The organism is Micromonospora sp. C51 (genome assembly GCF_018070435.1).
Lineage (GTDB): Bacteria > Actinomycetota > Actinomycetes > Mycobacteriales > Micromonosporaceae > Micromonospora > Micromonospora sediminimaris.
Genome location: NZ_JAGPXQ010000032.1, coordinates 1 through 56,108, shown reverse-complemented (window position 1 = coordinate 56,108; position 56,108 = coordinate 1). Strand labels below are relative to the sequence as shown.

Below are 56,108 nucleotides of genomic sequence, written 5' to 3'. Positions count from 1 at the left end.
ATGGCGACGGTGGGTCAGGAACCGGCCCGGCGCCGGCTGCTCAGCAGTCCGAAGACCACCGCCGCGGCCACCGTGGCGACGCCGCCCAGCAGCAGCATCGAGCCGGTGCCCCGGTCGGCCGTACCGCCGCCACCGGTCGCCGGTCCCTTGGTGGGCTGTTCCATGTTCAGCACGGTCAGCGTGGTGCTGGCGGTCCGGTCGTTGTCACAGCGCAGGTGCACCGGATAGTCGCCGGCCGCCTTGTCGCCGGGCACGGTGACCGAACCGGTGAGGAAGCCGTTGTCCGGCCGGAGGAAGACCCGGTTGAAGGCGTCCGAGGTCACCTCGGCCTGGCGGTCGTTGGCGTTGTCACAGCTGGCCCGGATGTGCACCCGGGAGCCGGCCTGGACGCTGTTCGGCGTCACCTCGACGAAGGTGTTCTCATTCGCGCTGGCAGGTGCGGCACCGGGCAGGACCAGCCCGGCCAGAGCGAACGCCGCGATCAGGACGAACGCCCCGAACAGTCGGGCGATGGTCGACGGGGCGCGGTGGACGCCTCCGTACGGTTGCAGACCTCGCATGATCCCCTCCCTCCCGGCACCGGCGTACCGGGCCTGTTGGGGCGACCCGGGTGGCTTTCCCCCTGCTCCGGCAGCTAACCCGTATCCCGCCGACGGGGACGGCTGTCAGGAGGGGAACCTTCCCTCGGGGTGACGGGCTGCCAGGCGAGCGGGGTGGAGAGGACCATCGTGCTCGACGGCTGCCCGTAGGGGGCGAGGCGGTCGATGACCGCCTCGAAGTCTCCGATCGAACCAGCCGCGACCTTCAGCACGCTGCACGCGTCACCGGTGATCCGGTGTATCTCCAGGATTTCCGGCCATCGCGCGACGTCCGGGTCGTGCAGGATGCAGCGGGCGCCGTAACAGGACATCCGGATCAGCGCGACCACGTTGCGGCCGGCCCGGGCCAGGTCGACGTGGGCGTGGTACCCACTGATCACGCCGGTTTCCTCAAGCCGGCGGACCCGCTCGGCGACCGCGGGTGGGGACAGGTGCACCCGCCGGGACAACTCGCTGAAGGACAACCGTGCGTCGGCCTGCAACTCGCGGAGCAGGGCCCAGTCCATCTCGTCCATGCCGTGACCTTACGTCCGACAGGTCGAACCCGACGAGCGGCTTCCGTTTCGTAGGTCGCCCACGGAAAGCGCCGTTGAACAGGCATTCCGTCCGGCCAACCTCGCAGGAGATCATGACTGGACGGGCGAGCCGGAAGGAGCGGACGCATGGAGCAGACGGATCTGCGCCCCCGAACGGAGGTGCGTCCGGTCAGCGCACAGCAGCGGGTGGCGCGCGCCGCACGCAACGGCGGCGAGCCCACCCTGGAGTTCGCCGAGCGGGTGCCGTACGACGCGTACGTGCAGGCCAGCACGCTGCATCGCCTGCAACAGCCGCTCAGCGCCGACCCGGGTGAGATGTCCTTCCTGATGGTCAGCCAGATCATGGAGCTGTACTTCGGTCTGACCTGTCACGAACTGCGGGAGACGTCTCGGCTGCTGCGCGCCGACCGGGTGTGGGAGGCGTTGGCCCCGCTGCGCCGCGCCGCGCTGCACCTGGAAGGGCTCAACGCGGCCTGGCGGGGGCTGCGCTGGATGACCCCCGCCGACTTCAACCGCTTCCGCAACCTGCTCGGCGAGGGGTCGGGCTTCCAGTCGGCGATGTACCGCCACCTGGAGTTCCTGCTCGGGCTGCGGGACCCGGCACTGATCCGCCCGTTCCGTCGGCAGACCGAGGTGTACGCCGAGCTCACCGATGCCCTGGCCACCCCGAGCGTCTGGGACGAGGTGGTCGCCCTGCTCGCCCGGCACGGTCACGACCTGCCCGCGGACCTGCTGGAGCGGGACGTGGCCACCGAACACGAGGCGCACCCCGCCGTGGAGGCGGCCTGGGTGCGGATCTACGCCGACTCCGGCCCGGACAATCACCTGCGGCTGCTCGGCGAGGCGCTGACCGAAGTGGCCGAGCAGTTCGGCGACTGGCGGCACCACCACATCAAGGCGGTGCAGCGGACGATGGGCGCCAAGGTGGGCAGCGGCGGCTCCGCCGGGCTGGCGTGGCTGCAACGCAGCATGGCCCGGGTGGTCTTCCCGGAACTGTGGTCGGCCCGGACGGCGATGTGAGGCGGTTGTGACGACGATGAGCAACGACACCGAGGCCGAGGCGCTCCGCCTCGACGCGGCCGAACCGGGGCACCGGCACCTGTTCCACGTGCCGCCGGCCGACGGTGGTCGCTATCCGGAGGCCGCCTACCTGGCGGGCAACTCGCTCGGGCTGCAACCGAGGGCCACCCGGGACGAACTCCTGGCCGATCTGGACGCCTGGAGCCGGCTCGGCGTGGAGGGGCATCTGGCGGCGGAACGGCCCTGGCTGCCGTACCACGAGTTGCTGACGGCGCCGGCCGCGCGCCTGGTCGGCGCCCTGCCCACGGAGACCGTGGTGATGAACTCGCTGACGGTCAACCTGCACCTGCTGATGGTCAGCTTCTACCGGCCGGCGGGTGAGCGGACCCGGATCGTCATCGAGGACGCCGCCTTCCCGTCGGACAGTTACGCGGTGCGCAGCCAGGCACGGTTCCACGGCCTCGACCCGGACACCACGATCGTCCGGCTCGCGCCCCGTCCCGGTGAGGACACCCTGCGCACCGAGGACATCACCGGCTACCTGGCGGCGGAGGGCCACACCGTGGCGCTGGTGCTGCTCGGCGGCGTCAACTACCTCACCGGCGAGCTGATGGACATCCCGGCGATCACCGCGGCCGGCCGGGCCGCCGGCGCGGTCGTCGGGTGGGACCTGGCGCACGCGGCGGGCAACGTGCCGTTGTCGCTGCACGACTGGGACGTCGACTTCGCCGCCTGGTGCTCGTACAAGTACCTCAACTCGGGGCCCGGCGCGCTGGCCGGGGTCTTCGTGCACGAGCGGCACCACGGCGACGACAGCCTGCCCCGCTTCGAGGGCTGGTGGAGCACGGCGGCGCAGACCCGGTTCGAGATGGCTCCGGTCAGTCGGCCACCGACCACGGTGGAGGCGTGGCAGATCTCCAACCCACCGATCTTCGCGATGGGGCCGGTCCGCACCTCGCTGGAACTGTTCGACTCGGTCGGCATGCCGGCGCTGCGGGCGCGCAGCCTCCGGCTCACCGGCTACCTGGAGCGGCTGCTGGACGAGGTCACGGCCGACCGGCCACTGAGCGTCATCACCCCACGTCAGCCTGGCCGGCGCGGTTGCCAGCTGTCGGTACGCATCGGCGCCGGCAGCGCCAGCGAGCTGACCAAGCGACTGCGCCACGAGCACGGGGTGATCGCCGACGCCCGGGAACCGGATGTGGTCAGGTTCGCCCCGGTGCCGCTGTACTCGACGTTCCATGACTGCTGGCGAGTCGCGGACGCGCTGGCCGCGACGGTTTCGGAGGCGGCCCGGTGACCGGGGAACGCGACGAGATCGCAGTGGTCGGTGCCGGGCTGGCCGGCTGCCTGCTGGCCTGCTTCCTGGCGCGCCGGGGTCATCCGGTGGCGCTCTACGAGCGGCGCCCGGATCCGCGCAGCGGCGCCCCCGAGCGGGGCCGCTCGATCAACCTGGCGCTCTCCGAACGAGGGCTCGACGCGCTGCGTCGCATCGGGCTGGCCGAACAGGTGATGGCGGACGCCTTGCCGATGCGGGGCCGGATGATCCATCCGGTGGTCGGGTCACCGGGATTCCAGTCGTACAGCGTCTCCGGCGACCGGGCGATCAACTCGATCAGCCGGGGCGCGTTGAACAACGCCCTGCTGGAGGCCGCCGCCAAGCTGCCGGGGGTGCGGATCGCCTTCGAGCACCGGCTGGTCGGGCTCGACCCGGGCACCGCGACGATGACCTTCGAGACGCCGGGGGGCGCGGTCACCGCGGGCGCGCGGGTGGTGCTCGGCACCGATGGCGCCGGTTCGGCCGTACGCGGGCAACTGCTCGCCCACGACCTGGTCACCGAGAGCGTCGACTTCCTCGACTACGGCTACAAGGAACTGACCATCCCGCCGCTGGGCGGCGACTTCGCCCTGGACCCGGGCGCGCTGCACATCTGGCCGCGCGGCACCTCGATGATGATCGCGCTGCCCAACCCGGACCGCTCGTTCACCTGCACCCTCTTCTGGCCCACCCACGGCACCGCGAGTTTCGCCTCGCTGGGCAGCGCGGCGGCGATCGAGCGGCACTTCGCGCAGCACTATCCGGACCTGCCGCCGATCGCCCCGAACCTGGTCGACGACTACCAGCACAACCCGGTCGGGGTGCTCGGCACGGTGCGGTGCGATCCGTGGCAGGTCGACGGGCGGGTCGCCCTGCTCGGCGACGCGGCGCACGCCATCGTGCCGTTCTACGGCCAGGGCGCGAACTGCGCCTTCGAGGATGTGGTGGAGCTGGACCGCTGCCTCGACGAGTGTGCCGGGGACTGGTCGGCGGCGCTGCCGCTGTTTCAGCAGCGCCGACAGGACAATGCCGAGGCGATCGCCCGGATGGCGCTGGCCAACTTCGTGGAGATGCGCGACAAGGTCGCTTCCCCGGTCTTCCGGGCCCGGAAGCGCATCGAGCACGCGTTGGAGCGTGCCCTGCCCGGCCGGTACGTCTCCCAGTACGAACTGGTGTCGTTCTCCACCGTCCCGTACGCGCAGGTGCGGCGTCGGGTCCGCCAGCAGTACCAGGTGGTCGGCCTGGCAGCGGCCGGCCTGGCGGCGGTGGTCGGCGCGGCGGTGGCGCTCGGGCTCAGGAGACGCGGATGACGCTCTGGGATCCCCGGCTGATGGCCGGACGGGCGCCGGACGGTCCCGGTCTGCTGCGGAACTTCGTGGGCGGCGAGTTCGTCGATGCCGGAACCCGGTTCACCAAGCGCAGCCCGGTGACCGGCGAGCCGGTGTTCGAGGTGGTCGAGGCTGACCGGTCCACGGTGGACGGCGCGGTGACGGCGGCCCGGGCGGCATTGCGGGGCCCGTGGGGTCGGGCGGGGGAGCGGGAACGCGCCGAGGTGCTGCGCCGCGTCGCCGATGAGCTGGAGCGTCGTTTCGACGATCTGGTGGCTGCCGAGGTCGCCGACACCGGCAAGTCCATCTCGCAGGCCCGCACCCTGGACATCCCGCGGGGCGCGGCGAACTTCCGGGCCTTCGCGGAGATCGTGGCGACCGCGCCGACCGAGTCGTTCACCACTGTCACACCGGCCGGTGGCCGGGCGCTCAACTACGCGGTGCGCAAGCCGGTCGGCGTGGTCGCGGTGATCGTGCCGTGGAACCTGCCGCTGCTGCTGCTCACCTGGAAGGTCGCCCCCGCTCTGGCCTGCGGCAACGCGGTGGTGGTCAAGCCGAGCGAGGAGACGCCCGCGTCGGCCACGCTGCTCGCCGAGGTGATGGCGGCGGCCGGGGTGCCGGACGGCGTGTTCAACCTGGTGCACGGCTTCGGGCCCGGATCGGCCGGCGAGTTCCTCACCCGCCACCCGGGCGTCGACGCGATCACCTTCACCGGCGAGTCGGCCACCGGCGGTGCCATCATGCGAGCCGCTGCCGACGGGGTGAAGGCGGTCAGCTTCGAGTTGGGCGGCAAGAACGCCGGGCTGGTCTTCGCCGACGCCGACCTGGACGCGGCGGTGGCCGGCTCGGTCCGGTCGAGCTTCACCAACGGCGGTCAGGTGTGCCTCTGCACCGAACGGATCTACGTGCAGCGGCCGGTGTTCGAGGAGTTCACCGCGCGGCTGGCCGAGCGCGCCGGCGAGCTGGCGTACGGCTGGCCGGCCGACGAGGCGACGGTCAACATGCCGCTGATCTCGCACGGCCACCGGGACAAGGTGCTCGGGCATTACGACCTGGCGCGGGCCGAGGGAGCGCGGGTGCTCGCCGGCGGCGGGGTGCCCCGGTTCGACGACGCCCGCGACGGTGGCGCGTACGTGCAGCCGACGGTGCTGACCGGGCTCGGCCCGGACGCGCGGACCAACCGCGAGGAGATCTTCGGCCCGGTGGTGCACGTGGCGCCGTTCGACGACGAGGACGAGGCGTACGCCCTGGCCAACGGCACCGAGTACGGCCTGGCGGCGACGGTCTGGACCCGTGACGTGGGCCGGGCGCACCGGGCCGGTACCCGGTTGGACGCTGGCATCGTCTGGGTCAACACCTGGTTCCTGCGCGACCTGCGGACCCCGTTCGGCGGGGTGAAGGCCTCCGGCATCGGTCGCGAGGGTGGCGTGCACTCGCTGAATTTCTATTCCGAACTGACGAACGTCTGCGTGGACCTGTCATGATCGATGTTGAGTCGGCGGCCCGGGAACTGGCCGAGGCACGTGACACCGGCAAGCCCTGCCCGCCGCTGCGCGGGCGACTTCTTCCGGAGGGCGACGTCGGTGCCGCGTACCGGGTGCAGCAGCGCCAGGTGAGCGAGTGGCTGGCGTCCGGGCAGCGGCGGGTGGGCGCGAAGATCGGGCTGACCTCCCGGGCGGTCCAGGAGACCCTCGGGGTGTACGAGCCGGACTTCGGGGTGCTCACCGACGCGATGGCGGTGCCCGACGGCGGCGAGGTGACGATCGGCGGCCTGCTGCAACCCCGGGTGGAGGCGGAGGTCGCCTTCGTGCTCGGTGCCGACCTGCCCGACGACCGGGTCACCACCGCCGACCTGCTGCGCGCCGTCGACCATCTGCTCCCTGCCATCGAGATCGTCGACTCGCGGGTCGCCGGCTGGGACATCTCCATCGTGGACACGGTGGCCGACAACGCCTCCAGCGGCCTGTTCGTGCTCGGCACCACGCCCCGCCGGCCGGCCGAGGTCGACCTGCGGCTGTGCGGGATGGTCCTGGAACATGCCGGCGAGCCGGTGTCGGTGGGGGCCGGAGCGGCCTGCCTGGGCAATCCGTTGCACGCGTTGGCCTGGCTGGCCGGCACGATGGCCCGCGCCGGTGATCCGCTGCGCGCCGGTGACGTGGTGCTGTCCGGCGCGCTCGGCCCGATGGTGTCGGTGACGCCGGGTGCCGCCTACGAGGCCCGGATCTCCGGCCTCGGCTCGGTCCGGACCTGCTTCTCCTCCAGGGAGGTCGACGGATGACGGGTGTGGCGGTGATCGGGTCGGGCAACATCGGCACCGACTTGATGATCAAAGTATTGCGGCTGTCGGACTCGCTGCGGATGGTGGCCATGGCCGGGATCGACCCGGCCTCCGACGGGCTGGCCCGGGCCCGCCGGCTCGGGGTGGCGACCACCGCGCAGGGTGTCGAGGGTCTGGTCGCGATGCCCGAGTTCGCCGACGTGGAACTGGTCTTCGACGCCACCTCGGCCGGTGCGCACCGGCACAACGACGCGGTGCTGCGCGCGCACGGGCGGACCGTGATCGACCTCACCCCGGCGGCGATCGGCCCGTACGTCGTGCCACCGGTCAACCTGGAGGAGCACCTGGGCGAGACCAACCTCAACATGGTCACCTGCGGTGGGCAGGCGACCGTGCCGATCGTCGCCGCGGTACGGCGGGTGACCCCGGTCGCGTACGGGGAGATCGTCGCGTCGATCGCCTCGCGGTCGGCCGGCCCGGGCACCCGAGCCAACATCGACGAGTTCACCGAGACCACGGCCCGGGCGATCGAGGTGGTCGGCGGCGCCGACCGGGGCAAAGCGATCATCGTGCTGAACCCGGCCGACCCGCCGCTGCTGATGCGCGACACCGTCTACTGCCTCTGCCCGGATGCCGACGCCGACCGCGCCGCCATCGCCGCCTCCGTCGGCGACATGGTGGCCACCGTGCAGGAGTACGTGCCCGGGTACCGGCTCAAGCAGGACGTGCAGTTCGACCGCGTCGACACCTACGTGCCGTCGCTGGGACGGCAGCTCACCGGGTTGCAGGTCTCGGTCTTCCTGGAGGTTTCCGGTGCCGGGCACTATCTGCCCGCGTACGCCGGGAATCTGGACATCATGACCTCGGCCGCGCTGCGCACCGCGCAGCGGCTGGTCGCCCTGCGGGCGGAGGTGCTGGCCAAGTGACCGAGTTGTACATCCAGGACGTCACGTTGCGCGACGGCATGCACGCCATCGCCCACCGTTACACCGTCGACCAGGTGCGCACCATCGCCGCCGCACTGGACGCCGCCGGGGTCGCCGCGATCGAGGTGGCCCACGGTGACGGTCTGGCCGGGTCCAGCGTCAACTACGGCCACGGTGCGGCAAGCGACGCCGACTGGATCGCGGCGGCGGCCGAGGTGATGACGAGGGCGAAGCTGACCACCCTGCTGCTGCCCGGCATCGGCACCATCGCCGACCTGAAGGCCGCCCGCGCGCTCGGGGTGACGAGCGTCCGGATCGCCACCCACTGCACCGAGGCGGACATCTCCGCCCAGCACATCTCCTGGGCCCGGGAGAACGGCATGGACGTGGCCGGCTTCCTGATGATGTCCCACATGAACGACCCGGCCGGGCTGGCCGCCCAGGCGAAGCTGATGGAGTCGTACGGCGCGCACTGCGTCTACGTCACCGACTCCGGCGGCCGGCTGCTGATGTCCGACGTGGCGCAGCGGGTCGACGCGTACCGGCAGGTGCTCGAACCGACCACGCAGATCGGCATCCACGCCCACCACAACCTTTCCCTCGGGGTGGCCAACAGCGTGGTCGCCGTCGAACACGGCCGGATCGCCGGCGACGGGCCGTCCGGGTCGCCGGCCGGCCGGACCGTCCGGGTGGACGCCTCCCTCGCCGGCATGGGGGCCGGCGCCGGCAACGCACCGCTGGAGGTCTTCGTCGCGGTCGCCGAGCTGCACGGCTGGCAGCACGGCTGCGACGTCTTCGCGTTGATGGACGCCGCCGACGACGTCGTCCGCCCGTTGCAGGACCGGCCCGTCCAGGTCGATCGGGAAACCCTCTCCCTGGGGTACGCGGGGGTCTACTCCAGCTTCCTGCGCCACGCCGAACGGGCCTCGGCGCGCTACGGCGTGGACGTCCGTTCGATCCTGGTGGAACTGGGCCGACGCCGGATGGTCGGCGGGCAGGAAGACATGATCGTCGACGTGGCGCTGGACCTGGCCGGCAAGGAGAAATCATGATCGGGCCGGACATCGCGGGAATCGCCGAGACGCTCGGTACGGCTGCTGACACGGCCACCGCGACGGCGCAGCTCGCCGTCGAGACCGGGCTGGACGTCGACGCGGCGTACGCGGTGCAGACCGCCCTGGTACAGCGCCGGCTGGACCGGGGAGAACGGCTCGTCGGGTTGAAGATGGGGCTGACCAGCAAGGCGAAGATGGCCCAGGTCGGCGTGGACGAGGTGATCTGGGGCCGGCTCACCGACGCGATGCGGGTACCCGACGGCGGCACGGTCGACGTGGCCGAGTTCATCCATCCCCGGGTCGAGCCGGAGGTGGCGTTCCTGCTGGACCGGCTTCCCGAGCCCGGCGAACCGGTCGGTGACTTCACCGACGCGGTGCGGGCGGTCGCTCCGGCGATCGAGTTGATCGACTCCCGGTACGCGAACTTCACCTTCTCCCTGCCGGACGTCATCGCGGACAACACGTCGGCCGGCGCGTTCGTGATCGGCCCCTGGTCGCCGGTGCCGGACGGGTTGGACAACCTGGGCGTGTTGCTGGAGATCGACGGGCGGGTGGCACAGGTCGGCTCGACGGCGGCCATCCTCGGTGATCCGCGTCGGGCGCTCGACGAGGGCATCCGCCTGGCGGGCCGGCACGGCGTACGGCTGCGCTCGGGCTGGGTCTTCCTGGCCGGCGCGGCGACGGCCGCGGTTCCGTTGCATGCGGGTGCTCATGTCCGAGCCGTGGTCGAGAAGCTCGGTACGGCTTCGTTGCGGGCCTCGTCATGATCGGGGCTGCCCGGAACCCCGACGTGGTCGGGCTTCGCGCGCCGGTGCCAGGTGGGTGGTGGTCTGAGGTGGTCGGCGCCGGTGCTGGCTGTCCGTCCGGTCGTCGGGGGAGTCTGTCGTGAGTGGTGATGCTCGGGTTGTCGTGGGCAAGGCGGTTCCTCGGGGGGCTTTTCCGCACGTGAAGGTGGCGGGCGGGTTCGTCTTCGTGTCGGGCACGTCGTCCCGGCGGCCGGACAACACGTTCGTGGGTGTGTCGGTGGACGAGTTCGGCACGACCGACCTGGACATCCGGGCACAGACCCGGGCCGTGATCGAGAACATCGCGGACCTGCTGCGGTCGGTCGGTGCCGAGCTGGCCGACCTGGTCCAGGTGACCAGTTACCTGGTCAACATGAATGACTTCGGGGGATACAACGAGGTGTGGGCGGAGTTCTTCGACGCGACCGGGCCGACCCGGACGACCGTCGCCGTGCACCAGTTGCCGCATCCGCACCTGCTGATCGAGATGCAGGCCGTCGCCCTGCTCCCAGAAGGAGGCCAGCCATGAGTGAGATCGCCGAGCCGTTCAGCTTCCCCGGCTGGATCGCCGAGAACCAGCACCTGCTGAAGCCGCCGGTGGGCAACAAGGAGATGCTGCCCGGCTCCGAGGACTTCATCGTGATGGTGGTCGGTGGACCCAATCAGCGCACCGACTTTCACGTCGACCCGTACGAGGAGTTCTTCTACCAGGTCAAGGGCAACATGCACATCAACCTGATGCTGCCCGAGGGCCCGCGTACGGTGCACGTGCGCGAGGGGCAGATGTGGATGCTGCCCCGGAACACGCCCCACTCGCCGCAGCGACCGGAGGCCGGCTCGATCGGGATGGTGATCGAGCGGGTACGCGAGGAGGGGACGCTGGAGAAGTTCCAGTGGTACTGCCCCGAGTGCTCGCACAAGGTGCACGAGGTGGAGTTGCAGGTGCGGGACATCGCCGCCGACCTGCCACCGGTCTTCGCGGCGTTCTACGCCGACGAGTCGGCGCGCACCTGCGACAACTGCGGCGCCCTGCACCCGGGCAAGGGCTGATGACGGGTCCGTCGGTGTCGCCGGTGGTGGACGTGCACACGCACGTCGTACCGAAGGGATGGCCGGACCTCGCTGCCGCGTGCGGTGGGTCCGGCTGGCCCTGGCTCCGGATCGACTCGGAGCGCGCTGCCATGATCATGGTCGGCGAGACACCGTTCCGCCCGGTCGGCGCGGAGTGCTGGGACGCCGACACCCGGCTGGCCGACATGACGGCCGACGGGGTCGACGTGCAGGTGGTCTCGCCCACCCCGGTCTTCTTCTGCTACGACCGCCCGGCCGACCAGGCGGTGAAGGTGGCCCAGATCTTCAACGACCTGACCCTGGAGGTCACCGCTGCGGGCGGGGACCGGCTGCTGCCGTTCTGCCAGGTGCCGTTGCAGGACCCGGACGCGGCCTGCGCCGAGGTGGACCGCTGCCTCGCAGCCGGCCACGTCGGTGTGGAGATCGGCAACCACGTCGGCGAGCGGGACCTGGACGACGCCGGCATCGTGACGTTCCTGACCCACTGCGCCGAGGTCGGTGCGCCGGTCTTCGTCCACCCCTGGGACATGGCCGGCAGCCCCCGGCTGGACCGCTGGATGGCCCGGTGGCTCACCGGCATGCCCGCCGAGACCCACCTGTCGGTGCTGGCGATGATCCTCGGCGGGGTGTTCGACCGGGTGCCGGACACGTTGCGGATCTGCTTCGCCCACGGCGGTGGCAGCTTCCCGTTCTGGCTGGGGCGCGCCGACAACGCCTGGCACCGCCGCGGTGACCTGGTACGCGGTGCCTCCGCCGCGCCGCCCAGCTCCTACGTCGACAGGTTCTACGTCGACTCGGTGGTCTTCTCGGCTCCGGCGCTGCGGCTGCTCGTCGACACCATGGGCGCGGAGCGGGTGCTGGTGGGCAGCGACTACCCGTACCCCCTGGGCGAACGCCCGGCCGGCGCGGTGGTCCGCCAGGCCGATTTCCTCACCGACGCGGAGCGCACCAGCCTGCTCTCCACCAATGCCCTCCGCTTCCTCGGGCGAGGCGATATATGAGGGCGGAATGCTGACGGCCGTGACGCTCGTGTCGAGGCGGCGACGAGTGGCCTGAGCGGGCAGGATGGCGGCATGGCCGAGCCGCATGACCTGACCGCGCTGGAACAGGCCGCCGCGCTCGCCCGTGGCGAACTGTCCAGCCTGGACCTCGTCGAGCATCATCTGCGGCGGGTCGACGCGCTCGGCGACACGGTGGGCGCCTTCGTCACCGTTACCCCCGAGCTGGCGCGCGAAGCCGCCCGCGCCGCCGACACGACGCCGGTCGATCGGCGTGGGCCACTGCACGGGGTACCGACCGCGATAAAGGACCTGACCCTGACGGCGGGCGTCCGCACCACGTTCGGATCGGCCGCCTTCGCGGACTTCGTACCGCCCGTCGACGCCGACGTGGTGCGCTTCATGCGGGCTGCCGGCCTGGTCAGTCTCGGCAAGACCACCACTTCCGAACTGGGCTGCTCGCTGTACTCGGAGACCCTGGTGGCACCACCGGCCCGCAATCCGTGGTCGTTGGCGTACACCGCCGGCGGCTCCAGTGGTGGCGCGGCGGCGGCTGTGGCGGCGGGCCTGGTGCCTGTGGCGCAGGGCTCCGACGGCGGGGGCTCCCTGCGGATTCCCGCGTCGCTGTGCGGGCTGATCGGCTACAAGCCCAGCCGCGGCATGGTCTCCGGCGGTCCGCTCGGATTCGGCGCCTTCGGCCTGCCGACCAGCGGTCCGCTCGGTCGGACCGTCACCGACGTGGCCGCGCTGCTGGACGTGCTGGCCGAGCCGGTGCCCGGCGAGCCGTACCTGCCACCGCCACCGCCGCCGGGCGGCTATCTCGCCGCCGCCCGGGCCGCCGAGCCCGGCCCGCTACGGATCGGCCGGTTCACCACCCCGATGCTCGCCGACGAGCCGGTCCACCCGGACTGTGTCGCCGCGGTGGACCGGGCCGCGGCGTTGCTCGTCGCCGCCGGGCACGAGGTCGTCGAGGTGCCGGCACCGCTCGGCCCGCAGGTCTGGCCGTTGTTCGAGATCGTCTGGTACGTCCTCGCGCTCGCGCCGGTGCCGCCGCAACGGGAGTCCGAGCTGCTGCCGCTGACCCGTTACCTGCGGGCCCAGGCCGCCGAAATCTCCGCCGGTACGCTCACCGCGACCCTCGGCGAGATCCAGGCGCAGGTACGCCTCGGCGCCCGCCGTACCGCCGGCTGTGACCTGCTGCTCTGTCCCACCCTGGCGGCCCCGCAGGCACCGGTCGGCTGGTTCACCCAGGGACGCACCCCGGCGGAGGATTTCGACCGGCAACGCCGCTTCTCCCCGTACTGCGCGGTCTTCAACGTCACCGGGCAACCGTCGGTTTCGCTGCCGGTCGGCGTGACCGCCGAGGGGCTGCCGGTCGGCGTGCTGCTCACCGGCCGCTACGGCGACGACGCGAGGCTGATCGCGACCGCTGCGCAACTGGAAGCCTCCAGTGGCGGGTGGGATCGGCACCCCGCAGTCTGGCGGAGCGTCGGCTCCGCTAACGTGAATGACAGCGGAGTCGGGAGGTCACCGCGGTGATCCGCCACCCGACCCGATCGAAGATCTCTCTTTCCGCCTGGGGGCGTTGGGATTGTCTGTAACCGACACGTTGCTGGTCTTCGTCGGCATCCCGGCAGCCATCGTGCTGGTGATCGCCGGCCTCGTCTACGCGGGCAGCCAGGGCGGTGGTGGCGGTGCCAAGCGGTACCGGCCGGGCCGGCCGTTCACCTTCACGCCGGTGTGGTTCCTCGGCCGCCCCGAGGAACTGGCCGACTCCGTGGGCACCGCGCTGTCGGTGGGGGCACAGGCGCCCGCGCTGACCAGCCGCACGCAGGAACAGGCCGGCGTCGAAGCGCCGACCGGTGGAACCGGAGGCGCAAGTGACCGTTGGTGAGAAGCAGCACGCGGCCGGGACGGAGAACCCGCCCGACGTGCTCGACGGGCCGTTCTCGACCCGCCAGCTGCTGCGCATCGACGAGGCGCTGCGGGTCGCCGACCGGACGACCGGCCTGGTCTTCTCCGTCTTCGTCGGCGGCCTCGACGAGCCGGTCCGGGAGCACGCCGAGCGGCTGCACCGGCAGCTGGCCGAGCCCGACCGGTCGGTGCTGATCGCGATCTCACCCAACCAGCGTCAGCTGGAGATCGTCACCGGCCGGTACGCCCGCAAGCGCGTCCCGGACACGTACGCCAAGATCGCCGCGCTGTCGATGGTGGCCTCGTTCGGTGGCGGCGATCTCGCCGGCGGGATCATCCAGGGCCTCGACCAGCTCTCCCGCTACGCCGGCAAGGGCTGAGCCCGACCCCTACGCCAAAAGCCCGGCCCGCGTCGCGCGCGGCCGGGCTTTTGCATGGCCAGGATTCCCAGCTTCACCTGGGCCAAGCGGACGGATCCAGCCGCATCGGCCACGGCTCGGTCACCTCGACCGGATCGTCCGGCCCAACCGTGCCGAGGAGGTTGTAGTGAACCTCTTCAACCAGTTCGTAGCGGTACACCACCGGGCCGAAGTCGCCCCGTTCCACCCGCCAGTAGAACGGGATGCCTGCCTCGCCCGCCACCCCTCCGGGGCCGCCTGCCGCATCGCCATCCGAATGTCATCAGCCAACTCGTGATGGTATGGACCGGCGGATGGGGTCACGTGGAGGCTCCCGTCGATGATCTCGTAGCGGCTTCCATCCTCTGGCAGGTCGGAGAGATCCTGCTCCCGCCAGCTTCGCTCGGGTGGGCGCCGCTCGTGAATCGGCTGTGCCATCACGTCCGCCTCCTTCCATCACCATAACCGGCGAAGCCGGCGCGGGCGCACACCCACGCCGGCTCCAGGCTCCCGCCTTGTCAGGCCGTCCGGGCGTCCCGGGCCTGCGCGGCGAGCGCGCGGACCACGCCGTCGCGGCCCTCGGCGACCAGCCGCCGCAACGGCCCGGGGTGACCCTCCTGTGCCAGCCAGGCGTCGGTGGCCTCGACGGTGTCGTCCTGCACCAGGTATGCCGGGTACAGGAGCATGGCGAACTCCTGCGCCGGCTCGCTGTCCCGGGTCGCCCAGACCTGCCCGACCGCAGCGAAGTAGCGGTCCCGGTACGGCGTGATCAGTTCCACCTGCGTGGGGTGGCTGAAGCCCTGCAACAGGGCCCGGTGCCGCCAGTTCGGCAGCGCCTCAGGGCCGGTCAACTGAGCCCAGACGGCGGCCTTGTTCGCCTCGGTCGGCACCAGCGCGTGCGCGTACGCGGCCTCCCGCTCACCGCTGGAGGTCTTGTCCCGGGCCAGCTCCGTCTCGATCTCCGCCGCCCCGGCCACGCCGTTGGCCACCAGCGCCTGCAACACGCTCCACCGCAGCTCGGTGTCGATGGTCAACCCCGGGGTCACCTGGGTGCCCTCCAACCAGCCGCGCAGCACGGCCAGGTCCTCGCCGGAGCGGGCCGCGGAGACGTACGCCCGGGCCCAGGCCAGCTGGAAGCCGCTGCCCGGCTCGGCCGCGGCGAGCGCGGTCCTCGCGGTCCGGGCCAGGTCGGCCCAGCCGGTCGGTGCCCAGGCCGGGTCGGCGTAGAAGGTGAGCGCGCTGCTGACCTGGCGCAGCGTCGCGGTGACCAGGTTGATGTCCGTCTCCGCCGGTAGCCCGGCCAACACCAGGGCGACGTAGTCGCGGGTGGCCAACTCGGCGTCGCGGGTCATGTCCCAGGCGGCGGTCCAGCACAGCGCCCGCGACAGCGACGACTCGAGGCCGGCGATGTGCTGGACCACCGTCGCCATGGACCGCTCGTCCAGTCGCAGCTTGGTGTAGCTGAGGTCGTCGTCGTTGAGCAGCAGCACGTCGGCCGCGGGCACGCCGGTGAGTTCGCTGAGCTCGGTCAGCTCGCCGTCGACGTCGACCTCGTACCGCTCGCGGCGGACCAACCGGCCGTCGGTGAGGTCGTAGAGCCCCACCCCGATCCGGTGGGTACGCAGGGTGGGGTAACCCTCCGGTGCCTCCTGACGGACCGCCACCCGCTGGTAGGTGCCGTCCACGTCGATGGTCAGCTCCGGGCGCAGCGTGTTGACCTGGGCGGTTTCCAGCCACTGTGAGGCGAAGGTGGTCAACTTGCGACCGGAGGCGGTCTCCAACTCGGACAGCAGGTCGTCGAAGGTGGCGTTGCCCCAGGCGTGCCGGGCGAAGTAGGCGCGCAGGCCGGCCAGGAACGGCTCCTCGCCCACGTAGGCGACCAACTGCTTGAGTACGCTGGCGCCCTTGGCGTACGTGATGCCGTCGAAGTTGACCTCGACGGCCTCCAGGTCGGGCATCTCGCAGTAGACCGGGTGGGTGGAGGAGAGCTGGTCCTGCCGGTAGCCCCAGTTCTTCCGGATGGACAGGAAGGTCGTCCACGCCTCGGTGAACCGGGTGGCGTGCGTGTTGCACCAGTGGCTGGCCCACTCGGCGAACGACTCGTTCAGCCACAGGTCGTTCCACCAGCGCATGGTGACCAGGTTGCCGAACCACATGTGCGCCAGCTCGTGCAGGACGGTGTTGGCCCGCTGCTCGTACTCGAAGTCGGTGACCTGCGAGCGGAACAGGTAGTGCGACTCGGCGTGGGTCACACAGCCGAAGTTCTCCATCGCGCCGGCGTTGAAGTCCGGCACCCACAGCTGGTCGTACTTGGGCAGCGGGTACCGCACCCCGAACTGCTGATGGAAGAAGTCGAAGCCCTGCGTGGTGACCAGGTTCAGCTCGTCGGAGTCCAGATACTGCGCCATGCTCGCCCGGCAGAAGTAGCCCAGGTCGATGCCGTCGTGGGTGTACCGGACCTCGTGGTACGGCCCGCCACACAGCGCGGTGATGTAGGTGCTCATCCGGGCGGAGGTGGCGAAGTGGACGGTCTTGCGGCCCTCGCCGGCTGCCTCCTCCCGCTCCACCGGCATGTTGGAGATCACCTTCCAGTGATCCGGGACGGTGGCGTGCCAGGTGTAGACGCTCTTCAGGTCGGGCTGGTCGAAGCAGGCGAAGACCCGCTGCGCGTCGGCCGTCTCGAACTGGCTGTAGAGGTAGGTCTCACCGTCGACCGGGTCGACGGTGCGGTGCAGCCCCTGACCGGAGTTGGAGAACGCGAAGTCCGCGTCGACGACCAACGTGTTCTCGCTGGCCAGCCCGGTCAGCGTGAGCCCCTTCTCGGCCGAGAAGTCGGCCAGGTCCACCGGGGCGCCGTTGAGCGTCGCCGAGCGTACCGAGTCGGCCGCCACCTCGATGAACGTGCTCGCCCCCGGTTCGGCGCAGCGGAACCGCACCTCGGTGGTCGACCGGAAGGTACGACCGTCAGCGGCGTGAACAGCACTGGACAGGTCCAGACTGATGTCGTACCCGGTCACGTCGAGCAGGCGGGCCCGCTCGGTCGCCTCGACCTGTGTCAGGTTGCGCACTCCCGGCACTGTTCGTCTCCATCCCACTCTCGCCGTCGTCACGGTCGCACGTTCCGTCGACCGCTCGTGACGGCCGGTCCGGGCCTGAGTCTTCCATGTACGGGTAGGCGGTGGTGGGCGAGGTCACGGCTCGATCCTCGGGCAGGTGGCAGGGGGCGGAGCAAAGATCGGAGGTACGCCGGTGAGCCGGCGAAATCATTACGAAAGGAACTCGTCGTGAACGAGCGCGTCACCGTAGACATGTGGTTCGACCCGATCTGTCCCTGGGCGTGGCTCACGTCCAGATGGTTGCTGGAGGTGGAGCGGGTTCGTCCGGTCGACGTCCGCTTCCAGGTGATGAGCCTGTCGGTGCTCAACGAGGGTAGGGAGCTGTCCGACGACTACCGGGAGCTGATGCGGAACGGGTGGGGGCCGGTACGGATCTGCGTCGCGGTGCAGCAGCGGCACGGCGCCGACGCCGTGCGGGCGCTCTACACGGCCCTGGGTACGCGGATCCATCTCGGCAAGGAGCCGCTCGGTCCGGAGTTGTACGTCGCCGCCCTGACCGAGGCCGGACTGGACCCGGCGCTGTCCGAGGCAGCCGGGGACAGTGACCTCGACACACCGCTGCGAGCCAGTCACGAGGCTGGTATGAGGCCGGTCGGCACCGACGTCGGCACGCCGGTCATCCACGCTCCCGGCCCCGACGGCCGGCAGGTCGCCTTCTTCGGGCCGGTGGTCACTCCGGCGCCCAAGGGCGAGGCCGCGGGTCGTCTGTGGGACGGCGTCCTGTTGGTCGCCGGCACCCCCGGCTTCTTCGAACTCAAGCGCAGCCGCGACCTCGACCCCATCTTCGACTGAGGTGCGAGCAAGGCACGTTGGCGACGCCTGGTGACCCGGCGGCTCCGACGCCCGGCAGCGCCGCTGCCGTCGGGCCCGGCGTCACCGGTGCGGTTACGGACTCGTTTGTCCCGATGTCCGCAGCCCACCGCTCGTGGAGGTGCCTGGTGGCCAAGCATCGTGCCCCGGTCGACGACCGCTGGAGTCGGGAGGAGGGCGTCGGCGGGGGAGTGCCACGGCCGGCACCGATGCCGGGGAACGGTCGGGCGGGCGCCTGGTCCGCTCCCCGGCAGGATCGCAGCCCGAACGCGGCGGGCCGGTTCGGGCGCAACGGCGCAGTGGGCATCGCCTCAGTCCCCGCCACCTCGCGGTTGACCCCTCCCGGCCGCGAGATCCGCAACCAGGGGCCCCGGCCGGCGCTGCCGCGCCGCCCCATCGTGGTACCAGCGCTCGCCGGCCGGCATCGACGGGCGGCCGAGGCGGAGCGTTGAGCTGGTGACCCGGCTTTCATCTGGTGGGCTCGGGGCGGGTCCGGCGGCGGCACCCGACGCGTCGCCGGTAGCGTCAGCGGTCATGACGGTCGTGCACCCGATCACCCGCGCCTGGATCACCACTGGTGGTACCGGTGCCCAGAACTACGACGAGTTCGCCGACGACGCGGAGATCACCGCGATCATCGAGGCGAATCCGCACAGCGCCCTCGGCATCGAGATGCCGCACAAGGCCCCGGAGAGCCTCGGCCGGTCGTTCGCCGACGCCCTGCCGGACGCGGTGAGCCGCCTCGCGGAGGCGAAGGCCGACGGCAGCTACACACCGGCCGAACAGGTGGTGGTGCTGTACCGGATCAGCGCGCCGGGCGAGGAGCCGGCCTACGGGCTGTTCGCCATGGTCGACACCGATCAGATCTCCACCCGGGCCGACGAACCCGGCCTGGTCATCCGCAACGAGGACGTCTTCATCGCGAAGGTGCGCGAACGGGTCGCGCTGGCCGAGGCGCTGGGGCACCTGCTCTCACCCGTACTGCTGCTGCAGACCGGGCGCGGCGACGAGCTGCATGTCGCGCTCGCGGCGGCCACCGACACGGCCGGGGCGCCCGCCGCCACCGACACCGACCAGGCCGGACGTACCCACGCCATCTGGCTGGTCGGTCCCGGCCCGCAGCAGGACGAGCTGACCGCCCTGGCCGGTGGGGGCGAGTTGGTCGTCGCCGACGGCAACCACCGCAGCCTGGCCGCGCAGACCGGCGGGATGTCCCGGTTCCTGGCGGTCGTCACCACTCCGGCCTCGGTGGCCATTCAGCCGTACAACCGCCTGGTGAGCGAGCTGACCACGACTCCCGAGGAGCTGCTGGAGCGGCTGGGTGCCGCCGGGGCGCGGATCACCGAGCTGGATGGCCCGGCCGAGGTTCCGGCGACCGGCGGCAGCGTCGTGCTCCAGCTTCCCGATCAGGCGTACGCGGTGACGCTGCCGCACACCGGCGCGGGTCGCCTGGAGAATCTCGACCACGCCCTGGTCGAGCGGTTGTTGTTGCGCGACGCCCTCGGCCTGGATCCGGGTGACAAGCGGATCACCTACGTGGGCGGTGACTATCCGTCCAGCTGGCTCACCGGCGAGGTCCGGGCCGGTCGGGCCGAGTTGGCCATTCTCATCGCGCCGGTGACCGTCGACGATTTCGTCGCGGTGAATCTGGCCCGGGAGAAGATGCCCCGCAAGAGCACCTGGTTCACCCCGAAGGCGCGCGGCGGCCTGGTGGTCGCCGAACTGCCCTGATCCGGTGCCCGTCCCACCGGGCGCCGCCCCGGCGGTGCCCGGTGGGACGGGCCTGACAGACTGCGCGTTATGCGCGTCTACCTGGGATCCGATCACGCCGGTTTCGAGTTGAAGGTGCACCTGGCCAACCACCTCGCCAAGCAGGGGTACGAGGTGGTCGACATCGGCCCGCACGCCTACGACCCGGAGGACGACTACCCGGCCTTCTGCCTGCACGCCGGCACCCGCGTGGTGGCCGACCCGGGCAGCCTGGGTGTGGTCATCGGTGGCTCTGGCAACGGCGAGCAGATCGCCTCGAACAAGGTGGCGGGGGTACGGGCGGCGCTGGCGTGGAACGTCGAGACCGCCCAACTGGGCCGACAGCACAACGATGCCAACGTGGTCGCCGTCGGTGCCCGTCAGCACACTCTCGACGAGGCCACCGCCATCGTCGAGGCGTTCCTGACCACCTCGTTCTCGGGCAGTGACCGGCACGCTCGTCGGATCGCCCAGGTCGCCGAGTACGAGCGCACCCGGCAGCTGCCCGACCTGCCCTGATCCGCGACTCTGGGACGATCACGCCTGATCCGGGGTGGGGGCAGACCACTCGACCCCGGATCGGGATGGGTCAGCGGCGGGGCAGCTCGTCGCGAGGGGTCCAGTTACGGCGGACGATGACAACCCGCTCCGCCGCCGCGGCGAGATCCTCGTCGGTGGGTCGGGCGGCGTCCCGCGCCCGCATCGCGGCGGTCACACTGACCTGCGACGACCCGGACCCGACCAGCCCACGTAGCCCCCGTTCGCCTTCCTCGGGGGCGCCGTTGCGTCGCCCGCGCGGGGCCTCACCGCCGTCGTGCACCCCGGCCGTGGTGGCCGCCGCACCACTGTCGACCCCGCCCCCCGGGGCACCGTGGTGCCGATGCCGTCGCCGCCGCCGTTCCCCGCCATCCGCCACCCCCCGACCGTACCCCCACCGCCATCCACCCGCCCGCTTCGCCGATTATGCAGTTGTGGCAGTGACAAAGGGTGCGTAAGACCTCATGTCAACGACCATTTCTGCATGATCGGCGGGGCGGGGACGGGTCAGAAGATCTCCATGGCGGAGGGGGCGCGGTGCCAGGTGAAGGCGGGGCCGGTGGCGGTGAGCGCGCCGGAGCGCAACTCGCGCAGCCGGCCGGTCTCCGCCAGCGCCGTCGGGGTCACGCCGCCGAGGAACAGCTCGCCGAGGCAGCGTACGTCGCAGGCCAGATCGGCCGGCCCGCTCGCCGGTGTGCAGGTCGCCTCGGCCGGCCCGCCGCGCAGCCGCCACCGGCCGGTGTTCTCCGGCAGCAGGTGGTCGGTCACCTCGATGACCACATCGACGTCGGTGGCGTAGCGTCGGGCGGCGAGCGCGGCCGGCACGTCCACCACCCGTACCCACAGCGCGTCGATCAGCCGGAGGTTGAGCCGGCGCGGTTCGTTCACCAGCCGCAGCAGCGGCTCGTCCACGGCCGCCCGCATCCAGGCCAGCCGTCGGGTCAGGTCGAGCGAGAGCAACATCCGCCAGATCGCCAGGTACCCGGCCGGGGTGCTCGCCACCACCTCGTCGACCGTGGTGAGGCTGTTCGGGCCGGCGTCGTCCCACTCGGCCTTGGTGCGGAACAGCCCGTAGCCGTCGACACCGTCGGGTCCCTCGTGCAGCACCACCCGCCGCTCGGTGGCGCCACCACGATGTGCCTCCGGGTCGACCAGCACGTACCGCCACCACCTGTCGTCCCGCGTCGACCAGCCCGGACGATCGGCGCGGGCGCGGTCGTACACCCGGGCCAGGTCGGCCTGTCGGTCGGCCGGCCGGTCCAGGCGCAGCCGGCCCTCGTCCGGCATGGGTGCCGGTAGCCGCAGTTCGGTGGTCTCGCCGGAGACGTGGAACCGCTGCGAGGCCAGGCCGTAGCCGAAGCGCGGATAGATCCGGCCCTCGCTGGCCCAGAGCACCGCGACCGGCTCCCGGCGGCTGTCGTAAATCTGACGCAGCTGGCGGTGCATCATCGCGGTGAGCAGACCCCGCCGACGGTGGGTGGGCGCGACCCCGACCATGCTCACGTGGGCGGCGGCCAGGTCCCCACCGGGCACGCCGAGCTTCCGGCTGAACGCGGTGGCGGTGGCCACCAGGTCGGATCCGTCGCGTATCAGCAAAGCGCGTTCCGGCTCGAAGATCGGCCGTTCGGCATCCCGGGCCTCGGTATCGAGCGTCTGATGAAACAGGGAACCGAGGAACCCGTTCATTTCGTCGAAGTCGTCGGCGTTGGCGGTATCGATCGCCAGGGTGGAGGTGGTCACCGCTCGTGTCTAGCCGATCGGTGCGGGTGGGGCGACCGATTTGCGGGCTGGCTACCCTCGAAGTCTCCAGCAGCGTCCGGGGGCGCCGCCGGTGAAAGGGGGAGGGAACGACATGGCCGAGCAGACGCAGCCGTGGGCGGAGCGGACCGTCGAGGTGCCGCCACAGCCCGATGGCGGGGTGCCGCCGCAGCGCGACCCGTACCGTCGTGGTGTGGCCCAGGTCGGTGCCCGGGCGCCGCGTACCGAACCGTTCCCGGCGGTGGAGCATGAGCAGACCGGTACCGGCTGGCCCGGCGAACCGGCGCCGCGTCAGCCGTTGAGCTGGCACGTGGCCCGGTTGAAGCGCGGCGGCGAGTGGAGCTTCGCGGGCGCGCTGTTCGCCTTCGTCTGCTGGGGCATCTGGGCGATCTCCGGCGGCGGCGACCTCGTCGGACCGGTGGTGATCTTCGTGCTGAGCCTGCTCGTCGCGGCCGGGTTGTTCACGCTGGCCCGGCTGCTCGGCCGAGTGGTGCTGGAACGGCAGCTGGGCCGGGTCCGGCGCACCGCCCGGGGAGCGCATCTGGTCACGGCGGTGTTCCTGACCGGCCTCGGTGTCGCGTTCCTGCAACAGACGCAGTGGATCATGGACGCCTGGAACTGGCTGACCAACTAGGCTGCCGCTGCGGGATGCCCGCGCGAGGGTCCCGGCCGCCGGGCGGGCCGGCCCGTCGGCCGGCCCGCCCGGGAGGTGGCCGCGGCACCGCGACCGAGGTCGTCACTCCACCAGGACGGCGGCCTGCTTACCCAGACCAGCGCGATTCATCCCCGCCGGTGCGGTTTCCCGGCCGTGCCGTCCGGCCCCTGCCGTACCTCCCGACCCGGGTCGCGGCCGAGCAGCTCGGTCACCACGTCCTCCGGTGTGTGGCCCTCACCGAGCTCACTCCGGTCCGTACCCCGGCAGTACCCGGAGCATGCCCACCCGCCAGCCTCCACGGAGTGATGCTGGCAAAGATATATTGCCGGACACTATATTGGGCTGATGAGTTCCGGGGCGATGACCGAGCCGACCTTCTTCGTCCTCACCGCGCTGCTCGACGGCCCGCGTCACGGCTACGGCATCGTCGCCGACGCGGCGGAGTTGTCGCAGGGCCGGGTGCGGCTGAAGATCGGGTCACTGTACGGAGCCCTGGACCGGCTCGTCGGTGGCGGCCTGATCGAGCTGGACCGTGAGGAGGCCTGGCAGGGCCGGCTGCGCCGGTACTACCGACTGACCGAACGGGGACGTCACGCCCTCGACGCGGAGGCCCGACGGCTGGCCGCCAACGCCCGGCTCGCCTCGACCCGGCTGCGCCGACAGAGCCCGATCGAAGGGACGTCCGCATGAGCCGGCTGGAGGAGCGCTACCGCCGGGTGCTGCGGCTGCTGCCCACCGGATACCGGCGGCAGTGGGAGGACGACATGGTCGCCGCCTTCCTGGAAACCATGCAGACCGGCGACGCCGAGACCGACGAGTACCTCGCCGACCACGGCCGCCCGAGCCTGGCGGAGGTGACCAGCATCGTGTCCCTCGCCGTCGGATTACGGATCGGTGGGCCTGACGCGCCACCGCGCCCGTACGCCTGGGGGCAGGCGGTCCGCCTGGCGGTGCTGGCCGGAGTGCTGACCCAGGCGGCCATGGCCACCGTCGGCCTCGCCGTCACGCTGTGGCTCACCGGCGCGCTGAGCTGGCTGCCCGCGCCCACGTCCGAATGGGCTCTCGTTCCGCCCAGCAGCAGTTGGCAGGCCACCTTGAACGTCGCCGGGTACGCCTGGCTGCCGGCCTTCCTCGCCCTTGTCCTCGGGCACCGGCGAGCGGCCCAGGCCGTCGCCGTGATCGCCATCGTGCCGAAGGCCATCGCAGTCGCCGTCGAGCAGAGCAGCGGCCCTGCACCGCTGACCGTGGCGGCGTGGGCGATGCTGCTCATCGAGCTTCTCCTGCTGGTTGCGATGTCGGCCGTCCACCGTGACGGTGCGCCGGTGGCGCGCCGACGCTGGCTCCTGGCCCTACCGGCGGGCATCCTCGCGGTTCCCGTACCGCTGTTCGTCGCCCAGGCGACCACGCCGGCGCTACGGCTGCTGGACTGGCCGGGCCTGTGCTGTGCGCTGGTCGTCGTTGCCATGGTGGTCCACCTGGGCGTGTGTGCATTCCGTCCACCGGCTCGCACACTGCCCTGGTCGCTGGCGCTGGTCATGCTCGCCGCGACCGCACTCGTCCTGCGCACCGCGACCCTGCCCGACGTCGTCGGCCAGACGCAGCGCACGGCACTGCTGACGATCGCCTCGGTGCAGGCCGCCGCCGTCCTGGCGGTGGGCGTCCCCCTGGCCGTACGTGCCTTCCGGGCGCTGCGCCAACTGCCGCCGGAGTCGGCTGCCGCGGCACCACACTCCACCGCCGACTGATCGGAGCCGGTACGCGTTGCGCCTCAGGCGTTCAGGTACGCCAGCACGGCCAGCACCCGACGGTTGTGGTCATCGGAGGGCGGCATGTCCAGCTTGGTGAGGATGTTGTTGATGTGTTTGCTCACCGCCTTCTCGGTGATCCGGAGCTTGACGGCGATCCCGGCATTGGAGCGGCCCGCGGCCATCTCGCCGAGCACCTCCCGTTCCCGGACGGTCAGGGCGGCCAGCGGCTCCCGACGGGCGAGGAGCTGCGTGATCACCTCGGGATCCATGGCACTGCCGCCGGCAGCGACGCGGCGCACCGCGTCGATGAACTCGCCGACGTTGGCGACCCGATCCTTGAGCAGGTAACCGACGCCACCCTGCGGAGTGCTGAGCAACTCCCGGGCGTACAAGGGCTCGACGTGCTGGGAGAGCACCAGGATCGGCAGTCCGGGTATCCGGTTCCGGGCCGCGATCGCGGCCTGCAAGCCCTCGTCGGTGAACGTCGGTGGAAGACGGACGTCGACCACCGCCACCTCGGGCTTGTGGGTGACCAGGGCGGGTAGCAGGGCCGGGCCGTTGTCGATGGACGCGACCACGTCGAAGTCGAAGGCCTGCAGGATTCGGGTCAGTCCGTCGCGAAGGAGTGCGTGGTCCTCGGCGATGACAACGCGCACGGCAGCTCCATGGTGACGACGGTGGGCCCACCGAGCGGGCTCGACAGCGCCATCGTGCCATCGAAGGCGGCGAGGCGACGCTCGATACCACGCAGACCGGTGCCGGCGGCGGAGTCGGCGCCGCCGGCACCGTCGTCGGTCACCACCATCGTCAACCGTCCCTCGACGTGGCGCAGCGACACCCACGCGTGGTGCGCGCGACTGTGCCGGACCACGTTGGTCAGGGTCTCGGCCACGGCGAAGTACGCCGCCGACTCGACCGGCGTGTCGAGCCGGCCGGGAAGATCGGCGTCGACCGCGATCGGCACGGGCAGGCTGAGCGCCAATGCCCGCACCGCGCCCTCCAGACCGCGTTCCGCCAGTACGGGCGGATGGATGCCGCGGACGAGATGCCGCAGCTCGACCAGCGCCGTACCGCTCGACTCGCGCGCCTCAGCGAGCATCTCGTGAGCCGCGGCCGGATTACGGTCGATCAGTTCGTCGGCGAGCCCGATCATCATGCCCAGCGAGACGAGCCGCGCCTGGATGCCGTCGTGCAGGTCGCGTTCGATGCGGCGCAACTCGGCGGCCTGAGCGTCCACCGTGCCGGCCCGGGTCACGGTCAGCTGGGTGACGCGCAGGCGGAGTTCGGCGGCACTGGTCGGCGCGAGGAGAAGCCGGTCGAACAAAGCGTCGACGCGACGCAGCCACGGTGCCAACCACAGGCCGAGGGCCAGGATGGCCGCACCCTGCGGAACGCAGAGCAGGGCCTCCCCCAACGAGTCGACGGACCAGACCGTGCCGTAGCCGTACCAGTCGGTGCCGAGCCAGATCCACACCGGCGTCAGCGTCAGCCCCACCAGCCCGTACAACGGTATGGCCAGCGCGATCACGCCGAGGACGACCCCGACCAGGGCACCCGGCACCAGCCAGGCGAGATCCCGCCAGGTGGCCGGGTCGGTGACGACCCACCGGAAGCGGCGCCAACCCCCGGGCACGGCCCGCTCCGGCGGCGGATGGTACGGACGGGCCACCAGGACACCGGACTGGGCGGCGATCCGCCGCTCAAGATCGGTGCGTTTCCTGACCAGCTTCGTCGTCCAAGGCACCAGCGCCATGCCGAGGAAGGGCACCGGAACCAGCGCCAACGCGACGATCGACAGGACGAGCAGCGGGAAGTTCGTGAGCGCCAGACCGATCGCGGCCACCCCGGCCAGCACGGAACGCACGCCCCGGCGGACCCACGGGACAATCCGTTCACCAGCTCCGGCCACTTCCACAGGTCACATTCTGCCCACGGTGGCCGCCGATTGTCGGTGGTGCCAGCACCCCCTCGACAGCGGGGGGTAGCGCTCCTGACGGCGCGGATCGTGGGCGGTTCGCTGGATCCATGACGACCACGACGACCGGCAGCGATTTCGCCGTACTCTCCCGCCGGATCACCGGAGCGGGACTGATGCGGCGGCGGCCCGCGTACTACCTCGTCCGCCTGGGCACCGTCGCGCTCATGTACGTCGGCGGTTGGACGGCGTTCTTCGTCCTCGGTTCCTCCTGGTGGCAGATGATCACGGCCGTCTTCCTCGCCGTCACGTTCGCCCAGGTGGCGCTGGTGGCGCACGACCTGGCGCACCGTCAGGTGTTCCGTACCAGACCACCAAGTGAACTCGCCGGACTGCTCGCCGGGAACCTCGGCGTCGGGATGAGTTACGGCTGGTGGATGGACAAGCACACCCGCCACCACAACAACCCCAACCACGACGACCTCGATCCGGACGTGGCTCCCGAGGTGCTCATCTGGGCCGCCGAGGCAGCCGCCGGTCGGCGCGGGCTGAAGGGCCTCATCACCCGGCACCAGGCCGTCCTCTTCTTTCCGCTCCTGACGCTGCTCGCCGCCAGCCTCAAGGTGTCAAGCGTCAAGGCCCTGCGCGACGGCACGGTGCGGCGTCGCGGTGTGGAGAGCGCCCTGCTGGTGCTGCACGCCGTCGGCTACCTCACGGCGCTCCTCGTGGTCCTCACGCCACTCCAGGCCGTCGCCTTCCTGCTGCTGCACCAGGCCCTGTTCGGCGTCTACCTGGGCCTGACGTTCGCCCCGAACCACAAGGGCATGCCGCACCCGACCGGCGACGAGGACTTCCTGCGCAAGCAGGTGTTGACCTCCCGCAACGTCCGTGGCAACTGGCTCACCGACGTGGCGCTCGGCGGCCTGAACTACCAGATCGAACACCACCTGTTCCCCGGCATGCCGACGCCGAACCTGCGCAAGGCGCAACCGATCGTGCAGGCGTACTGCGCCGAGATCGGCGTGGCATACGAACAGACCGGCCTCGTCGACTCCTACCGCCAGGCCCTGCGCCACCTGCACGAGGTCGGCGCCCCCGCCCGCGCCGAACACGCGGCCCGTTGAGCCCCGGCACGGCGCGGATATCGTGACACCGTGCTGTTCGAGCCGGTGTCGACGGAACTGTCCTTCCGACACGACGGTGACGAACTGGTCGGCGACCTGGTTCAACCACCCGGGCCGGGCCCGTACCCGGCGGTGGTCTTCGTCGAGGGCTCGGGGCCCGGCGGGCGCGACCTGGGGGAGTGGCCCACCCGGCTGGCCGCCGCCGGCTTCGCCAGCCTCGCCTACGACAAGCCGGGTTCGGGTGCCTCACGCGGAGACTGGACCCGCCAGCGGCTCACCGACCGGGCCGGGGAGACCCTGGCGGCGGTCCACGCCCTGCGTCAGCATCCGGACGTACGAGCCGACGCGGTCGCACTGATCGGCCACAGCCAGGGCGGCTGGGTGGCCCCACTCGCGGCGTCCCGGAGCGACGCGGTCGCGGCGCTGGTCTGCGTGTCCGGCCCCGGGGTGGGCGTGCTGGCCCAGGAGGAGTACCGGCTGCGCCATCAGCTTCCCGCCGAGGGCTACACCGAGGCTGACGTCGAGCAGGCGGTGGCGCTGCTCCGCGAGCAGATCCACCGGGTACGGTCCGGCGACGATCCGGTTCGCGTCCACGCCGCCCAGGCGCGCTGGCACACCGCACCGTGGTACGCGCTACTGGCCGGCACGACACCCCGATCGATCGCCTTCCTCGTCGGCATCGCCGATCACGATCCGGCCGTCGCCCTCAGGTCACTGACCTGCCCGATGCTGGCCATCTACGGTGCCGAGGACCTGCTCGTACCGGTGCCGGAGAGCGCCCGGGCCGTCGCCACCGTCCTCCGCGACGCCGGCCACGACGACCATGAGATCGTGGTGTTCCCCGGTGCCGACCACAACATCCGGGTCCGCACCGCCCGCGCCCCCGGCTTCGACGAACTGATCGTCACCTGGTTGCAGCACCGACTCTGCCACCGATGATCGTGCTGCCGCTGCCGCTGCCGCTGCCGCTGCCGCTGCCGCTTGCCTCACACGGAAGTCCCGCCCGTCGACCGTCAGGAGCACCGAATCACCCTGCGCGTGGCCGGGCCGCAGATGCTCCGGCTGCAAGCCCGGCTCGGGTTCACGAGACATGGCCGCTTCAGGGTCGTGGACGCTGGAGATCAGCGACCGCGCGCCAACTCCTCGACCTCGGCGAAGCTCACGACGCGGTCACACTCATCATCGGTCAGCTTGTTGATCAGGGCCTTGCCGGCCTGAGCCTGCCGGGTGGTGGGCAGCGCACCGGCAACAAGGTCCGGCAGCGCCAACTCATAACCCACCCGGGCCCTGGGCGAATAGCGATGACGGGTACGCGCCACCGCACTCGCCACCCGCACGGCATGCTCATTGCCCGGCGGAACATGCCGTCGATCGACCTCACGGGCACCGAACCGCATCCGATGATGGAACTCGCACGTCTCGCACGTGGCCGGTCCCTGGGTCAGCCGTGACCCACACGCCGGACAGCTCAGCCGATCGATCGCGCCGTCGACGGTGCGCCAGTCGTACGCCGCCGGGTCATCGACCACCAGCCGGGCCAACTCGATCGCCTCGGAAGAATCAGGGTCGACCTCAAGGCCGACGGCGAACCGCTCCCACGACCGACGAATCTCCGTCTCGATCTCCGCGACCACTCCGGCCAGCAGCGCGCTACGCCAAGTGTGGCAGTCACCAGTCACGGCGCCAATCGTGGCAGCACCACAAGCACCGGGGCGACGACATTCCGCGGGGCCGAGAAGCCATGATGGATCTCCGGTCATGGTTCTGCCTGGAGAGAGTGGTGAACGAGTCCCACAGGAACGCGGCGCCGCTGCGTCGCGCTCGGGAGACTGACTTCGGCGACGCGGCTCGCCGGCAGAGAGGCGAGCCCTGGAGGCTGTGCACGTCCCTTCCCACGGCAGGATCCAGGAATGGCCGTGTTGCTCGGCTTCCGGCCAGACGACCTGGCCAGGCAGCCTGAAATTCCGAGCCCACTCGCCTCGCCCGGTACGATCGCGAGCTTGCACTCACTGCGGGGAGCCCATGAGATCCGCGTGCGGCCGCCCCGGCAGTTCCCGTGTTTGAAAGTAGGTCTCGTCAATGGCATGCCGAATCGGTGAGCTCGTGCTCAAGTGCCGCGACCCTGAGGTGCTGGCGCGGTTCTGGTGCGAGGTCCTGGACTTCGTCGAACTCGATCGTGGAGAGGAGGTCTACATCGAGATAGGCCCGCGCGAAGGGTTCGGCGGCCCGCAGCCGACGATCTTCCTCATCCGCAACGACGAGCCGAAGAATGGGCATGCCCGGCTGCACATCGACGTCAACCCCACGGACCGCGATCAGGACGCCGAGCTCGAACGCCTCTTGGCCGCTGGGGCCAAACTCGTCGACATGGGTCAGCCTGCGGATGCCTCCTGGCATGTCCTCGCCGATCCAGAAGGCAATGAGTTCTGCCTGCTCAAGCGCCGCCTCGACCCACTCTGACGGTCCATCGCTCCGATGATCGACGCAGCCCCCGGCCGCCGCCGGAAGGATCTGGCGATCCCAGCGCCTGGTCAGCGCTGGTGTGGTGCTGCCCCATCATGACCGCTGTTGACCGCCTGGGGCGCCGGTTACTGGCACGTGGCTGGCACGGCGGGCGTGGTTGTCCGGCGGTGTGTGGGCTTACCGCCTCCGGCCTTCGGGCCGGGGGCGGCTTGCCGTGCCGCCGGCTTTCGCGCATCCGAGTGACGGTGGTGCCGGCGCAGACCGTGCGACAGTGAGTGGCGGTGTGTGAGGGAGGAGGTGGGTCGTGATGTCGAGCAACGCCGAGCGGATGCCCGAGTGGCCGACCGCTGAGCATGTGCCGGCAGAGGAGTTGGCCCGCCGGGCGGGGTGTGCGGCCGGTCGCCTCCGTCGATGACCTGGCCCGGCCGGACCTGTTCGAGTCCGACGAAGAGCTGGACGACTTCCTCGCCGACCTGTACGCCTCTCGGCGGGCCAGCGCCGCGTGAGCCTGGTCGTCCTGGACACCGACGTCGCGTCGGCGATCCTGCGCGGTCGGCTGCATGACCGGCTTGTTGCCAGGTTGATCGGTAAGACCCTGTGCATCACGTTCGTCACGCTCGGAGAGTTGACCAAGTGGACGGGGCTGCGGAGCTGAGGGCCTGGCAAACTGGCCGACCTCGCGCAGTGGCGATCCGGGGTCGTGCTGCTGCCCTTCGACGAGGCGGTGGCGACGACCTGGGGTCGGCTCCAGGCGCGGGCGCAGCATCGGGGGCGTCCCCGCCCGACAAACGACTCCTGGATCGCGGCCTGCTGCCTGATCGACAGGCTGCCGCCGGCGACCCGCAACGGCAAGGACTGCGCCGACTTTGCCGAGTACGACGGCGTACGCCTGTTCGACGTCTCATAGCTGCCCCGTCCCGGCCCGCCGCGACCGGATTACGGTGACTGATCCTGCCAGTCGGCAGCCGGCCGGACCCACACACCCGGTGGCAAGCCGCGCAGCGGCGCGGCAGCCGGTCACCCCAACCTCGACGGTGGACGACCACTGCCGCGATCGTCCTGGCCAAGACATCGACAGCCTGGAGGACGAAGCGATGCAAGCGGCCGAGGTCAGGGACGGCTCGGGGACAGCAGGGGCGGTCGCTCCGAACTATCGTCCCGCCCATGCAGTTGGACGTTTTCCCACTCCCACAGATGTTCTTCGCGCTGGCCTTGTGGCTGGCTGGGCAGGCCGTCTTGTACTTCGTGATCCGGATGGCTGTGCGCCACGCCCTTGAGGACGCGGATCGTCGGCGAGCATCACAGCCACGTGGGTAAGCCGTGCAGCCCCGCCGCAGGCCGCCAGCCCGACCGAGTGGGGCGGGGCTGCACCACGCTTGCGCGGTGCCTTGATGAGTTCGTAGGAGAGGGGCCGGCGGCGCTGGTGTTCACCGGGGACAAGGGAGTGGTGCTGCGTTCCGGCAACTTTCGGCGGGCGGTCGGGTGGGCGTGGGAGCTGCGGACGGCTGGCATGCCGGAGCGGTTCCACTTCTACGACCTGCGGCACACCGGCAACAACCTGGCGGCGGCGGCCGGGGCCAGCACGCGGGACCCGATGTATCGGATGGGCACGCCAGCATGCGGGCGGTGCTGATTTACCAGCACGCCAACAGCGAGCGTGACCGGGAGATCGCCGACGCCATGGACCGCCGCCTCACGCAAACGGCCCAGGTTCGGCGATTGTGCCGCAGCTGACCTGGGCCGGAGTTCGTGGAGCGGGCGACGGGAATCGAACCCGCACCGTCAGTTTGGAAGATCGTTTCCGGATGTCATGATCTGCCCGGATCGCCTGGTCAGCGGTGGTGCCGTGCTGCCCGATCATGACCGCTGTTGCCCGTCTGGGACACGGGTTACTGGCACGTGGCTGGCACGGCGGCATGGTGGGCGTGTGGTTGTCCGGCGGCGTGCGGCTCACCGCCCCCGGCCCCACGGGCCGGGGGCGGCTTGCCGTGCCGCCGGCTCTCCCCGCGCCTAGACCTGGTACCTCGGTGGCAAGCCGCGCAGCGGCGCGGCAGCCGATCGCCCCAGGTTCTGCGGTGGCCAACGCCTCCGCGATCGTCACGGCCTGGCTACGGTGCTTTGTCGGCAGTTGGCACCATCGGCGATGCCCGAGGTCGGCGAGGCTGGAGAGACGATGAGCTGGGAAGTAGCAATATCGACGGCCACTGCTGTTGTCGTCACGCTGTTAGGTGTCGCGGCCGGTGCTTGGGTCACCGACCGAAGCCAGAAGCACTCGTGGTCGCGGAGCGCGCTGGCGGAGGCGTGCGCCATTCTGGTCCAGGAACAGGCCGCCACCTATATGGCTCTTATACGGTGGCGCTCCGACGAGGCTGAGCGCGTCGATTGGGCTGGTTGGAACGCTGCACTCGCCCGCCTGCAACTGGTGGCACCGACAAAGGTCGTAGATGCGGCCCTGCGGCTAGACACAGCCTTCTGGCACTTCAGCGCCGGTATCGGCGATCACGTGGACGAGGCTGGGTGGTGCCGGCTACGCGACGACCTTAACCAGCAGCGTCTAGAGTTCGTCAACCTCGTGCGGCGGCACCTCACTCCTTCCGCAGGCGAGTTGGAACGCCTTGTTGGGCAGCCGGTGAGGCCAAGCGAGTTTGCACGGAGCACCGCCCCCACCCGGGCTGCCTCATCCTCCAGTGGCCCTGCATCCCCTCCGCAGTTCGATCCTCCGGAGTCACTTCGTTCCTAGGGGCCTCCGATCGCAAGCCCGCCGCGCCGGCCGATGCCGGCCGGAGGCCGCCAGCAGGCCGAGTGCGGCGGGGGGCCGCGCTTGCGCGGCCCTTGATCCAAAAGAGAGCGTTTCGGCAAGCTGAGGCTTGAACCCTGAACCCCTCCGGCGGCCTGTGGATGAGCTCAGATCGGGCGGATCGATGCTCTGACCTGGGCGGCGTCTCTCGTTGCCTTACAGCGCTTGACAGCCCTTGTCGGCGTCAATTGTGCCCAGCTTGTGCCCGACGATCTTGCTGCCCCATCGTTCGCCGCCCGTGTTCCAGTACCAGCCGCGACCCCCACCGGGGGAGCCTGGTCGCCGTTGTCAGACAGTGCCAGCAAGTCGCGTCGGAGGTGCTCACGCACGTCTAGTCGCCGCCTACGGCCTCGCCCTTGCGAGCGGACGGTAGGCGGGCTGCACTGCTACCTACCCGTCCGCGCCGGAGGAGTTGACCTCGAACGTCCGCAGATAGTCCGAATAGAGACGGGTAGTTGGGAGTGACGGGTCGAGCTTCGCAACAATTTGCTGATACTCGGCAGTCGAGTCGGTCACAATGAACGCATGCCGTAGAGGGTTACCCGTGTCGTGGCGCGCATTGACGGCCTGGACGAAGTCCGACCACTCATTGGTATCGAAGAGTACTCCGTAGGTTCCGCTCTTCGGGGCGGACCAGCCCGTAGGCGATACCCGGTCGATCCGCTCCCCGGCTGCGCCAGCCTTCAACCATAGAAGCGGTGCAATCGAACTGAACTTTCGTCCAAGTGACACAAGCGCGGGGTCTTCGTAAGTAAGCTCGAAGAACTCGACGTTCTCATCGAATCCCTCACTTACTGGTCTTCCATCAAGGTACTTTCCATCTACGGGGGATCCGTCTGCCTGGCGGCCCATAATCGCCCCAGTGCAGCGCGGCATGGTCGCACTGCGAAACACTCCGGCCGCCTCCCAATCCTCATCTCCTGGGCAGTGCCCGGCCGCGCGTAGTCGGCTCGCCGTCTCACCGTTCACTTCGTTGTTCGTCACAAGGACGGTCCGCCGCTGGCCACCGTCCTTTCGGTTCAACAGACAGGTAGCATGAAGCGTGGTTCCAGTCCCGGCGAAGAAGTCGAGCACTAGGGCGTTCGGCTTGTGTCCTACAGCGATTTCTAAGGCATCTTGGACGGCGTACACCGACTTCGGGAACGTAAAACCACCGCGTCGCCCGAGCAGAGCTGAGACGAGCTGCGTACCACCAGCCCCGCCAGCGGTGTGCCGCGCAGACTTCCACACGGTCTTAGGTACCGACACGTTCCGGTTCGGTGCTACAACCTCCACTTGTCCGCGCTGGCCCCGCCCAGCAATGACTAGCTCCCCACGCTCAATGGCCGCGATCGTGCCCGCAAGTAGGTATCGAAGAGTCCACGTTCCCCTTTCTGGATCGTGGTCCGAAACCCAGGTATAACCCTTCTCAGTCAGTTCGAGAAGCTTCCGACCGTCCACTCGCCAGATGCCGAGCCGTCCGTCGTTTCTGACCGGCCAAGCCGCAGGGTGGCCATCAATGGTTCTTGGGCGAGTGCTCTCGTCGTCGCCCTCCCACGGGTCCCCGACTCCGACGATGCGTTCGCCGGCTTGATCCAGTACGATGGGATAGCAGAGGTTCGGCCGGCTAGCGCGATACCATGCGCCCCCTCCACGGAGCAGCCATTCCCAACGGATCCCACGTTTGCCGGCCTTCGCATCTCCTGCCGCCCGATCCTCCATAAGGTTCCAGTCGATGGGCTGGGGCATTGAACTGCCAAAGAAACAGAAGAAGGCGTACTCTTCGACTCGGGAGAGCCCGTCACCGGAGGCCCCGCTTGGATTAATGCAGATGGTGACCATCTGCCGCCGAGCAGTGGGAAACATCGTTTCAAGTAGCAGGCCCAGGTGGTGCACCTCGTTCTCATCGACGGTCACGACGAGAACGCCGTCCGATGTCAGAAGCCGCTTTGCAAGGCGCAGCCTTCTCTCCATAAACGAGAGCCATTTACTGTGGCGGTAATTGTCATTGCGATCTACATAGTCGTTGTTGTACTTCCAGTCGCGTGCGCCCGTGTTGTAGGGAGGGTCAATGTAGATGGCATCTACTTTGCCTTCGTACGGGTAAAGAAGGGCAGCGAGTGCGTGGTAGTTCTCGGCGTTGATGACGGCGTGAAACGCCTTGTCGTCATCCCCGCGTTTGATCCGACCGATCGACTGCAGGCCCGGATAGATTGGATCGTCGAACTCCCGTGTGACCACGACTTGGTCGCGGGAGACCTCTAAGACCTTTGAAGGGTCCGCCTTGGACCGAAGTTTGACCATGCCTTCGGCAGCTCTGACAACTACCCACACGCCAGTGGCGTCGACATCCGTCCGATCCTTCGTTCCCTCTTTCATAACTCGAACTTTGTCGCCACGCCGCACCGTGAACTTCGGCAGGAGGAGTGACTCCGGCTTGTGCCGATCAAACACCAGGCCAAACTGACGCGACCGAGCGATCTTTCGATATTCCTTCTGAAGGGCAGACCGCAGGGCTGGATCTGATACAGCGTCGATTAGATTGTCGATGTGCGCCATACGGGGTGCCTATCAGTAGTCGGTGCCATACATGCGGAACACTTCTCCCGCATCGATGCCTTCGTACTCGCGCACCGCTTCGCGGGTGGCCGGGTCCTGATGGTTGAGCATACGGTACTTGCCGTCGACCTTTGCTATCGACTGGATGCGGTGGAACTCGGTGCCGTGCATGTCTGCGTAATCGGTCAGCCCCTTCAGCTTAGGTACAGCATCGGCGAGGTACGTGCCGTGCGGATCGATCAGCGATGCGCGAAGTGAGCCCTGTACTTTATGGATGAAAATGAAGTCAGGGGTCATGCCCCTGATCCCGTCGATGCCTACGTAGGGAATTTGGAGGGAGTGCCGGCCTCCAGGCGGATTCCGGTACCAAGCCACGGCGTCATGGCGGAGTTCCTCGCGTAGGACGTGCTCTTCCCAATCAAAGAACCTTGCCTTGAACTTGCCAGCTGCGTCCGACAGTACGTGCCGCTCCCACTCCGAACCCTCTGCGTCCTCTGTCCGACTGGTAGATAGACTCAGCGTGGTCAATAGTGGCCGATCAGACTCGCGACGGATTCGGTCGAACTTCTCCTGGTCGGCGGCGCTTAGCCGCGTTATTGCGGAGCTGTACTTCTGCAGCCACTGAGCGCAGATGTATGATGCACGGTCTTCGATTTGCGAGGGTAATTCGGGATCTTGTGCTACCGCGATTGTAGTTATCATCGCGTCGGTCACGTCGTCGTCTGTGGCGGCAAGCCGGTCCACAAACGCCGTCGCTAGCCCTTCTGGCAGCAGCCTCTTCGCCTTGTCCATTAGTATCTGAATGCCACGAACATCGAGTTCAATTGTTGTTTGGCGTTGCTGAGGGTCCTCGGTCGGCGATCCGTATGTTACGGCCCGTTCATACAACCGCGTCTTAGCGACGGTGTCGAGCCGCTCAGCAAGCTCTCCCTTGGTTTCGAGGTTCATCCTGCGCGTATCGATCACAGCTAGGAGCTCGTTCCGCGCTTGGCTGATCGCGGTTGCCTCGATCGCCTTTCCGTCGTGCTTCTCGGCGAGCAGCGCCGCTAGCGCAGAAAGCCGTGAGACTCCTGACCTCCGGATACGTCGCGGGATCGTGTACGAGGGCAGCGATTCGAGCAGGCCGAACACACTCTGCTCGCCTTGAGCCGTAACGTGCTGAGTCGGGAGCGATCCGTCGAAAAGGCTCGCACCTTCCTCGTTAGCGGGGTTCCTCGGCCTCTGATTTGGTACCAGGTTCCCCACCTTGTCACCGGAGAGTGAAGGATCGTTGTCCGGTCCTGGCTGATCAGCCTGCTGTTCCAACCAGAAGGTCCCGTTGTCCTTCGGAGGATTCGACTCTTCCTCGACCTGGTCGGCGGGCTCCGGCTCCCTAGCCGCGTCATCAGCGCTCGGGTGTAGCAAGGGGTTGCGGGTCAATTGCATCGGCTTCAGCACAACCTTGGTACCGCCGGCGAGGCCGCCGTCGTCGCCTCGCTCGAATTGCTTAGCGATAAGCTCCACGGCGCGTTCGTCAAATTTAGGAAGGATGCAGTGAACGGTGTTGAGAGTTTCGTCCGTAAGGATTCGTCGAGCTAAGGGCGTGCGTACCATGCGACCCATGATCTGCGTGATAAGGTCTGCATCGTTCGCGACGCGCATGGATACCAGCACCTCTGCACGGGGGCAGTCCCAACCGGTGGTTATTGCTGTCTTGCAAAGTACGACGCGCACATCCTGGCGATCTTGGATATCCTCCGGGGGGCAGTACTCGACTTTATGAGCACCTGCCGGTTCCGCTGCATGCGAAGCGAACGTATGGACAATGTTCCTAGGGCTGATCCCTGGCCACTCCTCTAGGACAGTACCGACGAGCTCTCCAAGGCTCTTAGGGGAGGGCTTGTCCTCAACCTGAACCACGAGAATCGGATCCACCCGCGGGTCGCCGTTCTCACGGCAATACGCCGCCCATCGGGCTTCGTATTCGCGGATCTTCTCTACTGCGTGTCGAAGCAAAGTGGACTCGGCGGCATGGATGCCCTTCGTGTGGCCTAGGATAATCTGATCCTTTAGGAGACCGGACGCGCGGACATCTTCAATGGCGACCGTGTGGGACTTGACTGTGCGTCCACGCTGCGCCATCGCCTCCCTAAATCGTCGTGGTACCGCAGAGATGCCCCAGACGACGGGTACTTCGGGCTGGTCGCCAGCATTGCCCCCGATGATCCGGGAGACGATCGTGTCCCTTGTGTCCTTGGCCGTACTCAGCCCGCGGTGCGCCTCATCGACAACAACAACAAACCCGTACGGCCGATCTCTGATGGTGTTGGCGATGGTGTCCCAAAGAGAGTACTTTCGCCCGTCCACTCCGGACTTCGATAGATGAGCCGATGAGCCGAGCTTTTGGATGTTCAGAAAGTAGACGCGTCCCGCGTCCAACGTTTCTTGTTGGAAGTCATTCTCGATCGCGATAAGGCGGTTTAGATTCAGCCCGGATGATGCAGCCATCATCTTGTTTAGAGTTTGCTTGTTTAGGGATGGGTCGTCAGTGACCCAGAGGAACGTCGAATTTTCGATTCCAGGCGTGGTCTCGTCGCCGTCTAGGGCCGACTCGATTACGGCAGTCGCAATTACGGTTTTGCCTGCACCTGTTGGAGCAGCGAGGACGACAGCTCCCCGCTCCTCAACATCCTCCTCGTATGCCTTTGCCATGGTTAGCAACGATCGAAGGAGGGTGGCCTTTGCCGCTTCCTGATAGTCAAAGAGTTCGTACTTCATGGTCCGCCCCCCACAGCTGGTGCGCCTCCTCTTACAGTCCCGCCGACGTCACAGGCAACAGAGGAGGCGCTCCGCTTATCCTCTTTGCTTCCGTTCTGTCGCTTCCCGTAGGCGTCTGCCAGAACGCTTCCTCCGGCATCGTCGAGCAACAGAGCCAACACGAGCGATGAGTATCTTCGCACCGGAGCTCTGCCCGGTCGACCCTGCCATCCCGTCTGCCGTCGACCCGCCCCTTGGGGAGCGGGCTGCCGCCCGGCCCGCCACGTCAAGCGGGCCTTGACGCAAGTTCGGACCCTGGCGGGTCGGGCGGCGGTCTGCTCGGCTTGCCCGGGTCGAGGGCAGACGGGATGGCCCACGTAACCACCCACGGACCGTGACCTGCCGACGCAGCCGCGGCCATCCCGGAGCCGGAGCGCACTCGCCGGAGGCGCAGTAACCGCAACCCCGCTATCGCCGCCAGTTCGCCGACGCGGCCGGCGTGCGCTTCCCTGCGCCGCGCGGGCTCGTGGCCGCGCGGCCGGCCGGCTGCCGGCCCATCACCTCACCGGTCACCCCTGTCGTTCTGCGGCGGCCCCTTGGGCTTCCCGCTTCCGCGCCAGCCGCCGGGCGTGTTGCGTGGTCGGAGCGGAGCGCCAGCGGAGCGACGGACGCGCGCCCAGGCGGCGGCGCGTGCGGCCCGTTCAGGGCCGCCTTGATCGTGTACCGATACTTTGTCTAGATCGCGTCGCCGTGCTCTGCGTAAGCGGAGCCTCCGGCCCTACGGGCCGCCATCGCGGTGCGGATTCTGCGGGCGAGCCGAGGCGGTCCGTGCTGCTCAAAAGCCGCGTCAGCGACGTAGTGCCACTCGGTGAGTTCCCCGTCTTCGAAGCGGATTGCGCGTTCCCGCTCAGCAGTTAGATTGCCGCCGTCGAAGATGAAGAGGAGTTTGTCGCCCTCCTTCTCGGCGGGTGCCCAGTCAACGACCAGCATCGGGCCGAGCGTGGGCGTGAAGCCGAGTTCTTCTTCGACTTCGCGTATGCAGGCGGCGCGGGGTGATTCGCCGGGTTCGACGTAGCCGCCGGGGATGTCCCAGTGGTCTTTGTAGCTGGGCTTCACGAGCAGGACTCGACCCGCGGCGTCGAAGAAGAGGGCGCCTGCGGCGACGCGTGGGGTTGCCATGGGTGGCGTCTCGTTGGCCGTCACCAGGGCAGCGTAAACGGGCTGGGGTCAGTCGAGCACCTTGAGCCGGCGAGCGAGGCTGACGAGTTCGGTGGAGGGTTTGCCGCGTTGTCGGCGTACCCAGGTGAGGGCGAGTTGGCGGCTGAGGAAGTGGTGGCGGACCTGTTCGGGTGCCATCTGTTCGGCGTCGAGCAGCACGGTTTGGGCGTCGTCGACCCGGTTCCAGGAGCTGTACGCGCGGGCGACCTCCAGGGTGTGCCGGACTCGGCGTTCCATGGGTAGGCCGGTGGTGTCGACGCGGGGGCCGAGGTCGATGGCGACTTGCAGGTCTCCCAGTTCGGCGGCGGTGGCGACGCGGTGGATGGCGACGTTGGTCGGGCCGAACGCGGTCCATAGGTGGTTGGCGTCGGCACCGAGTTTGCCGGCGGCTTGGTCGGCTGCGGCGAGGAAGGTGCGGGTGGTGCCGGCGTCGTTGGCGCGTGCGGCGGCCATGGAGCCGGACAGGAACAGGGTGCCGTAGACGGACAGCAGTTCGGGCGTGGCCTGGCTGAGGTGGGGTTCCAGGTAGCCGGCGGCGTCTTCGGTGAGGCGTACGGCGTCGGTGTAGCGGCCGGTGGCGTGTAGGGCGTGGCCGACGGACCGAAACAGGGAGCCGGTGATGAGCGGGTCGCCGGTGGGGCGGACGACGGACAGGCCGCGGTCGGCGGCGATCCAGGCGAGGTCGCTCTCTCCGAGTTTCGTGAGCTGCGTGGCCGCGAGCTGATACGCGAGGCCGAGGAGCCGACGGGCGTCGTCCTGGTCGTCGCCGTCGTGGTGGTCGGCGGCGACCTGGGCGCGGTGCAGCAGGTCGGGCAATCGGCTGGTGACGTACCCGAATCGGGAGTCCTGGTAGGCGTCCCAGAGTGCCCCGACTTCCTTCCTGATCACGGCGATGCTGGGTGGTTCCGCGTCGGTGTCGCCGCCGAACGGGGCGAGGGCGCGGTAGTTCATCAGGGCGGCGCGCAGCGCGGGCACGGTGTGGGTGCCGCTGTCGGTGGTCCAGTCGAGCAGGGAGGGTTCGCCGAGCAGGTCGCCGAGGGAGATGTCCAGGGCTTCGGCGAGGGACTTGATGACGGACAGGCGGTCCAGGTCGATCCGGTTGTTCTCGACTTTGCCGAGCCAGTCGGCTGTGCGGCCGATGAGTCCGGCGAGGACTTCTTGCGATAGGCCGCGTCGACGGCGGTACCAGGCGACGCGTTCGCCGATGGTCAGGGTGGTGGTGGTCCCGCGCATGGGTTCACTGTCTCCCCTCGGTCGGCGGCGACCCCGGAAGGTTTTTCCGGGTCGCTGGGCGGTTCGTGCCACAGCCTGTGTGCATGACGGGGCTGAACGTATCGACCAACTGCCAATCCTGCTCCGGTGCGGGCTGGAAGTACACCCTCGCCCGTTCCCAGGTCCGGGCGATCGGCCGGGGAGCGGAGCCCACTCGCCCGCTGGCCCGGCGATCCTGCCTGGACTGTGCAGGGTCCGGTCGTTCGGTGTCCTGCTGAGGCTGGCCCGGGGTGGGTGCTGGCATGGGACCGCGACCCGAACGACGGTCCCGACTGAGCCCGCCCACCTCGGTGCCTCGCAGGCAGCAACCCCTCCCGCCGGGCGCACCGAATCCGGGTGACTTGGTGCTATTGGACGGTCGGGCGTCGGTGCAGTTCGGCGGTGACCGGGCGCTGTGGCTGCGGGTGTCCTCGATCTGCGACCGGCCGGCGTTTGACGGCTGGATCTGGCTCGCCGGCTACGCCATCAACCCGATCACGCGGGAGGCGCTGGCGCGGCGGGAAGTCTTCGCCCGGATCGCCGGCCTCCAGATCAACCCTCAATCCACGGGTCCGCCCGGGACTGCACGGCAGACGACGAGGAGGCGTGGTGTTTGACCTACGGGTACGGCTCGGCGCGGTGCTGCACATCGACGCCGCCGACCGCTACCGCCCCACCGACGGGCCGGTAACGCTGCGGGTCACCGGAGTTCGCCTGGTGCTCAACCGCCCCGAGCGGGAGCAGTGGATTTGGGTCGAGGGCACCAAGGTCACCCCACGCCACCAACACGGCGAACGCACGCAGGTCCTCGTACCGACCCGGCTGCTCGCGCCGAAGGACGCGGCCCGGTGACCACGTACTTGTCGGAGGCGGTGCGGGATCAGTTGCGGGCCGCGCAGTCGCAGCTTGACCGGCACACCCCGTCGAGCGCGGACGGGCAGTGTCCGGCCTGCGGGGTGGAGGGTCCGTGTCCGCAGCGACGGGCAGCGTTGCGGGTCTTCGGCCGGTATGGCTGCCTGCCTCGGCGGTGGCCGGGCGCGACCCGTCCGGAACGGGTGCAGGCGTCGTCGTGGTCGGGGTGGTTGGACGCTGCGGTGGAGGGTGTAACGGCCGAACGGCTGAGCTGACTTGTTCTGTCATGCAAACAACTCATAAGCTGCTGTAATACATGCAGCGTTCATAGGTGGGGTGCCCGCGATGGCGTACGAGATTCCGACGCCGAAATACCTGCGCGTGTTGAACACGCTGCGCAAGCGCATCGAGGACGGCGACTACGCGCCCGGTGCGGCGCTACCGTCGGAGAACCAACTCTGCACGGAATTCGGGGTGTCTCGCCCGACGGTGCTCAAGGCGCTGGGCATCCTCAAGCAGGACGGCTGGATCGAGTCGCAGCAGGGTAAGGGCAGCTTCGTACGCGGCCGACCCGCCGCCGGCCGCACCTCACCTGAGTACGCCCGCGACGCGGTCGAGCTGGACGAGACCGGCGACACGGAGATTCTGCACGTCGGCCCGGTCCTCGCCTCCCCTCGTATCGCGGCCGAGTTGAAGGTTCCTGAGGGCACGCCGGTCTACGAACGCCGCCGCCGGACCGTCACGGAGGTCGGACCGGTGGATTTGATCGCCACGTTCGTGCCGGTGGACATCGCGGTTGGCACGGACATCACCAAGCCTGACCCGATACCGGGTGGCCTGCTTGACCTCATCGCGCGACAGAAGGGCCTACGGCCCGACTACGCCACCGAACGCATGACCGCCCGCCGCGTCAGCCCTGACGAGGCCGACGCCTTGAACGTGCCGGCCGACGAGTCGGTGATGAGCGTCGTCATCACCGTGCACCAGGCATCCGGCGACCCCATCATGACCTCGGTCCTAGTCATGCCCGGCAGCCGCCACGAGATCGAAGACACCTACGCCGTGTCCTGAGGTGCCGTCTTCTCCTTGGTGGCTCAGCGGCACATCCAGCCGGCTGCTCGCGTGACGTGGCCGTTGCCTCGGTCGATGCACAGTTCGCTTGTCTCGTAGTCGACCCAGTAGGACTGTCCGCGCTCGATCAGGACCGGCTGATGCAGGTGAAGCCACCGGCCGACGGTGGACACCAGCGTCAGCCGATCGGCTGTCACACGCTCCCGCACACGTTCTCCCACTGTGGTCATCGCTCCTACCTCCACATTGTGCAATCGGCTCGCATTCAACCTTGCTTGTGCTTACAAGCTGACGTAGCTTGTTAACTCAACCGGTTGTCAGGGTGATGACTGGTGAGGCTAGGAGGCTGCGCACGTGGTTCCGATGACGTTGAAGGTGCCGGTCCCGTCTGAGTACGTCTTCCCTGCTGGGGCGTTGTGCCTGGGTGTCTCGCCGCAGATCGACTTTGAGCGGCGGGGTGAGGCGGATAACCAGGCGCGGGACAAGGAGACCGGGGAGCGGGTGTGGGTGGTGCGGGTGATGGACCTGGACCCGGAGGCCGGGAAGTTCGGCCGCTCCACTGAGGTGAAGGTGAAGGTGGTGGCCGCGCAGCAGCCGGTGCCGCCACCGTCCACGGTGCCGGGTTATCCGCCGGCGGTGGAGTTCGAGGGCCTGACCCTGACCCCGTACGTCGATTCGCAGCGGTGCAAGCCGGGCCGCTCCTCGGGTGACTGCCGTTCCCGGATGGCGTATTCGCTGCGGGCGTCGGCGATCCGTCCGGCGGCGTCGGTGCCGGGCTCGGTGGCCGTCTGAGCTGTCTTGTCGCGCGGGGCGGGTCGTTTCCCCGCCAAGAGTCCCGGCCCGTCCCCGCGCTCACCTCATCCCTCGTCTGATGAAGGAGGGCGTGATGCCCACCGTAGTTCACCCTGCCCTGATCGCTGCGGTGCCGCTGCTGGTCGGGGCACTGCTCCTGCTGTTCCGTAGCAGCCTGACCGACCTGCGGCACGCCTACCGGGAGGTGGATGCGGCGTTCCGGTCGGTGCTGCGGTTGCAGCCGCCGTCGGGCGTGGTTTACGCGATTCGCTGCCCGCGTTGCTGCCGGTGGGTGAAGCCGCGTCGGTTCGACCTGCGGCGCATGTCGTGCCGGTCCTGCATTGCCACGCTCGGCCGGGGCCGCCGTGGGGGTGGCGTGTGCCTCTGATCAACATCATTCCGGGGGACAAGATCCCCGTGGCGCCGATGAATGTGCGTCTTCCCGCGTGGCGGGTGCCGGGCTGGCTGCTGGTGTTCTGGTGGCTGGCCCGGGGCCTGTTCCGCCTCACCGTCCTCGCTATTCGCTACTGGTGGCTCACCGGCCCGACCGTGCTCGCGCTGTGGATCCGCGCCGAGTTCGGTGGCCTGGTCCTGGCCGCCGTCGCCGCGACGGTTGCGGCCGGCAGTGTCGGGTGGTGGCGGTGGCATCCGGTGTCGTGGCTGCGGTTCGGCTGGTATCCGCTCGTTGCCCGGGTTCGGGCGTTGGTGGTGTATCGGCCTCGGTGGGCGTCGGTCATGGCTACCTGCGGCCTGGCGACGGTGTTCGGTGGTGACCGCTACGTGCCCCGACTGCTGCGGGTGCGTTGTGATCGGTGGGGCGATGAGCTGACCGTCCGGATGCTGCCGGGCCAGATTCCCGACGACTGGGGCCAGGCGGCGGAACGTCTCGCCTACGCGTTCCGCCAGCACACCGGCCAAGCCCGCTCCACCGACCGTCCCGATCGGGTGGTGGTCCGTTTCATGCGCCGTGACCCCCTCGCCCGCATCGTCGCGCCGCTGCCGGTCGCTGACGTGCCCGACCTCGGCGGGCTACCCCTCGGCGTGCGGGAAGACGGGAAGCCGTATCGGCTGCGGGTGACCGGCTCACACGTGCTCATCGCCGGGGCGACCGGTGCCGGTAAGGGCTCGGTGTTGTGGTCGCTCATCCGCTCCCTGGCCGGCGGCATCCGCTCCGGGCTGGTCGAGGTGTGGGCGTTCGATCCGAAGGGCGGCATGGAGTTGGCGGCCGGGGTGCCGTTGTTCGCCCGGTTCGCCTACGACGACCCCGACGCCATGGCCGGCGTCCTCGACGAAGCGGTCAAGCGCATGCGCCTGCGGGCGGCGCGGTTGCGTGGTGTCACCCGGCAGCATGCGCCGACGGTCGAGGAACCATTGCTGGTCCTGGTCATCGACGAGCTGGCCGCCCTGACCGCCTACATCACCGATCGCAAAGTCCGCGACCGGATCAAAGAATCCCTCGGCCTCCTGCTCTCCCAGGGCCGCGCGGTCGGCGTGCACGTCATCGCCGCACTCCAGGACCCACGCAAAGACGTGCTGCCGTTCCGAGACCTGTTCCCAACCCGCATCGGTCTGCGGCTGACCGAACCGGAGCAGGTGGACATGGTCCTCGGCGACGCCGCCCGCGACCGAGGCGCACTCTGCGACCGGATCCCGGAAACGGTGCCAGGGGTGGGGTTCGTCGTCCTCGACGGCGTCCGCGAACCCGTCCGGGTCCGCTTCGCCTACCTCACCGACGACGACATCCGCTCCCTCGGCCACACCTACCGCCGACTCGACACCACCGACAGCACCGACGAGCAGGAGGTGACGGCGTGAAAAGCAACGCGCAACGGGTGGAGGGCGTGGTCCTGGTGCTCATCGTCCTCGTCGTCGGCGGACTCGCCGGAGCGGCGTCGTTCACGCACGTGCATGACTGGACCATGGCCAACTCGCCCGCCGGTACCGGGGACTGGTTCGGCTGGGCCAACGCCGCCATCTCCGAACTCCTACCCCTGGCCGCGCTGCTGACCATCCGGCAACGCCGCCGCACCGGCGGCCCCATCGGCTACCCCATGTTCCTGCTCGTCTGCGCCGTTGCGCTCTCGTTGGCGGCGCAGCTCGCCGTGGCGAAGCCGGGCCTGTCCGGGTGGCTGCTGTCCGCCGTGCCCGCGCTGGCCTTCCTCGGCCTGTCCAAACTCGTCTTCTCCACCGCACCCGTACCGGCACCTGTCGACAAGCCGGCCGACGAACGGCCCGCGCACGGGCCAACGGGAAGCGACGCGCTGCCGGTGCCATCTCACGACGACCAGGCGGCCGGACGTGACGCGCTGGCGGTGCCGTCCGATGACGACCAGGCGGCGATGGTCGTCCCGGATGCCGACGACGAGCAGCCCCGACCCGTGCTCCTGCGGCCCGTGCCGTCCATCGAGCGGCGTGCAGGGCTGGTACCCGTCCCGGCGGCGGCGTTCACGCCCCGCAACGGCACCCCTGCCGGTCCGGGAGGTGACCGGTGAGCCAACTCGAACTCATCCCCACCGCGGCCCCGGCCACAGAGGCGGTCGAGCGGCCTCGGCCGGGGTCGCGGGCCGACCGGATGCGCAAGCCGCTCGCCAAGGACGCGCTCAAGCAGCTCGCCGAACAACACGGCGTCTGCGTCCGCCCCCTGGCCCTGCGCCGCACCGACACCGCCACCGGCGTGACCGAGGTGGTCGAGGTGCCGTGCGGGGCGACTCTGGCGGCGAAGTGCAAGCCGTGCGCGGAGCGGGGCCGGCGGCTGCGGATACAGCAGATCCGGGAAGGCTGGCACCTCGCCGACGAACCCGCCACCCGCCCCGACAAACCCGGGGAAGACGCACTCGCCCTGGTGCGCGTGCGGGCTCACCTGGAATTCGAGCGGGAAGCCGTCCAGTACCAGCCGATGACCCCGGACGAGCGGGTCGCGCACCTGGCCGAGATTGACGCCGCCATCGCGGAACTGGATGAAGCGCTTGGTGAGACGAGCCTGCGCGGGCACCTCACCCCGAAAGACCGCGACGAACGGCCACGCCGGAAACGGTCGACCCGTAGGCGGCAGGACTCACCCGACCTGCCCCGGCTGCCCGTCGACCCGCGCACCGTCGGCCGGGCCTACTCCGGACGGACCGGAAAGACCCATCGGCCGTCGATGCTCGTCACCCTGACGCTCGGCTCCCACGGGCCGGTGCACTCCCACCTACGACGCGGCCCCTACATTGCCCCGTGCGAGTGCGGCCAGCGACACGGACCGCACGATGACCTGCTCGGCACGCCCGTCGACCCCATCAGCTATGACTACCGGCGGGCCGCTCTGGACGCGATCCACTTCGCCCGGGTGCTGGACCGGTGGTGGCAGAACGTGCGCCGGGCGGCAGGCTGGAACGTCCAGTACGCGGGCGCGGTCGAGCTGCAACGGCGGCTTGCGCCGCACGCGCACTTCGCGATCCGCGGCACCCTGCCCCGACGGCTGCTCAAGCAGATCGCCGCCGCGACCTACCACCAGGTGTGGTGGCCCTCGTTCACTGAGCCGGTCTACCGGGTGGACAAGCCGCCGGTCTGGGACGTCGACCTACAGGCATACGTCGACCCGAAAACGCGGGAGCCGCTACCGACGTGGGGTGAAGCACTTGACGCCTTGGAGGAGCCCGACAGCCGGCCCGCCTACGTCGCCCGCCTCGGCCGCATCGACGCTCGGGGCATAGAGCAAGGCACGAAGGATGCGGAACGGTCCATCCGGTACGTGACCAAGTACGTGACCAAAGATCTGACCGACCAGGCACGGCCACGCTCTGACGCACAGAAGGCGCACTTCGACCGGCTGCACGCGGAGCTGTCCGTGCTGCCCTGCTCGCCGACGTGTGCGAACTGGCTGCTCTACGGCGTCCAGCCGGACGGCGTCAAGGCCGGCTTGACGCCGGGACGGTGTACCGGGAAGGTCCACCAACGCTCCACCCTCGGCTTCACCGGCCGCCGTGTCCTCGTCTCCCGACAGTGGTCCGGCAAAACCCTCGCCGACCACCGCGCCGACAACCGGGCATGGGTGCGAGCGATCCTCGCGGGCGGCATGGCCGACACCGAGGACCACGACCAGGCGGCGGCCGACGAGGCAGACGGGCCGAACCGGTACCGGTTCGAACTCGCCCGACCCGAAGACCCTGACGTGCCGCCGCTGGAGCACCGGCTCCTCCGCGCCATCTCGGCCCGCATTCGGTGGCGGGCAGACCTCGACACAGCACGGCAGCGAACAGCCGGCGCTGTTTCGGCAAGCGATCAACCCGCCGCGCTCGCGGCCTGACCCCTGGGAGGAGCAACCGCATGGATGACGAGCTGTTGACCGCTGATGAGGTCGCCGCTCGCCTGAAGGCAACGCCGCGATTCGTGCGCCGGCTGGTGGCTGAGCGGCGGATCGCGTTCGTCAAGGTCGGCCGGCTGGTGCGCTTCGAGGCGTCCGCCGTGGCCGCGTACATCGAGACAAACCGGGTGGTGCCGATGACCCGGGCGCAGTTGCGTGACTACCTGGGGGAGGTGGCTTAATGGCGGGCAGCAAGGGCCGGCGGCGTTTCGGCAACGTGCGACGGCTGCCGTCCGGGCGGTTCCAGGCGCGGTACGTCGGGCCGGACGGATTGGAGCGGAAGGCGCCGCGCACCTTCGAGACCGAACGGCAGGCAGGCAAGTGGTTGACCGTCGTGGAGTCGGAGATCATCAAGGGGGAGTGGTCGGCCCCGGAGGCGGGCGAAATCAAGCTTGAGGCGTACGGCCGGAAGTGGATCGCCGAACGGAAGCTCCAGCCGCGTAGCCGCGAGAACTATGAAGACCTGTTCCGGCTGCACATCCGTCCGCACCTCGGCGGGCTGGCCCTGGGCGCGATCAAGCCGCAGACCATCCGCACCTGGCGGCGTACGTTGCTCGACGGTGGCACCAGCGAACCGCAGGCGGTCAAGGCGTACTCACTTCTTCGGGCGATCCTCAACACCGCCATGAAGGAGGACGAGTTGATTCGGCAGAACCCCTGCCGTATCCCGGGTTATGACCGCTATCATACGCCGGAGCGGCCGGTGGCGACCGTCGCCCAGGTGCTCGCGCTCGCCGAACTGATGCCGGCCAGGTTCTCCGCGCTGGTGATCGTGGCCGCGTTCTCCGGGCTGCGCTGGGGAGAGCTGGCGGCGCTGCGGCGCGGGGACGTCGACCTGACGGCGGGCACCGTGCGGGTGCCGCGCAAGCTGGCGGCGTTGCGTAGCCGGATGGAGTTCGGGCCGCCGAAGTCGGAGGCGGGCAACCGGGTGGTGACGCTGCCGGCGGCGGCACGGCTCGTGTTGGCCGATCACCTGGATGAGTTCGTGGGGGAGGGGCCGGAAGCGCTGGTCTTCACGGGGGACAAGGGAGCGGTGCTGCGTTCCGGCAACTTCCGGCGGGCGGTCGGCTGGGCGGCGGCGCTGCGGGCGGCTGGCATGCCAGAGGGATTCCACTTCCACGACCTGCGGCACACGGGCAACAACTTGGCGGCGGCGACCGGGGCCAGCACCCGTGACCTGATGCACCGGATGGGTCACGCCAGCATGCGGGCGGCGCTGATCTACCAGCACGCCAACAGCGAGCGTGACCGGGAGATCGCCGACGCCATGGACCGTCGCATCACCAAGCAGACGAAGCGCGCGACGGCCAAGGCCAAGCAGAAGCCGACCAAGGGCAAGAAGGCCACGCGGCCGGCACGTAAGACCGCCTCCGACGGCACGGCCGGCGCTACTGGCACGCCAATGGCACGCAAGATCAAAGAGAGCTAGAACGGAAACGGCCCAGGTTCGGCGATCGTGCCGTTGACCTGGGCCGGAGTGCGGTGGAGCGGGCGACGGGAATCGAACCCGCACCGTCAGTTTGGAAGACTGAAGCTCTGCCATTGAGCTACGCCCGCGTACACCCGGAGGACCGGGTGCGCCCGACAGCCTACCCAATACCCGCGGCAGCCGCGCGGCCGTATCCCCGTGCTGCGCCCGCGCCGCGTCGATCCTCGCAACATGCGGGATGTTGTCGTCTCGCGCCGCCGGGAGACCGCAACATCCCGCAAACTGCACCCGCCGACCCGCCGACCCGCCGACCCGCCGACCCGCCGACCCGCCGACCCGCCGACCCGCCGACCCGCCGACCCGCCGACCCGGGGAGTATTGATGCCCGGTTCGTCCTCGTTCGGCGCGTTGGGGGACGCCCCGGCAGCCGGTTGTCGGAGGGACGGCATAGACTGCTCGTCGCCACGGGGTGTGGCGCAGCTTGGTAGCGCACTCGCTTTGGGAGCGAGGGGCCGTGGGTTCAAATCCCGCCACCCCGACTGCCGCAAGCACCGGACGGCGGCACCCGGACGACCGGCACGCGGGGCAGGCCCGCAGCCGGCCCCGGGTGCTGCTGGTCCGCCGTGTCGGTTCGCCTACACTCGATGGGCCGAAAGTGTGCCCAGATTCAACCGAGATCCGTCAAGGAGTACGCCTGTGAAGAGCACCGTCGAGACTCTGAGCCCGACGCGCGTGCGGCTCGCCATCGAGGTGCCGTTCGTCGAGCTCGAGCCGAGCCTCAAGAAGGCGTACCGGGAGATCGGCCAGCAGATTCAGATCCCCGGCTTCCGTAAGGGGAAGGTGCCGCCGGCGATCATCGATCAGCGGGTCGGCCGGGGCACCGTGCTCAACGAGGCGGTGCAGGAGGCGATCCCGCAGAACATCCTCGCCGCGGTCCGGGAGCACGACCTGAAGACGCTGGGCCGTCCCGAGGTCGACATCACCGAGTTCAACGACGGTGACTCGCTCAACTTCACCGCCGAGGTGGACGTCCGGCCGGAGATCACCGTGCCCGACCTGGCCTCGATCGAGGTCACCGTCGACGAGCTGCAGATCGACGACAGTGAGATCGACGAGCAGGTGAACGGGCTGCGTGAGCGCTTCGCCACCCTGAAGACCGTCGAGCGCGCCGCGGCCGAGGGTGACTACGTCCAGATCGACCTGCGGGCGACCGTCGACGGCGAGGAGGTGCCGGGCGGCTCGGCCAGCAACATCTCGCACGAGGTGGGTAGCAAGCAGCTCCTGCCGGGCCTGGACGAGGCGGTCGTGGGTCTCTCCGCCGGTGAGGACACCACCTTCACCACCCAGCTGGTGGGCGGCGACTTCGCCGGCCGCGACGCCGAGGTGCTGGTGACCGTGCGTACGGTCAAGGAGAAGGAGCTGCCCGAGCTGAACGACGAGTTCGCCCAGCTCGCCAGCGAGTTCGACACCATCGAGGAGCTGCGGGCGGACCTGCGCGAGCGAGTCACCCGGGGCAAGCGGGTCGAGCAGATCTACGCCGCCCGGGACAAGGCCCTGGAGCAGCTCGTCGCGGCCGCCGATGTGCCGGCGCCGGAAGGCGTCATTCGCGACGAGGTGGAGAGCCGCAAGGAGGCGATGGCCGACCAGCTGGAGCGCATCGGCGCCTCGATGGAGGACTACCTCGCCGCCGAGGAGAAGACCGAGGAGCAGATCGACGCCGAGCTGACCGACGCCGCCACCCAGGGCGTAAAGGTGCAGCTGCTGCTCGACACCCTCGCCGACGCCGAGGACGTGCAGGTTTCCGACGACGAGTTCGGTCACGAGATCGTCCACCGCGCCCAGCGCGCCGGCATGGCCCCCCAGCAGTACTACGACCAGCTTGTTCGCTCCGGCACTGCCGGCGCGGTCTACGGCGACGTCCGGCGGGGCAAGGCCCTGGCCTCGGTGATGGAGCGCATCACGATCAAGGACGCGGCCGGCAACGTGGTGACCATGGACGCGCTGCGTGAGGCGAGCGAGCAGGAGCACTCGCACGAGCACTGATCGCCGGGTGGGGCCACCGTCCGCCGGTCGCGGTGGGTGGTGGCCCAATCCCTTTCCGGGTACGCCTTCGGCCTGCTGCGCTGAGAGCGAACAGTGCCCGGACCGGGAGTCCGGCGACCGGCCCAGCGGTTAGTGTCGGACACGACGGTACGGAGAGCGAAGGGCTGCCATGACCGACATGCACATCCCAGCGAAGCCGCTACGGGCGATCGACGCCCGCGGCGGTGACACCATTGGCAACCTCGACGACTCGGTCTACAACCGGTTGCTCAAGGAGCGGATCGTCTTCCTGGGCAGCGAGGTGACCGACCAGGTCGCCAACCGCATCTGCGCGCAGCTGCTGCTGCTCGCCGCGGAAGACCCGGACCGCGACATCAACCTCTGGATCAACTCGCCCGGTGGCTCGGTCTACTCCGGCATGGCCATCTACGACACGATGCAATTCATCGACAACGATGTGTCAACCGTGGCGATGGGCATGGCCGCGTCCATGGGCCAGCTGCTGCTCTGCGCGGGCACGAAGGGCAAGCGTTACGCCCTCCCGCACGCCCGGATCATGATGCACCAGCCCTCCGGCGGGATGGGCGGCACGGCCGCCGACATCGCGATCCAGGCCGAGCAGATGCTGTACACCAAGCGGATGTTCCAGGAGCGCGTCGCCTACCACACCGGTCAGCAGCCGGCGCAGATCGAGGCGGACTCGGACCGGGACCGCTGGTTCACCGCCCAGGAGGCCGTCGACTACGGCTTCATCGACAAGGTGATCACGGGTGCCGCTCAGGTTCCCGAGGGCGCCGGGACCCTGAGCTGATCGAGGAGCAGACGATGACCGACCTTAGCCTGCCGCCCCAGTTCGCGGCCGTGCACAACCGCTATGTTCTGCCGTCGTTCGTCGAGCGCACGTCGTACGGGGTCAAGGAGTCCAACCCGTACAACAAGCTCTTCGAGGACCGCATCATCTTCCTTGGCGTGCAGGTGGACGACGCGTCGGCCAACGACGTGATGGCCCAGCTGCTCACCCTGGAGGGGACGGACCCCGACCGGGACATCATCATGTACATCAACTCGCCGGGCGGCTCGTTCACCGCCATGACGGCGATCTACGACACCATGCAGTACGTCCGGCCGGACATTTCGACGGTCTGCCTCGGCCAGGCCGCCTCGGCCGCTGCGGTGCTGCTCTCGGCGGGCACTCCAGGCAAGCGGATGGCCCTGCCGAACTCCCGCATCATCATCCACCAGCCGGCCACCGAGGGCGGCTACGGGCAGGGCTCGGACATCGAGATCCAGGCCAAGGAGATCCTGCGGATGCGCACCCAGCTGGAGGAGATGCTCTCCCGGCACTGCAACCGCCCGGTCGACCTGGTTCGCAAGGACATCGACCGTGACAAGATCATGACGGCCGAGGAAGCCCGCGAGTACGGGCTGGTCGACACGATCCTCACCAGTCGTAAGAAGGGTCTGTTGGCCGCGAACGCGGCCAGCTGACCCCTACCGGGTCAGAGGTCGGTCGGGTTCGTTGCCGACCGACCTCTGACACACCCGTTTTGGGGGTCGGAGAAACCTCCGGCAGCGGGTAACGTCGGGTCCGTACCGCTTCGCCGGGCGACCGGCGGGCGATAGAAGACGGGCGGAGCGTCAGCGTCCGCAGGTCGTGGCCGGGGCTCCGGCCGATGAGTGCAGGGAGAACGTAGGTGGCACGGATCGGTGACGGCGGCGACCTACTGAAATGCTCCTTCTGCGGGAAGTCGCAGAAGCAGGTCAAGAAGCTCATCGCGGGCCCTGGGGTCTACATCTGCGACGAGTGCATCGATCTCTGCAACGAGATCATCGAAGAGGAGCTGGCCGAGTCCGGCGAGGTGAAGTGGGAAGAGCTTCCCAAGCCGATGGAGATCTGCCAGTTCCTCGACAACTACGTCGTGGGGCAGGAGGGGGCCAAGAAGGCCCTCGCCGTCGCGGTCTACAACCACTACAAGCGGATCCAGGCCGAGGCGGCCGGCGCGCCGGGCTCCGGCAACGACGGGGTGGAGCTGGCCAAGTCGAACATCCTCCTGCTGGGCCCGACCGGTTGTGGCAAGACCCACCTGGCGCAGACCCTGGCCCGGATGTTGAACGTGCCCTTCGCGATCGCCGATGCCACCGCCCTCACCGAGGCCGGCTACGTCGGTGAGGATGTGGAGAACATCCTCCTCAAGCTGATCCAGGCCGCGGACTACGACATCAAGCGGGCCGAGACCGGCATCATCTACATCGACGAGGTCGACAAGATCGCCCGCAAGTCGGAGAACCCGTCGATCACCCGTGACGTCTCCGGTGAGGGCGTGCAGCAGGCCCTGCTGAAGATGCTTGAGGGCACCGTCGCGAACGTGCCTCCGCAGGGCGGCCGCAAGCACCCCCACCAGGAGTTCATCCAGATCGACACCACCAACGTGCTGTTCATCTGCGGTGGTGCCTTCGCCGGTCTGGATCAGATCATCGAGGCGCGTACTGGGCATGGGGGCACCGGCTTCGGTGCCCGGCTGCGCGCCGTCTCCGACCGCTCCACCGATGACATCTTCAGCCAGGTGATGCCGGAGGACATGCTCAAGTTCGGGCTGATTCCCGAGTTCATCGGTCGGCTGCCGGTGATCACGAGTGTCCGGAGCCTGGACCGCACCGCGCTGGTGAGGATCCTCACCGAGCCGCGCAACGCCCTGGTCCGGCAGTACCAGCGCCTCTTCGAGCTGGACGGCGTCGAGTTGGAGTTCGAGCGCCCCGCCCTCGAAGCGATCGCCGACCAGGCCATGCTGCGTGGCACCGGCGCTCGTGGGCTGCGCGCCATCATGGAGGAGGTGCTGCTCTCCGTGATGTACGAGGTGCCCAGCAATCCTGATGCCGCCCGGGTGCTGATCACTCGTGAGGCGGTGCTGGAGAACGTGAACCCGACGATCGTTCCGCGTGAGTTCACGGGTCGCCGTGCCCGGCGCGAGCGCGAGGAGAAGTCCGCCTGAAATCGACCGGCGGCTCGGCCTTCGCGTTGCCAGCGACGTCGAGGTGTGGGCGGCGGTGCCCGCCGCGTTGCCGGACGAGCTCCTCGCGACCGCACACTGCGGCCAGCCACCGTCCACCCGTACGCTGGCAGCCATGCGCGTCGCCGTCTGCCAGCTGAACTCCCGGGATGACCGAGAGGCGAACCTCGCCGCCGCGGAAACCCTCATCGATCGCGCTGCCGGAGCCGGCGCGGACCTGGTGCTGCTGCCGGAGTATGTCGACTATCTCGGCCCTGGCGCGGGGATGCCCGCGCCGGAGTCCGCAGACGGTCGCGTGGGCGCGTTCTTCGCCGCCGCCGCGCGCCGGCGCGGGGTCTGGCTGATCGCCGGCTCTTTCCACGAGGCAGGCCCCGACCCGGACCGCACCTGGAACACCACGTTGGTCTTCGACCGTTCAGGTACGCTCGCCGCCTCCTACCGCAAAATCCACCTGTACGACGTGGAGATCCCCGGCCGCGTTTCCTACCGGGAGTCGGCGACAGTGGCGCCCGGCGAGCAGCCGGTCGTGGTCGACGTCGAAGGGTTACGGGTGGGCCTGTCCATCTGCTACGACCTGCGCTTCCCGGAGCTCTACCGGCAACTGGCCACTGTTGGTGCCGCCCATCTGCTGGTGGTGCCGGCGGCTTTCATGATGCACACCGGGAGAGACCACTGGGAGGTGCTGCTGCGAGCCCGCGCGATCGAGAACCAGTGCTTCGTCGCGGCAGCCGGGCAGACCGGTGACCACGAACCCGGCCGCACCTGTTACGGGCGGAGCATGGTGATTGATCCGTGGGGGACAGTGCTGTCCCAGGTGCCCGATGGACCGGGACTCGCGGTGACCGACATCGACCTGAGCTGCCTGGACCGCATCCGTGCCGAGCTGCCGAGCCTGGCGAATCGCCGGCTCTGACGCCGCTATCCCTGAAGGAGTACGCCGACCAGCGCGAAGCCGGCTATGGCGGCCGCGGTGATCAGAAGAGCGGTACTCATCCTGGACGGGCCACGTCGGGCCAGACGGCCGATCGAGACCAGGACCGCGAAGAGCACGAAGGCCCCGATGAGCAGTTGCCATATCGGTAACAGCAGGCCGAGCAGCGCGTCCTCGGCGAGGACCGGGCTTACGGGCCGGGACACGTCATCCATGCCTGACACTCTGGCACGTCGGACACCCTCGTGGCCGTCCGCGCGGAGACACCAGCGGAGACCGCGTCCGTACCCGAACCGGTAGCGGTCAGCCGGGGCGATGGCCGGAGCCGACCGCCGGGATGCCACCCGACCAGCGTCCGCTGCACTCGAACATCGCATCGATGAACAATGATTTGCCTTCCTCGGGGGTGTCCGCGTAACTTTCTCTCTGCACGCGGGAGGCCGGGCAAACCGGCCGAGAACGGGCGCCAGCAACGCGAAGACCCAGTCAACGCGGAGCTGAGGCGGGCGGTGTGGAGCGACTCTGCGAGATGGAGTTGCGATCGCGAAGCCGACCGGGTAGGGTTCTGGAGCCGGCAGGAGCCGGGCAGGTTGTCCTGAGTGATGATCGGCCGGTCTGCGGTTCTCCACGACAGTAGCTGACACCGCGAGGTGGGCGATGGCGTGGGCCCCGAGCGAGTTACGAGAAGCCTGATTGCTCAGGTTGACCTCGGAACGCGGTTCGGATAGTTTGGAGCGGTTGCCCCGGACGCGGTTCCTCAAACGAGGCCGGGTTTGGTGTGTGGTTGTTCTTTGAGAACTCAACAGGGTGCTTGATATGCCAGTGCCAAGTTAGTTTTTTCCCGGGCTGGCCAGTTTTGCTGGTTGGTCTGGATTCCTTTGGCAACATTTTTTGTTGCTGGGATGGATTTTCCTTCAGGTTTTTGTTGGAGAGTTTGATCCTGGCTCAGGACGAACGCTGGCGGCGTGCTTAACACATGCAAGTCGAGCGGAAAGG

General features: G+C 69.2%; 60 protein-coding genes, 2 tRNA genes and 1 rRNA gene (1 of these 63 running past the window's edge). 46 read left to right on the top strand and 17 right to left on the bottom strand.

All coding sequences use genetic code 11. The features are described 5' to 3' along the window. The 3 genes from KBX50_RS24750 to KBX50_RS24740 form a co-directional block, all read right to left on the bottom strand. Positions 1-2, bottom strand: partial view of a class F sortase gene (locus KBX50_RS24750; protein WP_210940090.1) — a 2-nt sliver only. Its footprint begins 838 nt before the window's first position; only 2 of the gene's 840 nt are visible here; the start codon is cut by the window's left edge — 2 of its three bases fall inside, at positions 1-2; the stop codon falls past the left edge of the window. 12 nt (positions 3-14) lie between these two features. Then, on the bottom strand, positions 15-560 hold the full coding sequence (locus KBX50_RS24745) for a hypothetical protein (RefSeq protein WP_247674357.1): 546 nt from the start codon (positions 558-560) through the stop codon (positions 15-17). 74 nt (positions 561-634) lie between these two features. Beyond that, positions 635-1,114 (bottom strand): Lrp/AsnC family transcriptional regulator, encoded by a 480-nt coding sequence (locus KBX50_RS24740; protein WP_210940089.1) that lies wholly within the window; start codon positions 1,112-1,114, stop codon positions 635-637. Positions 1,115-1,261: 147 nt separating this feature from the next. Between KBX50_RS24740 and KBX50_RS24735 the strand changes: the two genes are divergently transcribed. The 14 genes from KBX50_RS24735 (at position 1,262) to KBX50_RS24670 (ending at position 14,208) form a co-directional block, all read left to right on the top strand. Beyond that, positions 1,262-2,155: a tryptophan 2,3-dioxygenase gene (locus tag KBX50_RS24735; RefSeq protein WP_210940088.1), complete on the top strand. Its 894-nt coding sequence runs from the start codon at positions 1,262-1,264 to the stop codon at positions 2,153-2,155. Positions 2,156-2,171: 16 nt separating this feature from the next. After that, on the top strand, positions 2,172-3,455 hold the full coding sequence (gene kynU / locus KBX50_RS24730; RefSeq protein ID WP_210940087.1) for a kynureninase: 1,284 nt from the start codon (positions 2,172-2,174) through the stop codon (positions 3,453-3,455). After that, complete coding sequence (locus tag KBX50_RS24725; protein WP_210940086.1) at positions 3,452-4,783, top strand: NAD(P)/FAD-dependent oxidoreductase; 1,332 nt, start codon at positions 3,452-3,454, stop codon at positions 4,781-4,783. The genes kynU and KBX50_RS24725 overlap by 4 nt, the downstream gene beginning before the upstream one ends. A gap of 20 nt (positions 4,784-4,803) precedes the next feature. Further along, on the top strand, positions 4,804-6,285 hold the full coding sequence (locus KBX50_RS24720) for a 2-hydroxymuconic semialdehyde dehydrogenase (protein WP_210940100.1): 1,482 nt from the start codon (positions 4,804-4,806) through the stop codon (positions 6,283-6,285). Further along, positions 6,282-7,079 (top strand): 2-keto-4-pentenoate hydratase, encoded by a 798-nt coding sequence (locus KBX50_RS24715; RefSeq protein ID WP_210940085.1) that lies wholly within the window; start codon positions 6,282-6,284, stop codon positions 7,077-7,079. Before KBX50_RS24720 ends, KBX50_RS24715 begins: the two co-directional genes overlap by 4 nt. Then, positions 7,076-8,005, top strand: coding sequence for an acetaldehyde dehydrogenase (acetylating) (locus tag KBX50_RS24710; protein ID WP_210940084.1), 930 nt, complete (start codon positions 7,076-7,078; stop codon positions 8,003-8,005). The genes KBX50_RS24715 and KBX50_RS24710 overlap by 4 nt, the downstream gene beginning before the upstream one ends. Beyond that, entirely contained in the window at positions 8,002-9,057 is a 1,056-nt protein-coding gene (gene dmpG / locus KBX50_RS24705) for a 4-hydroxy-2-oxovalerate aldolase (RefSeq protein WP_210940083.1), read from the top strand. The genes KBX50_RS24710 and dmpG overlap by 4 nt, the downstream gene beginning before the upstream one ends. Continuing rightward, positions 9,054-9,827, top strand: a complete 774-nt coding sequence (locus tag KBX50_RS24700; RefSeq protein WP_210940082.1) for a 2-keto-4-pentenoate hydratase — start codon at positions 9,054-9,056, stop codon at positions 9,825-9,827. Before dmpG ends, KBX50_RS24700 begins: the two co-directional genes overlap by 4 nt. Before the next feature lie 118 nt (positions 9,828-9,945). Further along, positions 9,946-10,374, top strand: coding sequence for a RidA family protein (locus KBX50_RS24695; protein ID WP_210940081.1), 429 nt, complete (start codon positions 9,946-9,948; stop codon positions 10,372-10,374). Continuing rightward, positions 10,371-10,895, top strand: coding sequence for a 3-hydroxyanthranilate 3,4-dioxygenase (locus KBX50_RS24690; RefSeq protein WP_210940080.1), 525 nt, complete (start codon positions 10,371-10,373; stop codon positions 10,893-10,895). Before KBX50_RS24695 ends, KBX50_RS24690 begins: the two co-directional genes overlap by 4 nt. Then, a complete protein-coding gene (locus tag KBX50_RS24685; RefSeq protein ID WP_210940079.1) occupies positions 10,895-11,917 on the top strand; it encodes an amidohydrolase family protein in 1,023 nt (340 codons plus the stop codon). The genes KBX50_RS24690 and KBX50_RS24685 overlap by 1 nt, the downstream gene beginning before the upstream one ends. Positions 11,918-11,989: 72 nt before the next feature. Then, positions 11,990-13,453: an amidase gene (locus tag KBX50_RS24680; RefSeq protein ID WP_210940078.1), complete on the top strand. Its 1,464-nt coding sequence runs from the start codon at positions 11,990-11,992 to the stop codon at positions 13,451-13,453. 70 nt (positions 13,454-13,523) lie between these two features. Beyond that, entirely contained in the window at positions 13,524-13,808 is a 285-nt protein-coding gene (locus KBX50_RS24675) for a hypothetical protein (protein ID WP_210940099.1), read from the top strand. After that, the gene (locus tag KBX50_RS24670) at positions 13,795-14,208 is read left to right on the top strand and encodes a DUF5130 family protein (protein WP_210940077.1); all 414 of its coding nucleotides are present in this window, start codon (positions 13,795-13,797) and stop codon (positions 14,206-14,208) included. The genes KBX50_RS24675 and KBX50_RS24670 overlap by 14 nt, the downstream gene beginning before the upstream one ends. Positions 14,209-14,281: 73 nt before the next feature. Here KBX50_RS24670 and KBX50_RS32970 read toward each other — a convergent pair whose 3' ends face one another. Further along, the gene (locus tag KBX50_RS32970; protein WP_247674356.1) at positions 14,282-14,470 is read right to left on the bottom strand and encodes a Uma2 family endonuclease; all 189 of its coding nucleotides are present in this window, start codon (positions 14,468-14,470) and stop codon (positions 14,282-14,284) included. 274 nt (positions 14,471-14,744) lie between these two features. After that, positions 14,745-17,294, bottom strand: a complete 2,550-nt coding sequence (gene pepN / locus KBX50_RS24660; RefSeq protein WP_210940076.1) for an aminopeptidase N — start codon at positions 17,292-17,294, stop codon at positions 14,745-14,747. A gap of 216 nt (positions 17,295-17,510) precedes the next feature. On the opposite strand from pepN, the gene KBX50_RS24655 reads away from it, so the two are divergent. The 4 genes from KBX50_RS24655 to KBX50_RS24640 all read left to right on the top strand — a co-directional run bounded on the left by KBX50_RS24655 (position 17,511) and on the right by KBX50_RS24640 (position 20,420). Then, positions 17,511-18,134, top strand: a complete 624-nt coding sequence (locus KBX50_RS24655) for a disulfide bond formation protein DsbA (protein ID WP_210940075.1) — start codon at positions 17,511-17,513, stop codon at positions 18,132-18,134. 146 nt (positions 18,135-18,280) lie between these two features. After that, positions 18,281-18,604, top strand: a complete 324-nt coding sequence (locus KBX50_RS24650) for a hypothetical protein (RefSeq protein ID WP_210940074.1) — start codon at positions 18,281-18,283, stop codon at positions 18,602-18,604. Between the two features lie 82 nt (positions 18,605-18,686). Further along, positions 18,687-19,883 carry a DUF1015 family protein gene (locus tag KBX50_RS24645; protein WP_210940073.1) on the top strand — a complete coding sequence of 399 codons (1,197 nt, stop codon included), beginning with the start codon at positions 18,687-18,689 and terminating at the stop codon, positions 19,881-19,883. A 69-nt stretch (positions 19,884-19,952) separates the two neighbouring features. Next, the gene (locus KBX50_RS24640; RefSeq protein WP_093411285.1) at positions 19,953-20,420 is read left to right on the top strand and encodes a ribose-5-phosphate isomerase; all 468 of its coding nucleotides are present in this window, start codon (positions 19,953-19,955) and stop codon (positions 20,418-20,420) included. A 70-nt stretch (positions 20,421-20,490) separates the two neighbouring features. Here KBX50_RS24640 and KBX50_RS33675 read toward each other — a convergent pair whose 3' ends face one another. Together KBX50_RS33675 and KBX50_RS24630 are read right to left on the bottom strand one after the other, a co-directional pair. After that, positions 20,491-20,817: a hypothetical protein gene (locus tag KBX50_RS33675; protein ID WP_210940072.1), complete on the bottom strand. Its 327-nt coding sequence runs from the start codon at positions 20,815-20,817 to the stop codon at positions 20,491-20,493. Positions 20,818-20,945: 128 nt separating this feature from the next. Next, a complete protein-coding gene (locus KBX50_RS24630; RefSeq protein WP_210940071.1) occupies positions 20,946-22,178 on the bottom strand; it encodes a GNAT family N-acetyltransferase in 1,233 nt (410 codons plus the stop codon). Between the two features lie 112 nt (positions 22,179-22,290). Between KBX50_RS24630 and KBX50_RS24625 the strand changes: the two genes are divergently transcribed. The 3 genes from KBX50_RS24625 (at position 22,291) to KBX50_RS24615 (ending at position 24,596) form a co-directional block, all read left to right on the top strand. After that, positions 22,291-22,830 (top strand): hypothetical protein, encoded by a 540-nt coding sequence (locus KBX50_RS24625; protein ID WP_210940070.1) that lies wholly within the window; start codon positions 22,291-22,293, stop codon positions 22,828-22,830. A 366-nt stretch (positions 22,831-23,196) separates the two neighbouring features. Further along, positions 23,197-23,541 (top strand): PadR family transcriptional regulator, encoded by a 345-nt coding sequence (locus tag KBX50_RS24620; RefSeq protein WP_247674355.1) that lies wholly within the window; start codon positions 23,197-23,199, stop codon positions 23,539-23,541. Continuing rightward, positions 23,538-24,596 carry a hypothetical protein gene (locus tag KBX50_RS24615; RefSeq protein ID WP_210940069.1) on the top strand — a complete coding sequence of 353 codons (1,059 nt, stop codon included), beginning with the start codon at positions 23,538-23,540 and terminating at the stop codon, positions 24,594-24,596. The genes KBX50_RS24620 and KBX50_RS24615 overlap by 4 nt, the downstream gene beginning before the upstream one ends. Before the next feature lie 23 nt (positions 24,597-24,619). On the opposite strand, the gene KBX50_RS24610 is transcribed toward KBX50_RS24615, so the two are convergent. After that, on the bottom strand, positions 24,620-25,255 hold the full coding sequence (locus tag KBX50_RS24610) for a response regulator transcription factor (protein ID WP_210940068.1): 636 nt from the start codon (positions 25,253-25,255) through the stop codon (positions 24,620-24,622). After that, positions 25,207-26,463, bottom strand: coding sequence for a sensor histidine kinase (locus KBX50_RS24605; protein WP_210940067.1), 1,257 nt, complete (start codon positions 26,461-26,463; stop codon positions 25,207-25,209). Before KBX50_RS24605 ends, KBX50_RS24610 begins: the two co-directional genes overlap by 49 nt. 161 nt (positions 26,464-26,624) lie before the next feature. On the opposite strand from KBX50_RS24605, the gene KBX50_RS24600 reads away from it, so the two are divergent. Together KBX50_RS24600 and KBX50_RS24595 are read left to right on the top strand one after the other, a co-directional pair. After that, entirely contained in the window at positions 26,625-27,638 is a 1,014-nt protein-coding gene (locus tag KBX50_RS24600; RefSeq protein ID WP_210940066.1) for an acyl-CoA desaturase, read from the top strand. A gap of 30 nt (positions 27,639-27,668) precedes the next feature. Next, on the top strand, positions 27,669-28,577 hold the full coding sequence (locus KBX50_RS24595; protein ID WP_210940065.1) for a S9 family peptidase: 909 nt from the start codon (positions 27,669-27,671) through the stop codon (positions 28,575-28,577). Positions 28,578-28,759: 182 nt separating this feature from the next. On the opposite strand, the gene KBX50_RS24590 is transcribed toward KBX50_RS24595, so the two are convergent. Continuing rightward, positions 28,760-29,317, bottom strand: a complete 558-nt coding sequence (locus KBX50_RS24590) for a hypothetical protein (protein ID WP_210940064.1) — start codon at positions 29,315-29,317, stop codon at positions 28,760-28,762. A 400-nt stretch (positions 29,318-29,717) separates the two neighbouring features. On the opposite strand from KBX50_RS24590, the gene KBX50_RS24585 reads away from it, so the two are divergent. The 5 genes from KBX50_RS24585 (at position 29,718) to KBX50_RS24570 (ending at position 31,734) form a co-directional block, all read left to right on the top strand. Next, complete coding sequence (locus tag KBX50_RS24585) at positions 29,718-30,098, top strand: VOC family protein (RefSeq protein ID WP_210940063.1); 381 nt, start codon at positions 29,718-29,720, stop codon at positions 30,096-30,098. Between the two features lie 356 nt (positions 30,099-30,454). Further along, positions 30,455-30,607, top strand: a complete 153-nt coding sequence (locus KBX50_RS24580; RefSeq protein WP_247674354.1) for a hypothetical protein — start codon at positions 30,455-30,457, stop codon at positions 30,605-30,607. Then, complete coding sequence (locus KBX50_RS32960; RefSeq protein WP_247674353.1) at positions 30,604-30,756, top strand: hypothetical protein; 153 nt, start codon at positions 30,604-30,606, stop codon at positions 30,754-30,756. Before KBX50_RS24580 ends, KBX50_RS32960 begins: the two co-directional genes overlap by 4 nt. Before the next feature lie 45 nt (positions 30,757-30,801). After that, entirely contained in the window at positions 30,802-31,008 is a 207-nt protein-coding gene (locus tag KBX50_RS32955; protein ID WP_247674352.1) for a hypothetical protein, read from the top strand. 516 nt (positions 31,009-31,524) lie between these two features. Next, entirely contained in the window at positions 31,525-31,734 is a 210-nt protein-coding gene (locus KBX50_RS24570; RefSeq protein ID WP_210940062.1) for a hypothetical protein, read from the top strand. Between the two features lie 1,554 nt (positions 31,735-33,288). On the opposite strand, the gene KBX50_RS24565 is transcribed toward KBX50_RS24570, so the two are convergent. The 4 genes from KBX50_RS24565 to KBX50_RS24550 all read right to left on the bottom strand — a co-directional run bounded on the left by KBX50_RS24565 (position 33,289) and on the right by KBX50_RS24550 (position 40,623). Further along, positions 33,289-35,436, bottom strand: coding sequence for a DNA methyltransferase (locus tag KBX50_RS24565; RefSeq protein ID WP_210940061.1), 2,148 nt, complete (start codon positions 35,434-35,436; stop codon positions 33,289-33,291). Between the two features lie 12 nt (positions 35,437-35,448). After that, a complete protein-coding gene (locus tag KBX50_RS24560) occupies positions 35,449-38,193 on the bottom strand; it encodes a DEAD/DEAH box helicase (RefSeq protein ID WP_210940060.1) in 2,745 nt (914 codons plus the stop codon). Positions 38,194-38,907: 714 nt separating this feature from the next. Beyond that, positions 38,908-39,375, bottom strand: a complete 468-nt coding sequence (locus tag KBX50_RS24555) for an NUDIX hydrolase (RefSeq protein ID WP_307871058.1) — start codon at positions 39,373-39,375, stop codon at positions 38,908-38,910. Positions 39,376-39,399: 24 nt separating this feature from the next. Further along, complete coding sequence (locus KBX50_RS24550; protein WP_210940059.1) at positions 39,400-40,623, bottom strand: helix-turn-helix domain-containing protein; 1,224 nt, start codon at positions 40,621-40,623, stop codon at positions 39,400-39,402. 407 nt (positions 40,624-41,030) lie between these two features. Between KBX50_RS24550 and KBX50_RS24545 the strand changes: the two genes are divergently transcribed. The 4 genes from KBX50_RS24545 (at position 41,031) to KBX50_RS24530 (ending at position 42,564) form a co-directional block, all read left to right on the top strand. Continuing rightward, complete coding sequence (locus KBX50_RS24545; RefSeq protein WP_307871057.1) at positions 41,031-41,258, top strand: hypothetical protein; 228 nt, start codon at positions 41,031-41,033, stop codon at positions 41,256-41,258. After that, the gene (locus KBX50_RS24540; RefSeq protein WP_210940057.1) at positions 41,251-41,493 is read left to right on the top strand and encodes a hypothetical protein; all 243 of its coding nucleotides are present in this window, start codon (positions 41,251-41,253) and stop codon (positions 41,491-41,493) included. The genes KBX50_RS24545 and KBX50_RS24540 overlap by 8 nt, the downstream gene beginning before the upstream one ends. Next, complete coding sequence (locus KBX50_RS24535) at positions 41,490-41,768, top strand: hypothetical protein (RefSeq protein WP_307871056.1); 279 nt, start codon at positions 41,490-41,492, stop codon at positions 41,766-41,768. Before KBX50_RS24540 ends, KBX50_RS24535 begins: the two co-directional genes overlap by 4 nt. Before the next feature lie 70 nt (positions 41,769-41,838). Further along, positions 41,839-42,564, top strand: a complete 726-nt coding sequence (locus KBX50_RS24530) for a GntR family transcriptional regulator (protein WP_210940056.1) — start codon at positions 41,839-41,841, stop codon at positions 42,562-42,564. A gap of 23 nt (positions 42,565-42,587) precedes the next feature. On the opposite strand, the gene KBX50_RS24525 is transcribed toward KBX50_RS24530, so the two are convergent. Next, positions 42,588-42,773, bottom strand: a complete 186-nt coding sequence (locus KBX50_RS24525) for a hypothetical protein (protein WP_210940055.1) — start codon at positions 42,771-42,773, stop codon at positions 42,588-42,590. A gap of 154 nt (positions 42,774-42,927) precedes the next feature. Between KBX50_RS24525 and KBX50_RS24520 the strand changes: the two genes are divergently transcribed. The 7 genes from KBX50_RS24520 (at position 42,928) to KBX50_RS24490 (ending at position 49,130) form a co-directional block, all read left to right on the top strand. Then, entirely contained in the window at positions 42,928-43,356 is a 429-nt protein-coding gene (locus KBX50_RS24520) for a hypothetical protein (RefSeq protein WP_210940054.1), read from the top strand. A 94-nt stretch (positions 43,357-43,450) separates the two neighbouring features. After that, positions 43,451-43,744 carry a hypothetical protein gene (locus KBX50_RS24515; protein WP_210940053.1) on the top strand — a complete coding sequence of 98 codons (294 nt, stop codon included), beginning with the start codon at positions 43,451-43,453 and terminating at the stop codon, positions 43,742-43,744. Next, positions 43,735-45,171, top strand: a complete 1,437-nt coding sequence (locus KBX50_RS24510; RefSeq protein ID WP_210940052.1) for an FtsK/SpoIIIE domain-containing protein — start codon at positions 43,735-43,737, stop codon at positions 45,169-45,171. The genes KBX50_RS24515 and KBX50_RS24510 overlap by 10 nt, the downstream gene beginning before the upstream one ends. After that, on the top strand, positions 45,168-45,848 hold the full coding sequence (locus KBX50_RS24505; RefSeq protein WP_210940051.1) for a DUF2637 domain-containing protein: 681 nt from the start codon (positions 45,168-45,170) through the stop codon (positions 45,846-45,848). Before KBX50_RS24510 ends, KBX50_RS24505 begins: the two co-directional genes overlap by 4 nt. Then, the gene (locus tag KBX50_RS24500; protein WP_210940050.1) at positions 45,845-47,644 is read left to right on the top strand and encodes a replication initiator; all 1,800 of its coding nucleotides are present in this window, start codon (positions 45,845-45,847) and stop codon (positions 47,642-47,644) included. The genes KBX50_RS24505 and KBX50_RS24500 overlap by 4 nt, the downstream gene beginning before the upstream one ends. A 20-nt stretch (positions 47,645-47,664) precedes the next feature. After that, a complete protein-coding gene (locus tag KBX50_RS24495) occupies positions 47,665-47,883 on the top strand; it encodes a helix-turn-helix domain-containing protein (protein ID WP_210830539.1) in 219 nt (72 codons plus the stop codon). Further along, positions 47,883-49,130: a site-specific integrase gene (locus tag KBX50_RS24490; protein ID WP_210940049.1), complete on the top strand. Its 1,248-nt coding sequence runs from the start codon at positions 47,883-47,885 to the stop codon at positions 49,128-49,130. Before KBX50_RS24495 ends, KBX50_RS24490 begins: the two co-directional genes overlap by 1 nt. A gap of 54 nt (positions 49,131-49,184) precedes the next feature. Here the strand turns inward: KBX50_RS24490 and KBX50_RS24485 are convergent. After that, positions 49,185-49,258, bottom strand: a tRNA-Gly gene (locus tag KBX50_RS24485). Positions 49,259-49,595: 337 nt separating this feature from the next. Between KBX50_RS24485 and KBX50_RS24480 the strand changes: the two genes are divergently transcribed. The 6 genes from KBX50_RS24480 (at position 49,596) to KBX50_RS24455 (ending at position 55,094) form a co-directional block, all read left to right on the top strand. Next, positions 49,596-49,669, top strand: a tRNA-Pro gene (locus KBX50_RS24480). 157 nt (positions 49,670-49,826) lie between these two features. Continuing rightward, positions 49,827-51,173: a trigger factor gene (gene tig, locus KBX50_RS24475; RefSeq protein ID WP_210940048.1), complete on the top strand. Its 1,347-nt coding sequence runs from the start codon at positions 49,827-49,829 to the stop codon at positions 51,171-51,173. A 169-nt stretch (positions 51,174-51,342) separates the two neighbouring features. Then, the gene (locus KBX50_RS24470; protein WP_093411495.1) at positions 51,343-51,984 is read left to right on the top strand and encodes a ClpP family protease; all 642 of its coding nucleotides are present in this window, start codon (positions 51,343-51,345) and stop codon (positions 51,982-51,984) included. A 14-nt stretch (positions 51,985-51,998) separates the two neighbouring features. Then, complete coding sequence (locus KBX50_RS24465) at positions 51,999-52,661, top strand: ATP-dependent Clp protease proteolytic subunit (protein ID WP_093411492.1); 663 nt, start codon at positions 51,999-52,001, stop codon at positions 52,659-52,661. A gap of 206 nt (positions 52,662-52,867) precedes the next feature. Beyond that, on the top strand, positions 52,868-54,163 hold the full coding sequence (clpX, locus tag KBX50_RS24460; protein ID WP_210830537.1) for an ATP-dependent Clp protease ATP-binding subunit ClpX: 1,296 nt from the start codon (positions 52,868-52,870) through the stop codon (positions 54,161-54,163). 133 nt (positions 54,164-54,296) lie between these two features. Then, complete coding sequence (locus KBX50_RS24455) at positions 54,297-55,094, top strand: carbon-nitrogen hydrolase family protein (protein WP_210940047.1); 798 nt, start codon at positions 54,297-54,299, stop codon at positions 55,092-55,094. Positions 55,095-55,099: 5 nt separating this feature from the next. Here KBX50_RS24455 and KBX50_RS24450 read toward each other — a convergent pair whose 3' ends face one another. After that, a complete protein-coding gene (locus tag KBX50_RS24450) occupies positions 55,100-55,327 on the bottom strand; it encodes a hypothetical protein (RefSeq protein ID WP_093411487.1) in 228 nt (75 codons plus the stop codon). A 707-nt stretch (positions 55,328-56,034) separates the two neighbouring features. Here KBX50_RS24450 and KBX50_RS24445 point away from each other — a divergent pair. Then, positions 56,035-56,108 (top strand): 16S ribosomal RNA (locus KBX50_RS24445); the annotation flags it as partial.

Bases quoted from the DNA above. Each gene is read 5' to 3' on its own strand.
- KBX50_RS24745 (WP_247674357.1), bottom strand. From the start codon at position 560: ATGCGAGGTCTGCAACCGTACGGAGGCGTCCACCGCGCCCCGTCGACC.
- KBX50_RS24740 (WP_210940089.1), bottom strand. From the start codon at position 1,114: ATGGACGAGATGGACTGGGCCCTGCTCCGCGAGTTGCAGGCCGACGCA.
- KBX50_RS24735 (WP_210940088.1), top strand. From the start codon at position 1,262: ATGGAGCAGACGGATCTGCGCCCCCGAACGGAGGTGCGTCCGGTCAGC.
- kynU (WP_210940087.1), top strand. From the start codon at position 2,172: ATGAGCAACGACACCGAGGCCGAGGCGCTCCGCCTCGACGCGGCCGAA.
- KBX50_RS24720 (WP_210940100.1), top strand. From the start codon at position 4,804: ATGGCCGGACGGGCGCCGGACGGTCCCGGTCTGCTGCGGAACTTCGTG.
- KBX50_RS24715 (WP_210940085.1), top strand. From the start codon at position 6,282: ATGATCGATGTTGAGTCGGCGGCCCGGGAACTGGCCGAGGCACGTGAC.
- KBX50_RS24710 (WP_210940084.1), top strand. From the start codon at position 7,076: ATGACGGGTGTGGCGGTGATCGGGTCGGGCAACATCGGCACCGACTTG.
- KBX50_RS24700 (WP_210940082.1), top strand. From the start codon at position 9,054: ATGATCGGGCCGGACATCGCGGGAATCGCCGAGACGCTCGGTACGGCT.
- KBX50_RS24690 (WP_210940080.1), top strand. From the start codon at position 10,371: ATGAGTGAGATCGCCGAGCCGTTCAGCTTCCCCGGCTGGATCGCCGAG.
- KBX50_RS24685 (WP_210940079.1), top strand. From the start codon at position 10,895: ATGACGGGTCCGTCGGTGTCGCCGGTGGTGGACGTGCACACGCACGTC.
- KBX50_RS24680 (WP_210940078.1), top strand. From the start codon at position 11,990: ATGGCCGAGCCGCATGACCTGACCGCGCTGGAACAGGCCGCCGCGCTC.
- KBX50_RS24645 (WP_210940073.1), top strand. From the start codon at position 18,687: ATGACGGTCGTGCACCCGATCACCCGCGCCTGGATCACCACTGGTGGT.
- KBX50_RS24640 (WP_093411285.1), top strand. From the start codon at position 19,953: ATGCGCGTCTACCTGGGATCCGATCACGCCGGTTTCGAGTTGAAGGTG.
- KBX50_RS24625 (WP_210940070.1), top strand. From the start codon at position 22,291: ATGGCCGAGCAGACGCAGCCGTGGGCGGAGCGGACCGTCGAGGTGCCG.
- KBX50_RS24620 (WP_247674355.1), top strand. From the start codon at position 23,197: ATGAGTTCCGGGGCGATGACCGAGCCGACCTTCTTCGTCCTCACCGCG.
- KBX50_RS24615 (WP_210940069.1), top strand. From the start codon at position 23,538: ATGAGCCGGCTGGAGGAGCGCTACCGCCGGGTGCTGCGGCTGCTGCCC.
- KBX50_RS24600 (WP_210940066.1), top strand. From the start codon at position 26,625: ATGACGACCACGACGACCGGCAGCGATTTCGCCGTACTCTCCCGCCGG.
- KBX50_RS24585 (WP_210940063.1), top strand. From the start codon at position 29,718: ATGGCATGCCGAATCGGTGAGCTCGTGCTCAAGTGCCGCGACCCTGAG.
- KBX50_RS24580 (WP_247674354.1), top strand. From the start codon at position 30,455: ATGTGCCGGCAGAGGAGTTGGCCCGCCGGGCGGGGTGTGCGGCCGGTC.
- KBX50_RS24565 (WP_210940061.1), bottom strand. From the start codon at position 35,436: ATGGCGCACATCGACAATCTAATCGACGCTGTATCAGATCCAGCCCTG.
- KBX50_RS24560 (WP_210940060.1), bottom strand. From the start codon at position 38,193: ATGAAGTACGAACTCTTTGACTATCAGGAAGCGGCAAAGGCCACCCTC.
- KBX50_RS24550 (WP_210940059.1), bottom strand. From the start codon at position 40,623: ATGCGCGGGACCACCACCACCCTGACCATCGGCGAACGCGTCGCCTGG.
- KBX50_RS24530 (WP_210940056.1), top strand. From the start codon at position 41,839: ATGGCGTACGAGATTCCGACGCCGAAATACCTGCGCGTGTTGAACACG.
- KBX50_RS24520 (WP_210940054.1), top strand. From the start codon at position 42,928: ATGACGTTGAAGGTGCCGGTCCCGTCTGAGTACGTCTTCCCTGCTGGG.
- KBX50_RS24515 (WP_210940053.1), top strand. From the start codon at position 43,451: ATGCCCACCGTAGTTCACCCTGCCCTGATCGCTGCGGTGCCGCTGCTG.
- KBX50_RS24495 (WP_210830539.1), top strand. From the start codon at position 47,665: ATGGATGACGAGCTGTTGACCGCTGATGAGGTCGCCGCTCGCCTGAAG.
- KBX50_RS24490 (WP_210940049.1), top strand. From the start codon at position 47,883: ATGGCGGGCAGCAAGGGCCGGCGGCGTTTCGGCAACGTGCGACGGCTG.
- KBX50_RS24470 (WP_093411495.1), top strand. From the start codon at position 51,343: ATGACCGACATGCACATCCCAGCGAAGCCGCTACGGGCGATCGACGCC.
- KBX50_RS24465 (WP_093411492.1), top strand. From the start codon at position 51,999: ATGACCGACCTTAGCCTGCCGCCCCAGTTCGCGGCCGTGCACAACCGC.
- KBX50_RS24455 (WP_210940047.1), top strand. From the start codon at position 54,297: ATGCGCGTCGCCGTCTGCCAGCTGAACTCCCGGGATGACCGAGAGGCG.
- KBX50_RS24450 (WP_093411487.1), bottom strand. From the start codon at position 55,327: ATGGATGACGTGTCCCGGCCCGTAAGCCCGGTCCTCGCCGAGGACGCG.